32 protein-coding genes, 1 tRNA gene, 2 rRNA genes and 1 riboswitch (1 of these 36 running past the window's edge) are annotated in these 47,440 nt (G+C 61.5%); of the genes, 15 read left to right on the forward strand and 20 right to left on the reverse strand.

Annotation, left to right across the window (positions count from 1 at the left end):
- From malM to ACJ8HA_RS22655, 4 genes are all read right to left on the reverse strand, one after another.
- Positions 1-644, reverse strand: the 5' portion of a protein-coding gene (gene malM / locus ACJ8HA_RS22640; protein ID WP_025304460.1) for a maltose operon protein MalM. It extends 262 nt beyond the left edge of the window; 644 of the gene's 906 nt are visible here — the first part of the coding sequence; its start codon is at positions 642-644; its stop codon lies off the left edge, out of view.
- 100 nt (positions 645-744) lie between these two features.
- Entirely contained in the window at positions 745-2,034 is a 1,290-nt protein-coding gene (locus ACJ8HA_RS22645) for a maltoporin (protein WP_025304461.1), read from the reverse strand.
- Between the two features lie 32 nt (positions 2,035-2,066).
- Entirely contained in the window at positions 2,067-3,176 is a 1,110-nt protein-coding gene (gene malK, locus ACJ8HA_RS22650) for a maltose/maltodextrin ABC transporter ATP-binding protein MalK (RefSeq protein WP_025304462.1), read from the reverse strand.
- Complete coding sequence (locus ACJ8HA_RS22655; protein WP_060434752.1) at positions 3,169-4,140, reverse strand: alpha-amylase family glycosyl hydrolase; 972 nt, start codon at positions 4,138-4,140, stop codon at positions 3,169-3,171. Before ACJ8HA_RS22655 ends, malK begins: the two co-directional genes overlap by 8 nt.
- Positions 4,141-4,498: 358 nt before the next feature.
- On the opposite strand from ACJ8HA_RS22655, the gene malE reads away from it, so the two are divergent.
- Genes malE through malG form a run of 3 tightly spaced genes read left to right on the forward strand, consistent with a single transcriptional unit; the run spans position 4,499 to position 8,229 of the window.
- A complete protein-coding gene (gene malE, locus ACJ8HA_RS22660; protein ID WP_025304464.1) occupies positions 4,499-5,692 on the forward strand; it encodes a maltose/maltodextrin ABC transporter substrate-binding protein MalE in 1,194 nt (397 codons plus the stop codon).
- Positions 5,693-5,749: 57 nt separating this feature from the next.
- Positions 5,750-7,327 (forward strand): maltose ABC transporter permease MalF, encoded by a 1,578-nt coding sequence (gene malF / locus ACJ8HA_RS22665; protein ID WP_099816665.1) that lies wholly within the window; start codon positions 5,750-5,752, stop codon positions 7,325-7,327.
- A gap of 11 nt (positions 7,328-7,338) precedes the next feature.
- Positions 7,339-8,229, forward strand: coding sequence for a maltose ABC transporter permease MalG (gene malG, locus ACJ8HA_RS22670; protein ID WP_025304466.1), 891 nt, complete (start codon positions 7,339-7,341; stop codon positions 8,227-8,229).
- Between the two features lie 208 nt (positions 8,230-8,437).
- Here the strand turns inward: malG and psiE are convergent, their stop codons facing one another.
- Positions 8,438-8,845, reverse strand: a complete 408-nt coding sequence (psiE, locus tag ACJ8HA_RS22675; RefSeq protein ID WP_015379238.1) for a phosphate-starvation-inducible protein PsiE — start codon at positions 8,843-8,845, stop codon at positions 8,438-8,440.
- Between the two features lie 225 nt (positions 8,846-9,070).
- Between psiE and ACJ8HA_RS22680 the strand changes: the two genes are divergently transcribed.
- Positions 9,071-10,504 (forward strand): capsule assembly Wzi family protein, encoded by a 1,434-nt coding sequence (locus tag ACJ8HA_RS22680; RefSeq protein ID WP_043139652.1) that lies wholly within the window; start codon positions 9,071-9,073, stop codon positions 10,502-10,504.
- Between the two features lie 60 nt (positions 10,505-10,564).
- Here ACJ8HA_RS22680 and pgi read toward each other — a convergent pair whose 3' ends face one another.
- Positions 10,565-12,211, reverse strand: coding sequence for a glucose-6-phosphate isomerase (gene pgi / locus ACJ8HA_RS22685; protein ID WP_004936690.1), 1,647 nt, complete (start codon positions 12,209-12,211; stop codon positions 10,565-10,567).
- Between the two features lie 229 nt (positions 12,212-12,440).
- Here pgi and ACJ8HA_RS22690 point away from each other — a divergent pair, with 229 nt between their 5' ends.
- The 5 genes from ACJ8HA_RS22690 (at position 12,441) to ACJ8HA_RS22710 (ending at position 23,969) form a co-directional block, all read left to right on the forward strand.
- A complete protein-coding gene (locus tag ACJ8HA_RS22690; RefSeq protein WP_004936687.1) occupies positions 12,441-14,249 on the forward strand; it encodes a cation:proton antiporter in 1,809 nt (602 codons plus the stop codon).
- A 52-nt stretch (positions 14,250-14,301) separates the two neighbouring features.
- Positions 14,302-14,496, forward strand: a riboswitch (Lysine riboswitch).
- Between the two features lie 108 nt (positions 14,497-14,604).
- Positions 14,605-15,972: a lysine-sensitive aspartokinase 3 gene (gene lysC, locus ACJ8HA_RS22695; RefSeq protein WP_149570346.1), complete on the forward strand. Its 1,368-nt coding sequence runs from the start codon at positions 14,605-14,607 to the stop codon at positions 15,970-15,972.
- 142 nt (positions 15,973-16,114) lie between these two features.
- Positions 16,115-17,032: a ketopantoate/pantoate/pantothenate transporter PanS gene (gene panS / locus ACJ8HA_RS22700; protein WP_197759126.1), complete on the forward strand. Its 918-nt coding sequence runs from the start codon at positions 16,115-16,117 to the stop codon at positions 17,030-17,032.
- Between the two features lie 385 nt (positions 17,033-17,417).
- Complete coding sequence (locus ACJ8HA_RS22705) at positions 17,418-19,097, forward strand: ShlB/FhaC/HecB family hemolysin secretion/activation protein (protein WP_043139641.1); 1,680 nt, start codon at positions 17,418-17,420, stop codon at positions 19,095-19,097.
- 45 nt (positions 19,098-19,142) lie between these two features.
- Positions 19,143-23,969, forward strand: coding sequence for a hemagglutinin repeat-containing protein (locus ACJ8HA_RS22710; RefSeq protein ID WP_197813164.1), 4,827 nt, complete (start codon positions 19,143-19,145; stop codon positions 23,967-23,969).
- A 47-nt stretch (positions 23,970-24,016) separates the two neighbouring features.
- Here the strand turns inward: ACJ8HA_RS22710 and ACJ8HA_RS22715 are convergent, their stop codons facing one another.
- The 6 genes from ACJ8HA_RS22715 to ACJ8HA_RS22740 form a co-directional block, all read right to left on the reverse strand.
- Positions 24,017-25,666 carry a Na/Pi cotransporter family protein gene (locus ACJ8HA_RS22715; protein ID WP_016930295.1) on the reverse strand — a complete coding sequence of 550 codons (1,650 nt, stop codon included), beginning with the start codon at positions 25,664-25,666 and terminating at the stop codon, positions 24,017-24,019.
- A 207-nt stretch (positions 25,667-25,873) separates the two neighbouring features.
- Complete coding sequence (locus tag ACJ8HA_RS22720; protein ID WP_043139634.1) at positions 25,874-26,866, reverse strand: ABC transporter ATP-binding protein; 993 nt, start codon at positions 26,864-26,866, stop codon at positions 25,874-25,876.
- A gap of 4 nt (positions 26,867-26,870) precedes the next feature.
- Positions 26,871-27,656 carry an ABC transporter permease gene (locus ACJ8HA_RS22725; RefSeq protein WP_025304475.1) on the reverse strand — a complete coding sequence of 262 codons (786 nt, stop codon included), beginning with the start codon at positions 27,654-27,656 and terminating at the stop codon, positions 26,871-26,873.
- A 17-nt stretch (positions 27,657-27,673) separates the two neighbouring features.
- Positions 27,674-28,519, reverse strand: a complete 846-nt coding sequence (locus ACJ8HA_RS22730; RefSeq protein WP_016930298.1) for an ABC transporter permease — start codon at positions 28,517-28,519, stop codon at positions 27,674-27,676.
- The gene (locus tag ACJ8HA_RS22735; RefSeq protein ID WP_043139627.1) at positions 28,516-29,325 is read right to left on the reverse strand and encodes an alkaline phosphatase family protein; all 810 of its coding nucleotides are present in this window, start codon (positions 29,323-29,325) and stop codon (positions 28,516-28,518) included. Before ACJ8HA_RS22735 ends, ACJ8HA_RS22730 begins: the two co-directional genes overlap by 4 nt.
- 11 nt (positions 29,326-29,336) lie before the next feature.
- Positions 29,337-30,398, reverse strand: a complete 1,062-nt coding sequence (locus ACJ8HA_RS22740; protein ID WP_004936660.1) for an ABC transporter substrate-binding protein — start codon at positions 30,396-30,398, stop codon at positions 29,337-29,339.
- Positions 30,399-30,591: 193 nt separating this feature from the next.
- Between ACJ8HA_RS22740 and ACJ8HA_RS22745 the strand changes: the two genes are divergently transcribed.
- Positions 30,592-31,302 carry a UTRA domain-containing protein gene (locus ACJ8HA_RS22745; protein ID WP_025304477.1) on the forward strand — a complete coding sequence of 237 codons (711 nt, stop codon included), beginning with the start codon at positions 30,592-30,594 and terminating at the stop codon, positions 31,300-31,302.
- 38 nt (positions 31,303-31,340) lie between these two features.
- Here ACJ8HA_RS22745 and metH read toward each other — a convergent pair whose 3' ends face one another.
- Positions 31,341-35,036 (reverse strand): methionine synthase, encoded by a 3,696-nt coding sequence (gene metH / locus ACJ8HA_RS22750; protein WP_197791245.1) that lies wholly within the window; start codon positions 35,034-35,036, stop codon positions 31,341-31,343.
- A gap of 196 nt (positions 35,037-35,232) precedes the next feature.
- Here metH and iclR point away from each other — a divergent pair, with 196 nt between their 5' ends.
- The 5 genes from iclR (at position 35,233) to ACJ8HA_RS22775 (ending at position 40,798) form a co-directional block, all read left to right on the forward strand.
- Positions 35,233-36,063, forward strand: a complete 831-nt coding sequence (iclR, locus tag ACJ8HA_RS22755) for a glyoxylate bypass operon transcriptional repressor IclR (RefSeq protein WP_004936648.1) — start codon at positions 35,233-35,235, stop codon at positions 36,061-36,063.
- Between the two features lie 252 nt (positions 36,064-36,315).
- Complete coding sequence (gntK, locus tag ACJ8HA_RS22760) at positions 36,316-36,855, forward strand: gluconokinase (RefSeq protein WP_004936645.1); 540 nt, start codon at positions 36,316-36,318, stop codon at positions 36,853-36,855.
- Positions 36,852-38,189, forward strand: a complete 1,338-nt coding sequence (gntU, locus tag ACJ8HA_RS22765; RefSeq protein ID WP_025304479.1) for a gluconate transporter — start codon at positions 36,852-36,854, stop codon at positions 38,187-38,189. Before gntK ends, gntU begins: the two co-directional genes overlap by 4 nt.
- A gap of 98 nt (positions 38,190-38,287) precedes the next feature.
- Positions 38,288-40,102, forward strand: coding sequence for a phosphogluconate dehydratase (gene edd / locus ACJ8HA_RS22770; protein ID WP_060448003.1), 1,815 nt, complete (start codon positions 38,288-38,290; stop codon positions 40,100-40,102).
- Between the two features lie 54 nt (positions 40,103-40,156).
- Positions 40,157-40,798: a bifunctional 4-hydroxy-2-oxoglutarate aldolase/2-dehydro-3-deoxy-phosphogluconate aldolase gene (locus ACJ8HA_RS22775; protein ID WP_063918651.1), complete on the forward strand. Its 642-nt coding sequence runs from the start codon at positions 40,157-40,159 to the stop codon at positions 40,796-40,798.
- A gap of 1 nt (position 40,799) precedes the next feature.
- On the opposite strand, the gene aceK is transcribed toward ACJ8HA_RS22775, so the two are convergent.
- From aceK to rrf (ACJ8HA_RS22810), 7 genes are all read right to left on the reverse strand, one after another.
- Complete coding sequence (gene aceK / locus ACJ8HA_RS22780; protein ID WP_197819584.1) at positions 40,800-42,554, reverse strand: bifunctional isocitrate dehydrogenase kinase/phosphatase; 1,755 nt, start codon at positions 42,552-42,554, stop codon at positions 40,800-40,802.
- Positions 42,555-42,623: 69 nt separating this feature from the next.
- Positions 42,624-43,931 carry an isocitrate lyase gene (gene aceA, locus ACJ8HA_RS22785; protein ID WP_025304483.1) on the reverse strand — a complete coding sequence of 436 codons (1,308 nt, stop codon included), beginning with the start codon at positions 43,929-43,931 and terminating at the stop codon, positions 42,624-42,626.
- Positions 43,932-43,972: 41 nt separating this feature from the next.
- On the reverse strand, positions 43,973-45,571 hold the full coding sequence (gene aceB / locus ACJ8HA_RS22790; RefSeq protein ID WP_025304484.1) for a malate synthase A: 1,599 nt from the start codon (positions 45,569-45,571) through the stop codon (positions 43,973-43,975).
- Between the two features lie 374 nt (positions 45,572-45,945).
- Positions 45,946-46,875, reverse strand: a complete 930-nt coding sequence (gene metA, locus ACJ8HA_RS22795) for a homoserine O-acetyltransferase MetA (protein WP_063988506.1) — start codon at positions 46,873-46,875, stop codon at positions 45,946-45,948.
- Positions 46,876-47,076: 201 nt separating this feature from the next.
- Positions 47,077-47,192 (reverse strand): 5S ribosomal RNA (gene rrf, locus ACJ8HA_RS22800).
- Positions 47,193-47,238: 46 nt separating this feature from the next.
- Positions 47,239-47,314: transfer RNA gene (locus ACJ8HA_RS22805), tRNA-Thr, on the reverse strand.
- A 14-nt stretch (positions 47,315-47,328) separates the two neighbouring features.
- A 5S ribosomal RNA gene (gene rrf / locus ACJ8HA_RS22810) occupies positions 47,329-47,440 on the reverse strand; the annotation flags it as partial.

Below are 47,440 nucleotides of genomic sequence, written 5' to 3' on the forward strand. Positions count from 1 at the left end.
CCGATCATCACGTTGCCGGTGCCCTGTTCCGCGGTCACCTTGAGCTTCAGCGTGCCGCTCGTCGCGTGGCCGGCGATTGGATCCGGGATATCCGGCACCGCGTTGCCCACGCCCTGCGCATAGGCCTTGGCCGGATTGGTCAACTGCGTGGTTTTCGCCAAGTCCTGCCGAGTGGTGTACACCAGCAGGTAAATCTGTTTTTGACCAAGCGCCGGCGTCAGTTTCAACGTGCCTTCGAGGCGATCGGAGGACATTGCTCCCGGCGGCTGGTAAGGGAAATAGCTGCTCGGGTAATACGCCGCCGGGCGCAGATGCTCGTCCAGCACCAGCACGCTCGGCGCGTACAGCGAATTGTTTTTAGCGAGGCTGCTCAGCGTCACTTCCAGCGAGCCGCGATCGGCCGGCAGCGTATAGGCGGCGATCGCCCCCTGGATCTCGCCCTGATTGAGCTGCGGGCTGACGGCGTCGAGCTTCACTTCTTGCGACACCGGCGGCTGCAGCGGCTGCCACGGCAGGCTTTGCAGCGTGGCGGCGCTGATGGCCGGCGCGACGGAAACGTTGGCCGGCGTCTCGGCGTTGGCCGCCAGAGGCGCGCCGACGGTCAGCGCCAGCGACAGGCAGAGTGACAGCAGATTCTTTTTCATCGTTATATCCTCTTTCAGCGCCGCGGCGGATCAGGCAAGAGATCCGGCCGCGGCGAATGCGGTTGGGAGAGAGCCGGCGGCCCTCCCCGTCCTGTCGTCGTTACCACCAAATTTCCATCTGGGCGCCGAAGGTGACTTCGTCATCCTTGCCGCGGCTGAAGGTATGCATGCTGGTGTCGTTGTAAGCGGTGCCGGCGTTATACCCGGTGTCATCGCCGGTGGCGTAGCCCCACTTCTCATCCCACTTGGCGTAGGTGGCGAACAGGCGGATGGCCGGACGCGACCAGATGCTGTTGCCCGCCTGCCATTGCTGCGCCAGGGTCACTTTATACTGGCCGTTGCGATCGCCGGTGCGCTGGGATTTGACGTTGTCATAGCCCGCCTCCAGCAAGGTGCTCATGATCGGCGTCCATTTGTACATCGGGCGCACGCCCACGGTGTACCAGGTGGTGCCGTTGTTGTTGTCGCGGTCGATGTCCTGGAACATGGCGACGTACATCAGTGCCCACTGATCGTTGAAGTCGATGGCGCCGTGATCCAACACGCGGATCATCTTGCCGTTGTTATCAATGGTGGCGCCTTCGTTGCGGCCGTTGTTCTGCGAGGTCATCGAGTCGGTGGCGTACTGCAGCACGAACTTGTTGTAACCGTTCAGGATACTCTGCGTGTGTTCGGCGGTGAACATCCAGCCGTCTTTGCTGGCGCCGTCGGCCAGGCGGTAGTTATCCTGCGCATTGGCGCGGCCGTAGTCCACGCCCAGCTCCAGGGTGCCGCCCGGGTTCAGCTCCAGCCCGGCCAAGCGCACGTCGAAGGTGTCGTTGACGGTTGGACGCTGTTTCCATTCGTTATCCAGGTAGCCGTAAGAGCCGCCGGACTCCGAGTTGCGGGTCACGGCAGCGGACAGCTTGCCGAAGCCCAGATCGATGTTTTCCAGACCGGCGCCCGGGCCGGAGATATCCCAGTAGTAGAAGTCGATCATGTGAACGTCATGACGCTGATAGAAGCGCTTACCGGCCCACAGCGTGGAGCCCGGCAGCCACTCGATCAGGTTTTTACCCTGCACGTTGACTTCGCGGAAGCCCGGGGTCACATCTTCCCAGTCGGAACGCTGCGAGACCGAATAGGCCAGGTTAGTGTCGAAATAGAAGCTCTTGTCGCCTTCTTTCCACACTTCCTGCCCCAGTTTCAGTTCGGCGTAGGTTTCGCATTCGTTGCCGAGACGGTATTTACTCGCGGCGCCGGTGGCCTTGAAACACTGTTGCTCACCGCCGCTGCCGGTCCAGCCGATGCCGGAACGGGCGTAACCGTGGAAATCCACGGCCAGCGCCTGAGTAGAGAGAACACCGGCGGCGACAGCCAGTGCCAGAGGAAGTTTGCGCAGAGTAGTCATCATTATTCTCCTGTTATACCGACTTTGATGCTTTAAACGCCCGGCTCCTGGTGCAGCCGTTTACATGCCGTACCGTCTTCACGGAACAGGTGGCAGCGGTGAGGCGGCAGGCCGATGGCGAATGTGGCACCTTCTTCTACCAGCACCACGTCATTCTGGCGGTACACCAGGTTTTGACGGATGGCCGGGATTTGGATGTGGATTTGCGTCTCGTTGCCGAGCTGCTCCACCACCTGTACGTCGCCGGTAAGCCGCACTTCTGAGGCTTCGCCGGGCAGCAGATGTTCAGGGCGAATGCCCAGTGACAGGTTGGCGCCGGGTTGAACGCCCGCGCCTTCCACCGGCAGCCAGACCAGCTGGCGGTTGGGCAGTTCGACCTGCACCTGTTGCGGCTCCGCCGCGGTCACCTTGACCGGCAGGAAGTTCATCTTCGGCGAGCCGATAAACCCGGCGACGAAGCGGTTGGCCGGGTAGTGATACAGTTCCAGCGGCTTGCCGACCTGCGCCACGCGACCGGCATCGAGCACCACGATCTTGTCGGCCAGCGTCATCGCTTCGACCTGATCGTGGGTGACGTAAATCATGGTGCGCTGCAGGCGCTTGTGCAGACGGGAGATCTCGATGCGCATCTGCACCCGCAGCGCGGCGTCGAGGTTGGACAGCGGTTCGTCAAGCAGGAATACGTCCGGCTCGGCCACCAGCGTGCGGCCGATCGCCACGCGCTGACGCTGCCCGCCGGACAGCGCCTTCGGCCGCCGGTCGAGCAGGTGCGCCAGTTGCAGCACCTCGGAAACCTGGTTCACCCGTTGATTGATTTCCGCTTTCTTGGCGCCGGCCAGCTTCAGGCCGAACGACATGTTGTCCGCCACCGACAGGTGCGGATACAGCGCGTAGGACTGGAACACCATGCCGATGCCGCGCTCGGAAGGCGGCACCTCATTCATACGTTTCTCGCCGATCAGCAGTTCGCCGGAGGTGATGTCCTCCAGCCCGGCGATCATGCGCAGCAGCGTCGATTTACCGCAGCCCGAAGGCCCGACAAACACCACAAACTCGCCGTCTTCGATGGTCAGATTGACGTCTTTGGAAATCACGGCCTCACCGAAGGCCTTATAAACGCTGCGCAGTGTCACGCTAGCCATGCGTTACTCCCCTGCTTTCGCAGTTAACATGTCGTGTGAAAATGGCGGAGGCAAAGCCCGCCAAAACCCATTGATGACCCTCTTGCTGCGCGCCGTGCTGCCATGCCAACGGCAAGGTCGCCTCAGACGGCGCGGCCGCCTGAGTATAAGGCTGCAGGTTTATCAGCGCTTCAAGGCATTGATCCTGATGGGTAATAAGTAAGCGCACCACGCCATCGCGCTGGCTGACTTCGTTCAGTTCGCCGTGCTGGATGAGCGGCGAACGACGCAGGGCCAACAGCGCCTGGCAGTAACGTAAGGTGGAGTGGCTGTCGTGCTGTTGGCGGCTGATGGCCAATGCGCGGTGTTCGATCGCCACCTGTTGATACCAGCTGATTTCGCCGGCGGTGACCTGTTCGGGGGCTTCGTGCCACGGCATCGGCGTTTGCGCGCCGCGCGGATCTTGCAGGCCGGCGGCATGCGGCAGCCCCAGCTCCTCGCCCTGATACAGGCAGATTGGCGCCGGTAGCATCGCCAGCAGCGTCAGAAAGGCGGCGGCGGAACGCAGGTCGCCCTGCCCCCAGCGGCTGACCACCCGGGGCTGATCGGCGTCCCCGGTGCTCCACAGGCTGTCCGCCAATGTGGTACGACGGGCGTGCAGCACCGCCACCAGCTTCTCCGCGCTGAACGGCATCACGTCCAGCGCCAGCGCACCGTGGGCGAACCGCCGCGGCGCGACGGCATTGCGAACGCGGTTGGCTTCATCGCCGTACCACAGCGTCAGCCCTTCGCCCGTCACCGTCGCCTCGGCCCCCGGCGCCAGCGTCTGCGGCAGCAACAGGCCGTCGATCGACAGCGCTTTCAGATACGGCAGCGCCGCCAGCATGCCGTGCGCGTCGCCCACGCCGTCCCCGTTTCCGTCACGGAAACTGGCCGGATGGATCCGGTACAGGGTGGGCTGAGTAGCGATAGGCGTTGACGACATAAATCCGGTATCCCTGCTGCGCGTAGCGTTGAAAATCAATGGGCCGATAGTGCGGGAGTCGCCGGAAAGGGTAATCATCCGTAACAAGATTTTTCATGGGGGAGGAGGCGGGAGGATGAGAGAACGACCGCGGCGATGAGAAGTTCCGCGCTTAAGGCAATTCTGTGATCCGGCTGGCAAAAATCGCCCCCCTATTTTGTGCCTGACGCCACAGAATAGAGCGCAACGTTAACTGGATCACACTCCTCATCTCAGGGGCGTAGAGGGGGGGAGGATGAGAATATGTCGCGTTGTGACCCACTATTACCGCGAAACGTCTCTCCTTGATTTATGTGCCCACAAAAAGAAGGACTGGATTATGACTCGCAGCATTACCCTCGCCCGCACGCTGGCGCTCTCGGCACTGGCCACCCTGGTGCTCTCTTCTTCCGCCTTCGCCAAGATCGAGGAAGGCAAACTGGTTATCTGGATCAACGGCGACAAGGGCTATAACGGCCTGGCCGAAGTCGGCAAGAAATTCGAAAAAGACACCGGCATCAAAGTCACCGTCGAGCACCCGGACAAGCTGGAAGAGAAATACCCGCAGGTGGCCGCCACCGGTGACGGCCCTGACATCATCTTCTGGGCCCACGACCGCTTCGGCGGCTATGCGCAGTCCGGCCTGTTGGCCGAAATCCACCCGTCCAAAGCCTTCCAGGACAAGCTGTTCCCGTTCACCTGGGACGCCGTGCGCTATGACGGCAAGCTGATCGGCTACCCGATCGCCGTCGAGGCGCTGTCGCTGATTTATAACAAAGACCTGGTCAAACAGCCGCCGAAGACCTGGGAAGAAATCCCGGCGCTGGACAAACAGCTGCGCGCCAACGGCAAGAGCGCCATCATGTGGAACCTGCAGGAACCCTACTTCACCTGGCCTATCATCGCCGCCGACGGCGGTTATGCCTTCAAGTATGAAAACGGCAAATACAACATCAAGGATGTCGGCGTCGCCAACGCCGGTTCGCAGGCCGGTCTGCAGTTCATCGTCGATCTGGTGAAAAACAAACACATCAACGCCGATACCGACTACTCGATCGCCGAAGCCGCGTTCAACAAAGGCCAGACCGCGATGACCATCAACGGGCCGTGGGCCTGGAACAACATCGAGCAGAGCAAAATCAACTACGGCGTGACGCTGCTGCCGACCTTCAAAGGCAAGCCGTCCAAGCCGTTCGTCGGCGTGCTGACCGCCGGCATCAACGCCGCCAGCCCGAATAAAGAGCTGGCGACCGAGTTCCTCGAGAACTACCTGCTGACCAACGAAGGGCTGGCGGACGTCAACAAAGACAAACCGCTGGGCGCGGTGGCGCTGAAGTCCTATCAGGAAGCGCTAGCCAAAGATCCGAAGATAGCGGCCACCATGCAGAACTCGCAAAACGGGGAAATCATGCCGAACATCCCGCAGATGAGCGCCTTCTGGTACGCCGAACGCAGCGCGGTGATCAACGCCGTCAGCGGCCGTCAGACGGTGAAAGCCGCGCTGGACGACGTGCAGACCCGTATCACCAAGTAACGACGTCGTGCGGGGTGCCACGGTGCCCCGCCGTTGCTTCACAGAAAGGAACGCCCTATGCAATTCGCTCACGCCGGGACGCCCGCGCGTAAAAAATCGAAGTGGTGGCAAAGCGACGCGCTGAAATGGCTGGTGGTCGGCCTGTTCAGCCTGGTGACCTGCTACCTGATTGTGTTGATGTATGCACAGGGTGAATACCTGTTCGCCATCCTGACGCTGATCCTGGTCAGCGCCGGGCTTTACGTCTTCGCCAACCGCCGCGCCTACGCCTGGCGCTATGTGTATCCCGGCGTCGCCGGCATGGGGCTGTTCGTCCTGTTCCCGCTGATTTGCACCATCGCCATCGCTTTCACCAACTACAGCAGCACCAACCAGCTGACTTTTGAACGCGCGCAATCGGTGCTGATGCAGCGCCAGTTCCAGAGCGGCCAAACCTTTACCTTTGGCCTCTACCCGGCGGAAAACCAGCAGTGGCGCCTGCAGCTGACGCCACCGGACAGTGAACAGCCGCTGATCTCCGAGCCTTTCCGCCTCGACGCCGCCGCGCCGCAAACCCTGAAACTGACGGCGCAGAACGCCGCGCCGCAGGGCGAACGCGCCACGCTGCGGGTGATTACCCAGAACCGGCAGGCGCTGAGCCAGCTGGTGGCGCAACTGCCCGACGGCGGGGAATTGCGCATGAGCTCCCTGCGCCAGTTCTCCGGCACCCGCCCGCTGTATGCGCTGGACAAAGACGGCAGCACGCTGACCAACAATCAGACCCAGGTACGCTACCGGCCAAACGGCGACATCGGCTTCTATCAGGCGATCAACGCCGACGGCGGCTGGGCGCAGGAAACCCTGAGCCCGGGTTATACCGTCACCACCGGCTGGAAAAACTTCCTGCGGGTGCTACAGGACGAGGGCATCAAGAAACCGTTCGTGTCGATCTTCATCTGGACCATCGTGTTCTCGGTGATGACGGTGATCCTCACCGTGGCAGTCGGCATGGTGCTGGCCTGCGTGGTGCAGTGGGAGGCGCTGAAAGGCAAGGCGATCTACCGCGTGCTGCTGATCCTGCCCTATGCGGTGCCATCGTTCATCTCGATCCTGATCTTCAAAGGTTTGTTCAACCAGAGCTTCGGCGAGATCAACATGATGCTCAGCCATCTGTTCGGCATCAAACCGGCCTGGTTCAGCGATCCGCTCACCGCCAAGAGCATGATCCTGATCGTCAACACCTGGCTCGGCTATCCGTACATGATGATCCTGTGCATGGGGCTGCTGAAGGCGATCCCGGACGATCTGTACGAGGCCTCGGCGATGGACGGCGCCAACCCGTGGCAAAACTTCTTCCGCATCACCTTACCGCTGCTGATCAAGCCGCTGACGCCGCTGATGATCGCCAGCTTCGCTTTCAACTTTAACAACTTCGTGCTGATCCAGCTGCTGACCAACGGCGGCCCGGACATGATCGGCACCACCACGCCGGCCGGCTATACCGATCTGCTGGTCAGCTACACCTACCGCATCGCCTTCGAAGGCGGCGGCGGGCAAGACTTCGGGCTGGCGGCCGCCATCGCCACGCTGATCTTCCTGTTGGTGGGCGCGCTGGCAATCCTGAATTTAAAAGCCAGCAAGATGAACTTCGATTAGGGAGAATAACGATGGCCATGGTTCAACCCAAATCCCAGCGCCTGCGCCTGTGGATCACCCATATATTGATGCTGTGCTTTATCGCCCTGATCATGTTCCCGCTGCTGATGGTGGTCGCCATCTCGCTGCGCGCCGGCAACTTCGCCACCGGCAGCCTGATACCGGAAACCCTCTCCTGGGATCACTGGCGGCTGGCGCTCGGCTTCAGCGTCACCCACGCCGACGGCAGCGTGACGCCGCCGCCGTTCCCGGTGCTGCTGTGGCTGTGGAACTCCATCAAGATCGCGGCGATCACCGCCATCGGCATCGTGACGCTATCCACCACCTGCGCCTACGCCTTCGCCCGCATGCGTTTTCGCGGCAAGAGCACGTTGCTGAAAAGCATGCTGATCTTCCAGATGTTCCCGGCAGTGTTGTCGCTGGTGGCGCTGTACGCCCTGTTCGATCGCCTGGGCCAGTACATTCCGTTTATCGGCCTGAACACCCACGGCGGCGTGATCTTCGCCTACATGGGCGGCATCGCGCTGCACGTCTGGACCATCAAGGGCTATTTCGAAACCATCGACAACTCGCTGGAAGAAGCGGCAGCGCTGGACGGCGCCACGCCGTGGCAGGCATTCCGTCTGGTGCTGCTGCCGCTGTCGGTACCGATTTTGGCGGTGGTATTCATTCTGTCGTTTATCGCCGCCATCACCGAAGTGCCGGTCGCGTCGCTGCTGCTGCGCGATGTGAACAGCTACACGCTGGCGGTGGGGATGCAGCAATATCTCAACCCGCAGAACTACCTGTGGGGCGACTTCGCCGCCGCCGCGGTGCTGTCAGCGATACCGATTACCGCCGTGTTCCTGCTGGCGCAGCGTTGGCTGGTGGGCGGCCTGACGGCCGGCGGCGTGAAGGGGTAATTTGTGCCACTGCAGTGCGTTTGATGTTTTTCCTTATCTTTTACCCTATGGATTTCAAGTTACAGCTAGGCGACCAGCTCGCTAAGCCCAGGCGCTTACTTCAGTAAGTAACTGGGGTTAGCGAGTGCAGTCAACAACGCTGTCGCTTGAAAGACGACGGGTAATTATATCCTGTGTCTTTGGCGGCCTTTGGCCGCCATTTTTATCGCTACTCCCGTTTCAGCCGGTCGGTATTGGCCAGATAGAGCGTCACCACCAGCACCAATATCGCCGCGGCGTAGATCAGGGTATCGATGGGGTTTTTGTGGTCCACGATAATCAAACGAATAATCGCGGTAATGCCAATGTAAATAAAATAGCGCAACGGGAAATGATAACCCGACTCAAAATACTTGACGATCAAGGCGATAAATTCAAAGTACAGGAAATAAATCACGATACCTTCAATCAACAGGTAAGAAGACGACTCTTCGCTGTTGATAAATAACACCTTCGCCAGATGGATGGTTTCCTTGACCAGAAACACCACCAGAATTGCCGCCAGCAGCAGCAAACCTACGTTCAGTACTCGCTGCAGTCCTTTCGCTATCATTATCGAACGCGACGTTTTTGCCATAAAACCTCTCTCTGAATACCGCTTATATGATTCAACCGTGCCAATATAGGCATTGTCTTAAAAATTATGCCCCGCGCGAAAGCACTTTAAACCCCATTTAATTCATAAAGTTATAATAAGATGTTTCTGGCTTATAGATTTGTAGCAAATCGAAATGTCAACTATCATGGGTCACAGAGATCTTTACATAAAACCAATAACCTCGAATTAACAAGGGAATTCTTTATGCGCGCTAAACTTAACGGACTGGTCGCTGCGGGCCTGTTTACCTGTGCATTGTCCGGCCACGCCGCCGGCCTGGTAGCCCCTGACAACGATCTGCGTAACGATCTCGCCTGGTTGTCTGACCGCGGCGTTATCAACGTCAGCCTGTCCACCTGGCCGCTGAGTCAAGAAGAGATCAGTTCCGTTATCGCGCAGGCCAAGCCGGTGACCAACACCGAGAAAAACGTCATTGACCGCGTACAACGTCGTGTCGATGCCCTGAAAGCCAACATCCGCGTCAGCGGTTACGCGTCGACCGATAAACCCGGCACCCCGCAGGGCTTCGGCCAAAACGAGTACGCCGACGATCGCCTGACCATCGGCGCCGGCGCCAACGGCGAGTTCTGGGACGTGCGTCTGCAGGGCTCGGTGGAAGGCGATCAGCGCGTCAGCGACGGTTCCAAATTCAATATGAACGGCTCCTACGGCGCGGTGAAAATCTGGAATCAGTGGCTCTCCTTCGGCGAGGTTTCCCAGTGGTGGGGACCGGGCTACGACGGCAGCCTGATCCGCTCCGACGCCGCGCGCCCGGTGGCCGGCTTTATGCTGCAGCGCGCCGACCAATCACCGTTTGAAACCCCGTGGCTGTCGTGGATCGGCCGCTGGCAATATCAATTGTCCGCCGGCCAGCTTTCGCAGTACAGTTCTGTCCCACATACCAAATTGTTTGGCGGCCGTTTCACTATGATGCCTACCGACTTTCTGGAGTTGGGCGCTTCACGCGTCATGATGTGGGGTGGTGAAGGCCGCCCTCACTCCTGGAGTTCCTTCTGGGATGGCGTAACTGGCAACGATAACACCGGCGATCCGAAAAACGATCCGGGCAACCAACTGGGCGGATTTGACTTCAAACTCAAGCTGCAGCCGCTCATCGGTCTGCCGGTCAGCCTGTATGGCCAAATCACCGGCGAAGATGAAGCCGGTATGCTGCCTTCGCATAATGCCTATCTGTTGGGCCTGGAAGGGCACCCAGAGTGGGGTCCAACGACCATCAACTGGTATATCGAAGGGTCGGATACACGCTCCGATGGCCACGACAATAATGTGATGTATTACCACTACGTCTACAAGGGCGGTTACTACCAGCAAGGTTATCCGCTGGGTCATGCGATGGGCGGAGACGGCCAAATGCTGTCCGGTCGCGTGGAAATGGTGCTGGACGATGGCCAACGTTGGAGTACCCGACTGGTGTACGCCAAAGTGAACCCGAACAACCAAACTATCAACCGGGCGTTCCCACGTTCCGATACGCTGAAAGGCATTCAGCTCGGCTGGGGTTACAGCTTCGATTCTCAGGTTAAATTCGATACCAGCCTGTGGTACACCGACAACGATCACAGCACCGCCGATGACGTGGGCGCGGGCGTCAGCTTCGAAGTACCAATCAATCTGTAACTTTCGCAGACGTAAAAAAACCCGCCGCGGCGGGTTTTTTATTGGCTTCAGCTCAGGCGCTTAGCGCCATTCCTTGAAGCGGTTGATCAGCGCATTGGTCGAGCTGTCGTGACTGCTGATTTTCTCGCTGCCCGCCAGCTCCGGCAGGATGCGGTTAGCCAGCTGTTTGCCCAGCTCCACGCCCCACTGATCGAAGGTGAAGATGTTCAGGATCGCGCCCTGAGTAAAGATCTTGTGCTCGTACAGCGCGATCAGGCTACCCAGGCTGAACGGGGTGATTTCACGCAGCAGGATCGAGTTGGTCGGACGGTTGCCTTCAAACACTTTGAACGGCGCCACGTGTTTAACCTGCTCAGGGGTTTTACCCTGCGCCGCGAACTCCGCCTCCACCACTTCCAGCGACTTGCCGAACGCCAGGGCTTCGGTCTGCGCGAAGAAGTTGGACAGCAGTTTGGCGTGGTGATCGCCCAGCGGGTTATGGCTGATGGCCGGCGCGATGAAATCGCACGGCACCAGCTTGGTGCCCTGGTGGATCAACTGGTAGAACGCATGCTGGCCGTTGGTGCCCGGCTCGCCCCAGATGATAGGGCCGGTCTGGTAATCCACCGGATTGCCGTTGCGGTCGACGTACTTGCCGTTGGATTCCATGTTGCCCTGCTGGAAGTAAGCGGCAAAACGGTGCATGTACTGATCGTACGGCAGAATGGCTTCGGTTTCGGCGCCGAAGAAGTTGTTGTACCAGATACCGATCAGCGCCAACAGCACCGGCAGGTTTTTCTCCGCCGGCGTTTCGGCGAAGTGCTTGTCCATGGCGTGCGCGCCGCTCAGCAGCTGCTCGAAGTTGTCGTAACCGATGGACAGCGCAATCGACAGACCGATCGCCGACCACAGGGAGTAACGGCCCCCTACCCAGTCCCAGAACTCGAACATGTTGTCGGTATCGATGCCGAACTCGGCCACCGCTTTGCCGTTGGTGGACAACGCAGCGAAGTGCTTGGCCACGTGCTGTTGATCGGCGGCGCTGCTCAGGAACCAGTCGCGCGCGCTGTGGGCGTTGGTCATGGTTTCCTGAGTAGTGAAGGTTTTGGAAGCCACCAGGAACAGCGTAGTTTCCGGATTCAGCGGCTGCAGCGTTTCGGCGATGTGGGTACCGTCAACGTTGGAGACGAAGTGCATGTTCAGGTGGTTTTTATACGGGCGCAGCGCTTCGGTCACCATGTAAGGGCCGAGATCCGAACCGCCGATGCCGATGTTCACCACGTCGGTAATCGGCTTGCCGGTGTAGCCTTTCCACTCGCCGCCGATGACGCGCGCGCAGAACTGTTTGATCTTGGCCAGCACCGCGTTCACTTCCGGCATCACGTCTTTGCCGTCGACCAGGATCGGGCTGTTGCTGCGATTGCGCAGGGCAATATGCAGCACCGCGCGATCTTCGGTGCGGTTGATCTTCTCACCGGCGAACATCGATTTGATGGCGCCTTGCAGATCGGTTTCTTTCGCCAACGCCTGCAGCTTCTCCAGGGTTTCCTGCGTGATGCGGTTCTTGGAATAGTCCACCAACATTTGATCGTTGAAGGTCGCGGAGAACCTGGAGAAACGATCGCTGTCCTCGGCGAACAGGTCGGCGATCCGTACGTCTTTCATCTGTGCATAATGTTGCTGCAGGGCTTGCCAAGCAGCGGTTTGACTAGGATTGATATTTTTCATAGCAACACTCTTAGGCTTGAGAATAAAAATGACGCGTTTGTCCGATTGTAGCCTGTTCGACTGTGATTATGATCGCTTTTCTTGCGATAGGCGCTAACTGTCAACGCATTGCCGCCTCGTTTCAGCTTTCACTCTATACTTTTGGCTAACGGCCTGTTATCGGGGTTGCCGAATTGTCATCAGGCTGTGTCATCGTTACTTATTTCGTCATTTGAAAGGGATCTCGCTTATGGAATTATCCGCCCCACTTATGTTGGTGCTTATCGGCCTGGCGTCGCTGCTGGCGCAGTGGCTGGCCTGGCTGCTGCGTCTGCCGGCCATTTTGCCGCTGCTGCTGTTCGGCATCGTGCTCGGCCCGACGGTGCATCTGGTGCAGCCGGATCTGCTGTTCGGCGATCTGCTGTTTCCACTGGTGTCGCTGTCGGTGGCGATCATCCTGTTCGAGGGGGCGCTGACGCTGCGCTTCGAGGAGATACGCGGCCTCGGCGGCGTGGTGCGTAATCTGGTCACCGTCGGCATGCTGGTCACCTTTCTGGTCATCAGCCTCGCCAGCTGGTGGTTGCTGGATTTCCCGCCGGAGCTGGCGGCGCTGATCGGCGCGGTGACGGTGGTGACCGGGCCGACGGTGATCGCTCCGCTGATGCGCGTGGTGCGACCGAACGCCAACATTAACCAGGTGTTGCGCTGGGAAGGGATCGTCATCGATCCGGTTGGCGCCATCTTCACCCTGCTGGTGTTCGAGTTCATCGTACTGAAGCAGAATGCGGAGTCCTATACCCACCTGTTTTGGACGCTGGGCGTGACTGCCGCCGTCGGCCTTATCGCCGGCGCGCTGTTCGGCTACCTGCTCGGCCTGGCGCTGCGCCGCGTCTGGCTGCCACGCTACCTGCAGAACCTGGCGGTGCTGGCGATCATGCTGACCGCCTTCGGCGTTTCCAACGCCATCGCCGACGAATCCGGCCTGTTGACCGTCACGGTGATGGGCATCTGGCTGGCCAACATGCGCGACGTCGATACCAGCGATATTCTGGCGTTCAAAGAAGAACTGTCGGCGATCCTGATCTCGGCGCTGTTCATCATTCTGGCGGCGCGGCTCGACATCCAGGCGCTGTGGAACATGGGCTGGCCGCTGCTGCTGCTGCTGCTGGCGGTGCAGTTTATCGCCCGGCCGCTGTGCATCGCGGTCTCGACCTGGCGCTCTTCCCTGCATTGGCGCGATCGGCTGCTGCTGTGCTGGATCGCCCCGCGCGGCATCGTGGCCGCGGCGGTCAGCTCGCTGTTCGCGCTGACGCTGCAGCGCAGCGGCTATCAGGGCGCCGACCGGCTGGTGACCGTGGTGTTCGCCATCATCATCGGTACCGTGGTGTTGCAAAGCCTGACCAGCGGCATGATGGCGCGCTGGCTGCGGGTGCAGCAGCAAAAGCCGCGCGGCGTACTGATCGTCGGCGCCAACAGCGTGGCGCGCATGCTGGCGCAGGCGCTGATCAAGCTGAACGTGCCGGTGATCGTCACCGACAGCAGTTGGGAATACTACCGTCAGGCGCGTATGGACGGCATTCCGGCCTATTATGGCCACGCCTACTCCGAACACGCCGAGAACTACCTCGATCTGAGCAATATCGCTCAGGTGTTGGCGCTGTCGCCCAATCGCCACCAGAACGCGCTGGCGGTCTACCACTTCGGCCATCTCTTCGGCGAGGATCACGTGTTTGCCATCCGTTCGGGGGCGCCGCTGAAAGGGCGCGGCGCCAGCGCGGAAAGTTCGCGTTTCCGCCGGCATGAAATTTTATTTAATCAGGAAGCCACCTACGGCCGCCTGAGCAGCCTGCTCGCCAGGGGGGCCACCATCAAAGCGACCAAATTGAACGAAAATTTCGGTTGGCTGGAGTATTTGGAGAAACATCAGGGCGTTATCCCGCTATTCAGCCAAAAGGAAGACGGTTCTCTGCAACCGATTGGCGCCGGTTCCACGCCCGCGATGCCCTGTACGCTTATCGCGCTGGTACAAGATGAAAATCCCTCACCGTCCGTACGTTGACAGAATGGCAATAACCGGCTATTCCTAACAGCCTACTTGCGCACCCGGTGCGCAAGCCAGAAGAGGCGCGTCGCCCAGGTAGAGTGTCAGAGGAGCCGTTTCTCCGTTGACGGCACCCGAGGGGGAGCGACGCCGAGGTACGATAATGGCCGGCCATTATCGTATCGACTACAGGGGCTGAATCCCCTGGGTTGTCACCAGGGGATCGCCCACAGGGCGATCGACAAGGTGGGGCGCTTCTGGGTGTATCGTAGCCTGACCTCTACGCCTGCCCCCTGTTTACCGCTCTCCCCTTGTGCCAAGGCTATGGAATTACAGTGCCCCCAAACGGGCATCCCTGACACGAGGTTTCTACATGAACCAAGCAGTACCCCAGAATTCCACCGTGGTAGCCAAGTTCGGCGGCACCAGCGTCGCCGACTTTGAAGCCATGAACCGCAGCGCCGACGTCGTGCTGGCCAACCCGCAGGTCCGCCTGGTGGTGTTGTCCGCCTCGGCGGGCGTCACCAACCTGTTGGTCGCCCTGGCCGAAGGCTGCGAGGCCGACAAGCGCAACTACCAGCTTGATGAAATTCGTCGCATCCAGTACGCCATCCTCGATCGCCTCGCGGCGCCTGCGGTGATCCGCGACGAGATAGACCGCCTGCTGGAAAACATCGCCATGCTGTCGGAGGCCGCGTCGCTGGCCACCTCGACGGCGTTGACCGACGAGCTGGTCAGCCATGGGGAGCTGATGTCCACCCTGCTGTTCGTGGAAATCCTGCGCGCCCGCAACGTGCAGGCCGAATGGTTCGACGTGCGTAAAGTGATGCGCACCGACGATCACTTTGGCCGCGCCGTGCCGGACAGCGCCGCGCTCAGCGAACTGGCCCGGACGCAGTTGCAGCCGCGCCTGCAGGAAGCGCTGGTGGTCACCCAGGGCTTTATCGGCAGCGAGCCGAAAGGCCGCACTACCACGCTCGGCCGCGGCGGCAGCGACTATACCGCCGCGCTGCTCGGCGAGGCGCTCGGCGTTGGCCGGGTAGATATCTGGACCGACGTGCCGGGCATCTACACCACCGATCCGCGCGTGGTGCCGGCGGCCAAGCGCATCGACAAAATCGGTTTCGAAGAGGCGGCGGAAATGGCCACCTTCGGCGCCAAAGTGCTGCATCCGGCCACCCTGCTGCCGGCGGTGCGCAGCGACATTCCAGTGTTCGTCGGCTCCAGCAAGGATCCGGCGGCCGGCGGCACGCTGGTGTGCAACACCACCGAGAATCCGCCGCTGTTCCGCGCGCTGGCGCTGCGCCGCAAGCAAACGCTGCTGACGCTGCACAGCCTGAACATGCTGCACGCGCGCGGTTTCCTGGCCGAGGTGTTCAACATCCTGGCGCGCCATAATGTCTCCGTCGATCTTATCACCACTTCGGAAGTCAGCATCGCGCTGACCATGGACACCACCGGCGCCACCTCCGTCGGCGGCAGCCTGCTGACCACCTCACTGCTGACCGAACTGTCGTCGCTGTGCCGGGTGGAAGTGGAAGAAAACCTGGCGCTGGTGGCGATCATCGGTAACCAGCTGTCGCGCGCCTGCGGCGTGGGCAAAGAGGTGTTCGGCGTGCTCGATCCGTTCAATATCCGCCTGATCTGCTACGGCGCCAGCAGCTATAACCTGTGCTTCCTGGTGCCGGGCGAAGAAGCCGAACAGGTGGTGCGTACCCTGCATCACAACCTGTTCGAATAAGTCATTATCCCTGATTGCGGGCGCAGCATGCTGCGCCCCTGCGTCTAAAAAATCCGTTCAAAACCTGCAGGGGTTCAGCCTGTTGAACCCGCAAAAAACACAACCACACCCATCGTTCTCAATCTGGCTAAGGAAAACCTGCATGTTGGCTCTACTCACGCGTTTATTCCCCCTGTGGGCGATACTGCTGTCCGTCGCCGCCTATTACACGCCGACCACCTTTACCGGCATCGGCCCCTACGTCAGCCCGCTGTTGATGCTGATCATGTTCGCCATGGGCGTCACGCTGCGACTGGACGACTTCAAACGCGTGCTGGCGCGCCCCGGCCCGGTGGCGGCAGGCATCTTCCTGCACTATCTGATCATGCCGCTGGCGGCCTGGATCCTGGCGATGCTGTTCCGCATGCCGCCGGATCTGTCCGCCGGCATGGTGCTGGTGGGCAGCGTGGCCAGCGGCACCGCCTCCAACGTGATGATCTATCTGGCCAAGGGCGACGTGGCGCTGTCGGTAACCATCTCGGCGGTCTCAACGCTGTTGGGGGTGTTCGCCACGCCGCTGCTGACCCGTCTGTACGTCGACGCCAAAATCAGCGTCGATATCATGGGCATGCTGTTAAGCATTCTGCAGATCGTGGTGATCCCGATCGGCCTGGGCCTGATCGTCCACCATACCCTGACCAAAACGGTGAAGCGCATCGAGCCGCTGCTGCCGGCGCTGTCGATGGTGTGCATTCTGGCCATCATCAGCGCGGTGGTGGCGGGCAGCCAAAGCCATATCGCCTCGGTCGGTCTGGTGGTGATCGTCGCGGTGATCCTGCACAACGGCATCGGCCTGCTGAGCGGCTACTGGGGCGGCAAACTGTTCGGCTTCGACGAGTCCACCTGCCGCACGCTGGCGATCGAAGTCGGGATGCAGAACTCCGGGCTGGCAGCCACGTTGGGCAAAATCTACTTCTCACCGCTGGCCGCGCTGCCGGGCGCGCTGTTCTCGGTCTGGCACAACCTCTCCGGTTCGCTGCTGGCAGGGTATTGGTCCGGCCGCCCTATCAAGAAAAAATAAACCGCCTGTCGGGACGCAAACAATTGCGTCCCGTTTCTTCCCTGCGAAATTTCGTATTTCCCACTGGTCGGATTGTCATAATTTCCCTCATCCCCTATCATCCGTGAAAAATAAAAATTCAGATTCTTCCTATCCATGCCGATAATGTTGGCAAGAGGAAGAGACGTTCTACTTTTTTTAATTAATTAAGTCACCAGGGTTGCCCGCCATAAAAGAAGCAGCCTAATTATTATTTAGATATATACCCACCGTCTTATTTGCTGCGGCAAATCAAGATACCTCGCAATGTGCATGTCGCTCATTATTTCGGGCCGGCCCTCGGCCGCCCGTGGTTAACCTCATGGATTGGGCTGGCTGCCCCGGCGGCCTCTCATAATGGATTACAATGATAAAAAAAATCACCGCCTTGACGCTGTTGGTCAGCACGGCCCTTTCCGCCGAAACCCTGCCGGATGCCCACATGATGCGGGATATGTCGATGGGCGAGTCGCGCCGCGCGCTGCAAGACAGCACGCGTGAAGTCAACCAGTTGATTGAGCAACGCCGTTACCAGCAGCTGAAGCAGCAACGCCTGCTGGCGGAGCCGGAGCCGGCCGCGCCCGCCCTGCCGCAGTCCGCGCAGTGCCTGCCGATCGCCGGCGTTTATCTGCAGGGCGTCACCCTGCTCTCGCCGAGCGATTTATCCGCCCTGAGCGCGTTGCCGGAACAGTGCATCAGCAGCAACGATATCAATCGCCTGACCCGTGAATTAACGCGTCTTTATGTGCAAAAGGGCTATATCACCGCGCGCGTGCAAATTGTTCGCCCTAATTCACAAGGAGAATTGGGGTTAAGCGTCACCGAAGGATTTATCGAGAAAATAGAAGGCGGCGATCGCTGGGTCAACAGTCGTTTATTATTTCCGGGGCTGGAAGGCAAGCCGTTGAAATTAACCGAACTCGACCAGGGATTGGATCAGGCCAACCGTTTGCAATCGAATACCACCAAGCTGGATATATTGCCCGGCCATCAGGTTGGCGGTTCGGTCATTCGTTTGCGCAACCAGCATGCCAAGCCCTGGCTGATTACCGCCGGCACGGATAATTACGGCCAAAAAAGCACCGGCCAGTGGCTGGCACGTGCCACCGCCACGCTGGACAGCCCGTTCGGCCTGTCGGACTTCGTCAGCCTGAACGCCAACAGCACGCTGGAAAACCCGGCTCACCGCTATAATCGCGCCTATACCCTGCTCTATTCGCTGCCGTACGGCGCGTTCACCTTCAGCGGGTTCGCCAGCTTCTCGTCCTATGAGAACCACCAGCAGCTGCCGCACAACGTGGTCAAACTGCACGGCCAGACCCAACAGTACGGTCTGCGCAGCGACTACGTGTTTTACCGCGATCACGATCAGATAGACAGCCTGAGCGGACAGCTGACCTACAAGCGCATCGATAACTACTTCGAAAGCGTGCGCCTCGAGGTCAGCAGCCCCACGCTGACCCTGGCCGAGCTGAGCGCCAGCCACCTGCAGATTCTGCCCAACGGGGTGTTCAGCGCCAACCTCAGCGTCGAACAGGGCCTGCCATGGCTGGGCGCCGATCGCCACCCGAGCTCGGTGCACCTCGACAGCCAGTTCACCAAAGGCAAGCTGTTCGCCAACCTCAGCCAGCGTCTCAAGCTGGGTGACGCCACCTATCAGCTCAACAACCTGTTCTATGGCCAGTACAGCCGCGACCCGCTGCCCGGCGTGGAGTGGCTGAGCCTCACCGATCGCAGCGCCGTACGCGGCTTCAGCCGCAGTACCCAGTCCGGCGACAACGGCTGGTATCTGCAGAATACGCTGTCGCGCAGCTTCAATTTAGGCGCCGCCACGCTGACGCCGCGCCTTGGCGCCGACGTCGGCCGCATTTTGCCGCGTCAGGATAACTCGGGCTGGCGCAGCAGCGCCGGGCTGAGCAGCGGCGCCACGTTACGCTACCGCCAGGCGCTGGTCGATCTGGAGGTCAGCCGCGGCTGGATCTTGTCGAACCACGCCACGCCCGAGGATCCCGTTCAGGTGCTGGCGCGCTTTTCTTACACCTTTTAATCAGCAGTTTTGCAGGACCCCACGGCAATATACGGAGATACATGGATGAAAAATAATAACTTCAGACTTTCGGCGGCAGGCAAACTGGCCGCCGCGCTGGCGATAATTCTCGCCGCTTCCACCGGCGCCTACGCCGGAGAGATCGTCGCGGCCAACGGCGCCAACGGCCCCGGCGTTTCCACCGCCGCCACCGGCGCCCAGGTGGTCGACATCGTCGCGCCGAACGGCAGCGGACTGTCGCATAACCAATACCAGGACTTCAACGTCAACCAACCCGGCGCGGTGCTGAACAACTCCCGCGAGGCGGGGCTGTCGCAGCTGGCCGGGCAACTGGGTGCCAACCCGAATCTGGGCGGACGCGAAGCCAGTGTGATCCTTAATGAAGTGATCGGCCGCAACCCGTCGCTGCTGCACGGCCAGCAAGAGATCTTCGGCATGGCGGCCGACTACGTGCTGGCCAACCCGAACGGCATCAGCTGCCAGGGCTGCGGGTTCATCAACACCAGCCGCTCCTCGCTGGTGGTCGGCAACCCGCTGGTGGAAAACGGCCTGTTGCAGGGCTACAGCACCCTGGGCAACCGCAATACCCTGAGCCTCAACGGCACCCTGAACGCCAGCGGCGTGCTGGATCTGATCGCACCGAAGATAGACAGCCGCGGCAACGTCATCGTACAAGACTTCACCCACCGCAACGGCAAAGTGACGCCGGCGGCGATCAACGCCATCAGCGGCCTTAACCGCGTGGCGCGCGACGGCAAGGTGCTGGCCAGCGAACAGCCGACGACCGCGCTGGACAGCTACTACCTCGGCAGCATGCAGGCCGGGCGCATCAACATCATCAACACCGCGCAAGGCAGCGGCGTGAAGCTGGCCGGCACGCTGGCTGCCGGCGACGAACTCAAGGTGAAAGCCTACGATATTCGCAGCGAAAGCCGCATTGAAGATGCCAGCAGCAACAAAAACGGCGGCGATAACTATCAAAATTACCGTGGCGGCATCTACGTCAACGATCGCAGCAGCAGCCAGAAGCTGACCCGCACCGAGCTGAAAGGCAAGAACATCAGCCTGGTGGCGGATAACCACGCGCACCTCACCGCCACCGATATTCGCGGCGAAGACATCACCCTGCAGGGCGGCAAGCTGACGCTCGACGGCCAGCAGTTGAAGCAAACTCAAGGTCACACCGACGACCGCTGGTTCTATTCCTGGCAATACGACGTCACCCGCGAACGCGAGCAACTGCAGCAGGCGGGCAGCACCGTCGCCGCCAGCGGCAACGCCAAACTCGTCAGTACTCGGGAAGACGTGAACCTGTTGGGCGCCAGCGTCAGCGCCGACCGGGCGTTGAGCGTCAAAGCGGCGCGCGATGTGCACCTCGCCGGGCTGGTGGAGAAAGATAAGTCCAGCGAACGCGGCTATCAGCGCAACCACACCTCCAGCCTGCGCACCGGCAGTTGGAGCAGCAGCGACGAAAGCGAAAGCCTGAAGGCCAGTAAACTGCGCAGCCAGGGCGAACTGACGGTGAAAGCTGGCCGCAATGTCTCGACTCAGGGTGCCAAGGTCCACGCCCAGCGCGATCTGACGATCGACGCAGATAACCAAATCCAGGTCGGGGTGCAGAAAACCGCCAACGCCAAAGCGGTGCGCGATGACAAAACCTCCTGGGGCGGCATCGGCGGCGGCGACAACAAGAACAACAGCAATCGCCGCGAAGTCAGCCACGCTTCCGAATTGACCAGCGGCGGCACCCTGCGCCTGAACGGTCAGCAAGGCGTCACCATTACCGGCAGCAAGGCGCGCGGCCAGAAAGGCGGCGAAGTCACCGCCACCCACGGCGGCCTGCGCATCGACAACGCGCTGAGCACCACCGTGGATAAAATCGACGCGCGTACCGGCACCGCCTTCAACATCACCAGCAGTTCGCACAAGGCCGATAACAGTTATCAGAGCAGCACCGCCAGCGAGCTGAAGTCCGACACCAACCTGAAGCTGGTCAGCCGTAAGGACACCGACGTGATCGGCAGCCAGGTCGCCAGCGGCGGCGAGCTGAGCGTCACGTCGCAGACCGGCAATATCAACGTCAAGGCCGCCGAGCAGCAGCAGAACATCGACGAGCAGAGAACCGCGCTCACCGTCAACGGCTACGCCAAAGAAGCCGGCGACAAGCAATACCGCGCCGGTTTACGCATCGAACACACCCGCGACAGCGAGAAAACCACCCGCACCGAGAACCGCGGCGCCACCCTCAGCGGCGGCAGCGTGAAGCTCGACGCGGATAAGGACGTGACCTTCAGCGGATCCAAATTGGTCGCCGACAAAGGCGACGCCAGCGTCAGCGGCAATAAGGTTTCGTTCCTGGCGGCGGACGACAAAACCACCTCGAATACCGAGCAGACCAAGGTCGGCGGTGGTTTCTACTACACCGGCGGCATCGACAAGCTCGGCAGCGGTGTGGAGGCCGGCTACGAGAACAGCAAAACACAGGCGCAGAGCAGCAAGGCCGTCACCTCCGGCAGCGACGTCAAAGGCAACCTGACTGTCAACGCCCGTGACAAGCTGACCCAGCAAGGTGCGCAGCACAGCGTCGGCGGCACCTATCAAGAAAACGCCGCGGACGTCGATCACCTGGCCGCTGCCGACACCACCAGCAGCAACACCACCAAAACCGACGTCGGCGTGAACATCGGTGCCAACGTCGATTACAGCGCCGTGACCCGTCCGGTCGAGCGTGCGGTCGGCAAGGCGGCCAAGCTGGACGCCACCGGCGTCATCAACGACATCGGCGGCATCGGCGCGCCTAACGTCGGCCTGGATATCGGCGCACAGGGCGGCAGCAGCGAAAAACGCAGCAGCAGCTCGCAGGCGGTCGTCAGCTCGGTGAAAGCCGGCAGCATCGACATCAACGCCAAAGGCAAAGTGCGCGATCAGGGCACGCAATATCAAGCCAACAAAGGCGCGGTCACGCTGACGGCGGACAGCCACCGCAGCGAAGCTGCGACAAATCGTCAGGAAGAGCAGAGCCGCGATACCCGCGGCAGCGCCGGCGTGCGCGTCTACACCTCCACCGGCAGCGATCTGACCGTGGACGCCAAGGGCGAAGGCGGCACCCAGCGCAGCAACAGCAGCGCCAGCCAGGCGGTGACCGGCTCGATCGACGCGGCCAACGGCATCAACGTCAACGTGAAAAAAGACGCGGTCTATCAGGGCACCGCGCTGAACGGCGGCAGCGGTAAAACCGCCGTCAACGCCGGCGGCGATATCCGCCTTGATCAGGCCAGCGACAAGCAGAGCGAAAGCCACAGCGGCTTTAACGTCAAAGCCTCCGCCAAGGGCGGTTTCACCGCCGACAGTAAAAACTTCGGCGCCGGGTTCGGCGGCGGCACCCACAACGGCGAAAGCAGCAGCAGCACCGCGCAGGTCGGCAACGTCAGTGGCCAACAGGGCGTTGAGCTGAAGGCGGGCCGCGATCTGACGCTGCAGGGCACCAACGTCAAGAGCCAGGGCGACGTCAGCCTGAGCGCGGGTAACAAGGTCGCACTGCAGGCGGCGGAATCGACCCAAACGCGTAAGGAAAGCAAGCTGTCCGGCAATATCGATCTGGGCGCCGGCAGCAGCGACAGCAAGGAAAAAACCGGCGGCAACCTCTCCGCCGGCGGCGCCTTCGACATCGCCAAGGTGAATGAGTCCACGACCGAGCGTCAGGGCGCCACTATCGCCTCAGACGGCAAGGTCACCCTGTCCGCCAACGGCAAAGGCGATGACGCACTGCATCTGCAGGGGGCCAAAGTCAGCGGCGGCAGCGCCGCGCTCGAGGCGAAAAACGGCGGCATCCTGCTGGAGTCCGCCAAAAACGAGCAGCATAAGGACAACTGGAGCCTGGGCATCAAAGCCAACGCCAAAGGCGGCCAAACCTTCAACAAGGACGCCGGCGGCAAGGTCGACCCGAACACTGGCAAAGATACCCACACGCTGGGTGCCGGTCTGAAGGTCGGCGTGGAACAGCAGGATAAAACCACCCACGCCAACACCGGCATCACCGCGGGCGACGTGGCGATCAACAGCGGCAAAGACACCCGTCTCGCCGGCGCGCGTGTCGATGCCGACAGCGTACAAGGCAAGGTGGGCGGCAATCTGCACGTTGAAAGCCGCAAAGACGTTGAGAACGGTGTGAAGGTCGATGTGGATGCCGGCCTGAGCCACAGCAACGATCCGGGCAGCAGCATCACCTCCAAGCTGTCGAAGGTCGGCACACCACGTTACGCCGGTAAGGTGAAAGAGAAACTGGAGGCCGGAGTGAACAAAGTGGCCGACGCCACCACCGACAAGTACAACAGCGTGGCGCGTCGCCTCGATCCGCAGCAGGACACCACCGGCGCGGTCAGCTTCAGCAAGGCCGAAGGCAAAGTCACGCTGCCGGCAACGCCGACCGGCGAAAAACCGCAAGGCCCGCTGTGGGATCGCGGCGCACGCACCGTCGGCGGCGCGGTGAAAGACAGCATCACCGGTCCGGCCGGTCGCCAGGGGCACCTCAAGGTCAATGCCGACGTGGTGAACAACAACGCGGTCGGCGAGCAATCGGCGATCACCGGTAAGAACGGCGTGGCGCTGCAGGTCGGCGGCCAAACCCAACTGACCGGCGGCGAGATCCGCAGCCAGCAAGGCAAGGTGGAACTGGGCGGTAGCCAGGTCAGCCAGCAGGACGTCAACGGCCAACGCTATCAGGGCGGCGGCCGCGTCGATGCGGCGGCCACGGTTGGCGGCCTGGCCGCCGGTGCGGCGAAACAGGGCGTTGACGGCAACGTGCCGTTCGTCAGCGGCCATGCCTCAACAAAACAGGCGGATGCCAAAGCCGGCGTGTTCAGCGGCAAATAACGCGCCTTTCCTGCACAACGCCCCCGGTTAAAACCGGGGGCGTTTTTTTACAGCGTGCTCGGGGTGTCTTCCCAGTCGCGATCGTCGTCCTTGGCATCCTGATCCAACACGTTGTAAGCCACCGCGCAGAACAGCGAGTTCAGGCGCTTCATGTCCCCCAACAATCCCAAATGCAACGAACTGGTCTCGATGCTCTGCACGTTTTGCTGGTGCAAACGATCGACGTGCGCGTGCGCGTAGCGGCGATCCAGAATGCGGAAGCGGTGCTTGGAACGGCGCAGGCGTTTGGCGCTGGTGACGTCGCCGGACAGGAACACCGACAGCCCCAGGCGCAGGTTGCCGATCAGCCGTTCGTGCAGCCCGTCCAGCTCCGCCAACCCTTCCGCCGAGAAGGCGCGGCGCGCGGCGTGCGACTTGGCGCCCACGTCGCCGGCCATGCGCTCGATGATGTCGCCCGCCTGTTCCAGGTTGAGCGCCATTTCGATGATCTCCGCCCAGCGGCGCGAGTCTTCCTCGCCCAGATCTTCCTTCTGGATCTGCGCCAGATACAGCTTGATGGCGGTGTACAGCACGTCGACGTCATCGTCGAGGCGCCGCACCTCTTTATCGACCCCCTGCTTACCGTGCAGCACTTCACGTTGCAGGATCATCATGTGTTCCACCACGTCGCCCATGCGCAGCGTTTCGCGCGCCGCATTGGCCAGCGCCAGCGTCGGCGTGTCCAGCGCGCTGGCGTCCAGATGGCGCGGCCGCATGCGCGGATCGTCGGCCGCTTCGTCGACGATCAGCCGCTCGCACAGCGTCGCCATCGGCCCGGCCAGTGGGATCATCACCAGGCAGCGGATCAGGTTGTAGAACACGTGGAAATAGATCACCAGCTCTTCGCTGCCGCCCGGCAGCTGAGCCATCAAATCCGCCAGATAGGAGACGAACGGCAGCACCAGTATGCAGCCCACCAGCTTGAACAGCAGGCTGCCGAGCGCTACGCGCCGCCCGGCGGCGTTCTGCCCGCTGGCGTTGATCATCGCCAGCAGGCCGCTGCCGAGGTTGGCGCCGATCACCAGACAGAGCGCCACCTTCAGAGAAATCACGCCGGTGGCGGTCAGGGTGGCGGTCAGCAGCACCGCCGCCAGGCTGGAATAGCTGACGATGGCGAACAGCGCGCCGGTCAGGGCGTCCAGCATCACGTCGCCGGTCAGCGACGAGAACAGCACTTTCACCCCGGCCGCCTGGGTGATCGGCGTGGCGGCGGCGACGATCAGCTCCAGCGCCAGCACGATCAGCCCAAGGCCGATCAGGACGCGTCCGATCTGGCCGATCCGCATTTGCTTGCGGCTGAGGAACAGGAAGACGCCGACCAGGATCAGCAGCGGCGACAGCCAGGAAAGATCGAAGGTCAGCACGCGCGCCATCAGCGCGGTGCCGACGTCGGCGCCCAGCATGATCACCAGCGCAGGCGCCAGCCCCACCAGCCCCTGCGCGACGAAAGAGGTCACCAGCAGCGCGGTGGCGTTGCTGCTTTGCACCAGCGCGGTCACGCCGATGCCGGAAACGAACGCCAGCGGCTTTTTCTCAACGCTGTCGCTCAACACGCGCCGCAGATTGGCGCCGTAAACCCGCATGATCCCGGTGCGCACGATGTGGGTACCCCACACCAACAGCGCCACGGACGAAAGCAGGTGAAGAAGGGTCAGCACGGAAGATACGCTCCATTAACGCCCGGCCAAAGGAGGCTGATACCCGATGCTTGTCACGCGACGCAGAGAGGCGAGCCAAAGGATGACGGGTACAGTGCGCGGTCCCGCCTGCCGGGCGTAGGTCTGGCAGGACAGCGGGCGGGCGGCAGACCGCAGAAGAGAAGGGTTAATGCGGCGGCGGGAAGGCCCCGGCGCCGCGCTGCGAAGTCATGCAACTTCCCGCAATACAACAGGTTCCAAGTGTAGCCCAATTTCCGCGCCGTCGGGCCGCAGGTCGGCCACCGAACGGTTGAGCACGTCAACCAGCAATTCTATCTCGCAAACCTGAATCCGATACCGTACCACATTCCCGAGCAAACTGTGACCCAGGATCACCCCACCGATCCCCTGCCCGGCCGGTAACAGGCCGATGGACTCAGGGCGGATCGCCACCTTGCCGGCATAGCTGCGCCCGGTCAGTTGGGCGGCCTGTTCGGCGGTCAACAGGTTATAGTTGCCGATAAATCCGGCGGCGAAGGCGTCCGCCGGCTGGGTATACAGGGTTTCCGCGTCGCCGCTCTGCACGATCTGCCCCTTGTTCATCAGCACGATGCGATCCGACAGGGTCAGCGCCTCTTCCTGATCGTGGGTGACGAAGATCGCCGTCAGGTTCAGCTCGCGCTGAATGCGCCGGATCTGCTCGCGCAGGTGTTTGCGAATACGCGCATCCAGCGCCGACAGCGGTTCGTCGAGCAGCAGCAGACGCGGGCGAGTGACCAGCGATCGCGCCAGCGCCACGCGCTGACACTGGCCGCCCGACAGCTGATGCGGATAGCGCTTTGCCAGATCGCTCAGCTCCACCAGCGCCAGTACCTCCTGCACCCGCTGGCCGATCTGCCCGGCCGCCAGCTTCTGCATTTTCAGGCCGAATGCCACGTTGCCTTCCACCGTCATATTGGGGAACAGCGCATAACTTTGGAACACCATGCCGATGCCGCGCTTTTGCGGCGCCAGCGGTACCAGATCCTGGCCCTGCAATAAAATTTGCCCGCTGTCGACCGGGGTCAGGCCGGCCAGGCAGCGCAGCAGCGTCGATTTGCCGCAGCCGCTCGGCCCCAGCAGGGTGACGAACTCCCCCTCTTCGGCGGTGAAATCGATATCCTGAAACACCTGGGTCTGGCCATAGTGTTTGTTCAGGCGGGTGACGTTGAGATAAGCCATCGGGTTAGCCCTTGTTTTTATTCAGCAAGTTCGCCAGCCAGGTGACGAGCAGCACCACGGCGAAATAGGAGATGACCAGCGCGCTGGTGAAATGCCCGCTGCCGTTGCGCATATTAAACAGGTAGACCTGCAGCGTTTCATACTGGCTGCCTACCAGCAGGTTGGCGAACACGAACTCGCCGATCAGGAACGAGAACGACAGCAGCACGGCAATTGTTCCGCCCTTGCGCAGGTTCGGCAGCACCACCCACAGCGCCGCCTGCCAAGTGCTGGCGCCGAGCAGGTGCGCGGCGTCCATCAGATCGCGCAGGTTGATCGCCTGCATGTTGTTGCTGATGGCGCGGTAGATAAACGGCAGCGCGATGGTGAAATAGCAGCCCACCAAAATCCAGGGGGTGCCGAGCAGCGGCAGCGGATCGGCGGCGAACAGCTGCATCAGCCCCACCGCCGACACCACCGGCGGCACGGCGAACGGCAGCAGGATCAGCACGTTCATCACCGCGTCCAGTTTGGGAAAGTAGTAAGCGATCACAAACATCGCCGGCAGGATCACCACCACCGACAGCAGCAGCGTGCCGAAGCAGATCAGCAGCGAGTGCCACAGCGCCTGCAAAAAGCGCGGGTCGCTCCACAGCGCCGTCAGCCACTTCAGGGTAAAACCGTCCGGTAAAATGGTGGCGCCCCACTGGGTGGCCAGCGCATAAATCAGCGTCGCCGCCAGCGGCAGCAGCAGGATCAGCAGCAGCAGGCCGGTCACCGTGCGGTGATAGAGGCGTTCAGCACGCGACATGAGCATTCTCCATCCGATTATGAGCGCGCATTGAGGTAGCTCCTGCGCAGCATCCATTGGTGGATTACCGTGATAAACGCCATCATCACCACCAGCAGCATCGCCAGCGCGCTGGCCAGGTTCGGATCGAGGGAGATGTCCCCCGCCACCAACGCCGAGATGCGGATCGGGATCACGTTGAAGTTGCCGGTGGTCAGCGCGTACACCGTGGCGTAGGCGCCCAGCGCGTTGGCCAGCAGGATGACGAAGGTGCCCATCAGCGCCGGCGCCAGCACCGGCAGGCCGATATGCCGCCAGTAGCGCCAGGGGCCGGCGCCGAGCAGCGCCGCCGACTCACGCCAATCGGCGCGCAGCGCATCGAACGCCGGATACAGCAACAGCACGCCCAACGGGATCTGGAAGTAGGTATACAGCACGATCAGGCCGCTCTTCGAATAGAGGTTGAAGCTCTCCATCAAACCGTATTTGCGCAGCAGCAGCGTCAGGCAGCCGTTCAACCCCAACAGAATGACGAAGGCGAACGCCAGCGGCACCCCGGCGAAGTTGCTGGTCATGTTGGTGAACGACATCACGAAGTCATGAAAGCGGGTCTGGCCGAGCTGGCGAAGTGAGTAACTGCCCACTAATGCAATCAGCAAGCCGTAGACGCTCGACCACAGCGAGATCTCCAGCGAGAACTGAAAGGCCTGCAGGTAGAACGGCGACGTGAGGATATCGACATAGTTGCCCCATCCCCAGCCGCTGCTCTCGCTGAAAAAGCTGTGAACCGCGATCCACACCAGCGGGGCGATCTGAAACGCGCCGAACAGCACGATAAACGGCAGCAGGCACAGTGCGGCGATCCATTTGGTTTTGCTGTTCATCGCGCATCCTGCGCCAGCAGCGCCCGGCAGCGCGGCTTGTCATGCGCCGCCTGCAGCAGATCGCAGATCGTGCCGCACAGCTCGGTTTGCTGCGGATCGGCGTCGTCCAGGCTGAAGCCCGCGCCGAACACGAACAGCGGCACCTGGCGCTCTTCCGGCAACACCCCGCCGTGGCTGCGATCGTCGTTCATGCCGTGGTCGGCGGTGACCAGCACCTGATAACCGGCCGCCAGCCACTCGGGCAGGTAGCGCGACAGCGAGCCGTCGGCGCGCCGCGCCGCGTTGCGGTACTGCGGCGAAGAGAGGCCGAAGCGGTGCCCGGCGTCGTCGATGTTCATCGGGTGGATCAGCAGGAAATCCGGCTGATGACGCTGGCGCAGGCTTTCGGCGTCGTCGAACAGATGGCTATCGGGATAGCCGTCGTCGTAATAGAAATGGCCGTGCTGAATCGGCAGCTCGGGAGCGTCGGTGTGGCGGTCGCGCGCGGCGTCGAACGGCGTGCGGTTATACAATTCGCTGAACCAATGATACGCGGCGGCGGCGGTGGTCAGCCCGGCGGCGCGCGCGTAATGAAACACGCTTTGTTGATGAGAAAGGCGCGAGACGTGGTTGTGCACCACGCCGCTCTCCACCGGCGTGACGCCGGTGAGGATGCATTCATACAGCGGCCGGGAGAGCGAGGGCAACTCGCTCTCCAGCAGGTACAACCGCCCGCGTCCCGCCGCACATTCGGCCTGCAGATACCCCATGGCGTCATGCGCCACCCGGTAGTTGAGGCCGTCCAGCAGCACGAGGATCGTTTTCATGGTGCGTTAACTCACTGCTGCATAAACATAATGACGTTTTCCTGCCACAGGCGCGGCAGCGCTTTGGCGCTCTGTTCCCAGGCCGCCGGATCGGCGATCGGGTGCGCATTCTTGTACTGCTCGGCCGGCAGCAGCTTGGCCTTGACGTCGTCCGGCAGCGTCAGATGTTCGGCGCGGATCGGGCGGGCATAGCCGCGCGCCAGGTTGATCTGGCCGGCGTCGGAGAAGATGTATTCGCGCGCCAGCTTGGCGGCGTTCGGGTGCTTGGCGTATTTATTGATGATGGTGGTGTAGCCGGAGGTGATCGAGCCGTCCGACGGGATCAGCACTTCAAAACGGGTTTTGTCGATCTGATCGCGGTAGTTCAGGCCGTTGAAGTCCCACACCACGCCAACCTGCACTTCCCCTTTCTCCAGCGATGCGATCACCGGGTTACTCAGGCTCAGGCGGCCGGCCTTGGCCAGCTTGCCGAAGAATTCCAGGCCCGGCTTGAGGTTTTTCTCGTTGCCGCCCATGGCGTAGGTGGCGGCCAGCACGCCGCTGGCCGCCTGCGACGCGGTGCCGACGTCGCCGATGGTGACCTGATAGCTGCCCTTGAGCAGATCGGCCCAGCTGTGCGGGATGTCTTTCACCTGCTGTTTATTGATGATAAAGGCGATGGTGCCGGTGTAAGCCAGCGCCCAGTGCCCGTCTTTGTCTTTCGCCCAGTCCGGCACCTGATCCCAGGTAGAGGGTTTGTAGGGCTGCGTTACGCCCTTCTGCACCGCCACCGGGCCAAAGGCCGCGCCGACGTCACCGATGTCCGCCGTAGCGTTGTTCTTTTCCGCATCGAATTTGGCGATCTCCTGCGCGGAGCTCATGTCGGTATCGACATGCTTCAGGCCGTACTTGCTCAACAGATCTTGCCAGGTGCCTTTCCAGTTGGCCCAGCTGTCCGGCATGCCGACGCTGTTGACTTCGCCTTCTTTCTTCGCGGCCTGCTCCAGCGCCGCCAGATCGGTATCCGCGGCCCAGCTCATCTGGCTGGATAACACGATGGCACTGGTTAACACAGAAGCGCACAAACGTTTCATAACTGATGCTCCAGGTGGTAGTGTGGGGATGGCTGGACTAGTCCAGCAAGGACCAAACCAATCTAACGGACGAATGTGATAATTATATGTCAGCTTAAAAAAGCGACAGTTTTATCACCCGTTGCAACGGCGAAAACGCGACGCTGGTCTACCTTAAGGAAGGCCAAACGCACTGAAACGGGACACCCGCTGTATGAGTGAAGCACCGACGACCGTCGCCACCATCTGCCAAACGCTGAGCGCCCGCATTACCGCCGGCGAGTTCGCCGTGGGCGGCAAGCTGCCCTCCGAACGCGCCCTGAGCGAACAGTTCGCCACCACCCGCATTACCTTGCAGGAGGCGCTCGGCCAGTTGGAGGCGCAGGGCGTCATCTACCGCCAGGTGCGGCGCGGCTGGTTCATCTCGCCTCCACGTTTGATCTACAACCCGCTGCAGCGCAGCCATTTTCACGCCATGGCGCAGCAGCAGGGGCGCGCCGCCCATACCGAAGCGATCGACAGCGCGGTCGTCACGCTCGACGCGCCGCTGGCCGGCCGCCTGGCGCTGCCCCCCGGCGCCGAGGCCTATCGCATTCGTCGGCTGCGCTACATCGACGGACGTGCGGTGCTGTACTGCGAGCACTACCTCAATCCGGCCTATTTCCCCGGCATTCTGGACGAAGATCTGACCCAGTCGCTGACCGCGCTGTACGCCGCGCGCTACGGCATTCACTACGGGCGGGTGCGTTTCGACATGCTGCCCACCCTGCTGCCGCAGCAGGCCGCCGCCATGCTGAAGGTGACCTACGGCAGCCCGGCGCTGTTCATTACGCGGGTGAATCGCGATCAGCACGACAGAGTGATCGATTGCGACCTGGAATATTGGCGTTACGACGCGCTGCACATCGACGTGGAAGCGCTGTAAATGACAAGGGCGCATCGCTGCGCCCTTGAAGAGGAAAGTCAGTCGGCGTCGTAGCCGAGGTTTGGCGCCAGCCAGCGCTCGACCTCGCTCACGCTCATCCCTTTACGCGCCGCGTAGTCTTCCACCTGATCGCGCTGGATCTGCGCCACCGCGAAGTACTTGCTCTCAGGATGGCTGAAGTACCAGCCGGATACCGCCGCTCCCGGCCACATAGCGAAGGACTCCGTCAGTTCCATGCCGGTGTGGCGGTTGACGTCCAGCAGCTGCCAGATGGTCGCTTTTTCGGTGTGCTCCGGGCAGGCCGGGTAGCCCGGCGCCGGCCGGATGCCCTGATAGTTCTCGCGGATCAGTTCCTCGTTGCTCAGGCTCTCGTCGGCGGCATAGCCCCAGTGCAACTTGCGCACCTGCTCATGCAGGTATTCGGCGAAGGCCTCCGCCAAACGATCCGCCAACGCCTTGACCATGATTTTGTTGTAATCGTCGTGCTGCGCGTCGTACGCCGCCGCCAGCGCGTCTTCCTCCAGCCCGCCGGTCACCGCGAAGGCGCCGAAGTAGTCGGCCTTGCCGCTGCTTTTCGGCGCCACGAAGTCCGCCAGGCAGTAGTTCGGGAAGTCGGTTTTTTCCGTCTGCTGACGCAGATGGCGGCTCACCGCCAGCACCTCGCCGCGCCGTTCGTCGCGGTACACTTCCACGTCGTCGCCGACGCGGTTGGCCGGGAACAGGCCGTAAACGCCACGCGGGTTGAGGCTGCGCTCGGCGGCCAGCCGATCCAGCATCTGATTGGCGTCGTGGAACAGGCGCTTGGCCTCTTCCCCCACCACCTCATCCTCCAGGATGCGCGGGTATTTGCCCGCCAGCGACCAGGTCATGAAGAACGGCGTCCAGTCGATGTAGTGGCGCAGCGTCTCGATGCCGGCCGCCACCGGAAACACGCCGAGCTGCCGCGGCGCCGGCGGCTGATAATCGGCCCAGTCCAGCGCCATGGCGTTGGCGCGCGCCTTCTGCAAATCGACCGGCGGCGTGCGCGGTTTTTTGCGCGCGTGCTGAATGCGCACCGTTTCATATTCTTTGCGGGTGCGCGCCACAAACTCGTCGCGCTGGGTGGCGGACAGCAGTGCCGACACCACGCCCACGGTGCGCGAGGCGTTCTGCACGTAGGTGGTCGGGCCGCTGTAGTTCTGCTCGATTTTCACCGCGGTGTGCGCCTTGGAGGTGGTGGCGCCGCCGATCAGCAGCGGCAGCGTAAAGCCCTGGCGCTCCATCTCTTTGGCCACGTTGACCATCTCGTCGAGCGACGGCGTGATCAGCCCCGACAGGCCGATGATGTCGACGTTCTCCTCGCGCGCGGTGCGCAGGATTTTCTCCGTCGGTACCATCACGCCAAGATCGACGATTTCATAATTGTTGCACTGCAGCACCACGCCGACGATATTCTTGCCGATGTCGTGCACGTCGCCCTTCACCGTCGCCAACAGGATTTTCCCCGCGGAGGTGCCTTGCTGCTTGCTGGCCTCGATGTACGGTTCCAGGTAGGCCACCGCCTGCTTCATCACGCGGGCGGATTTCACCACCTGCGGCAGGAACATCTTGCCCTCGCCAAACAGATCGCCGACCACGTTCATCCCGGCCATCAGCGGCCCTTCGATCACTTCGATTGGGCGTTCGGCCTGCTGCCGCGCTTCTTCGGTGTCCAGCTCGATAAACTCGGTGATACCCTTCACCAGCGAGTATTCCAGCCGCTTCTCCACCGGCCAGCCGCGCCACTCCGCCTGCTGCACCGCCGCTTCGCCGTCTTTGCTGCCGCGGTACTTTTCCGCCAGCTCCAGCAGGCGTTCGGTGCCGTCCTCGCGGCGGTTGAGGATCACGTCTTCTACCGCCTCGCGCAGCTCAGTAGGCAGATCGTCGTAAATCGCCAACTGCCCGGCGTTGACGATGCCCATGTCCATGCCGTTGCGAATGGCGTGATACAGGAACACCGCATGGATCGCTTCACGCACCGGATCGTTGCCGCGGAACGAGAACGACACGTTGGACACCCCGCCGGAGATCATCGCGTGCGGCAGGTGGGTTTTGATGTCGGCGCAGGCTTCGATAAAGTCGACGGCGTAGTTGTTGTGCTCTTCGATGCCGGTGGCGACGGCGAAGATGTTCGGGTCGAAAATGATGTCTTCCGGCGGGAAACCGACGCGTTCGGTCAAAATTTTATAGGCGCGGCGACAGATCTCGAACTTGCGCTCGCGGGTGTCCGCCTGGCCCACTTCGTCGAACGCCATCACCACCACCGCGGCGCCGTAGCGGCGCACCAGTTTGGCGTGATGGATAAAGGCTTCTTCGCCCTCCTTCATCGAGATCGAGTTGACGATGCCCTTGCCCTGAATGCACTTCAGGCCTTTCTCGATAACGGACCACTTGGAGGAGTCGATCATGATCGGCACCCGAGCGATATCCGGCTCGCCGGCGATCAGGTTGAGGAAGCGCACCATCGCCGCTTCGGCGTCGAGCATCCCCTCGTCCATGTTGATGTCGATGATCTGCGCGCCGCTCTCGACCTGCTGACGCGCCACGTCGAGCGCCTCGTTGTATTTCTCTTCTTTGATCAGGCGCTTGAAGCGCGCCGAACCGGTGACGTTGGTGCGCTCGCCGACGTTGACGAACAGGGTGTTGGCGTCGATGGTCAGCGGCTCCAGACCGGCCAGGCGGCAGGCGACCGGGAGCTCCGGCAGCCGGCGCGGCGGCACGCCCTCGACCGCCTTGGCCATCGCGGCGATATGTTCCGGCGTGGTGCCGCAGCATCCGCCGATGATATTGAGAAAGCCGGCCTGCGCCCACTCCCCGACCTGGCGCGCCATCTCGGCCGCATCCAGATCGTATTCGCCGAAGGCATTCGGCAAACCGGCGTTCGGGTGCGCGGTGACGTAGGTCTCCGAGATGCGCGCCAGCTCGGCGACGTACTGGCGCAGCTCGTCCGGGCCCAGGGCGCAGTTCAGGCCGAAGGTCAGCGGCTTGACGTGGCGCAGCGAATTGTAAAACGCTTCGGTGGTCTGGCCGGACAGGGTGCGGCCGGAGGCGTCGGTGATGGTGCCGGAAATCATGATCGGCAGTTCCACCCCCAGCGCTTCGAATTCGGTTTCCACCGCAAAAGCGGCGGCCTTGGCGTTCAGGGTGTCGAAGATGGTTTCGATCATGATCAGATCGACGCCGCCTTCCACCAGCGCGCGAGTCGATTCGCGGTAAGCCGCCACCAGTTCATCGAACGAGATGTTGCGGAACGCCGGATCGTTGACGTTCGGCGAGATGGACGCAGTGCGGTTGGTCGGCCCCAACACCCCGGCGACGTAGCGCGGTTTTTCCGGCGTGCGCGCCGTCCATTCGTCGGCGCAGGCGCGCGCCAGACAGGCGGCCTGATAGTTAATCTCGGCGGACAGCGACTCCATGTGGTAGTCGGCCATGGCGATGGAGGTGGAGTTGAAGGTATTGGTCTCAAGGATATCGGCGCCCGCCTCAAGATAGGCGTAATGAATGGCGGTGATCACTTCCGGCTTGGTCAGCACCAGCAGATCGTTATTGCCTTTCAGATCGCTGCGCCAGTCGGCGAAACGCTCACCGCGAAAATCGCGCTCGTCCAGGCGATAGCTCTGGATCATGGTGCCCATGCCGCCGTCCAACACTAAAATGCGCTGCGCTAACTGGCGGCGCAGTTGTTCTACTCGATTCGTCACTGTAACCCCTTCCATTGCCATCCAGCCCATTGCTCAACTGCCGCAAAAACCAACGAGTCATCCTAGCACAGCTTGTAAGGACAAAGGGCCAGGCGACAATTGAGAGTTTTTCAGGTTGTGCGTCAACACCTCCGATGAGCTGACGGCGGCTTGCAATTCATCGACAAAAAACGAAAATGAATTCCATCATACGGAAAAAGGAATCTCACCCATGGCCACCCCTGCTCCCGCCAAGCGCGGCAAGAAGCCCCGCGCAGCAGCCCCCGCCGCCAGTGCGGCGACCGGTCAGGTACAATCGTTGACCCGTGGCCTGAAACTGTTGGAATACATTTCGGAAGCCCAGGGCAACGTGGCGCTGACCGATCTGGCCCAGCAGGCCGGCCTGCCGAATTCCACCACTCATCGCCTGCTCACCACCATGCAGCAGCAGGGATTCGTGCGCCAGGTCGGCGATCTCGGCCTGTGGACCATCGGCTCGCACGCCTTTGTGGTCGGCAGCAGCTTCCTGCAAAGCCGCAACCTGCTGGCGATGGTGCATCCGACTCTGCGCCGCCTGATGGAGGAGTCCGGCGAAACCGTCAACCTGGCGGTGCTGGATACCAGCGAGTACCAGGCGATCATCATCGATCAGGTGCAGTGCACGGCGCTGATGCGCATGTCGGCGCCGATCGGCGGCAAACTGCCGATGCACGCCTCCGGCGCCGGCAAAGCGTTCCTCGCCACCCTGCCGGACGATCAGGTGACCAAACTGCTGCACAAGAAAGGCATGCACACCTACACGCCGCATACCCTGACGCCACACAACCTGAAAGAGGGGCTGGCGCAGATCCGCAAACAGGGCTTCTCCTTTGACGACGAAGAGCACGCGCTCGGCCTGCGCTGCGTGGCGGCCTGCATCTTCGACGAGCACCGCGAAGCCTTCGCCGCCATTTCCATCTCCGGCCCGGTGTCGCGCATCACCGACGATCGCGTGATCGAGCTGGGCGCGCTGGTGATCCACGCGGCGAAAGAGATCAGCCTGGCCTACGGCGGCGTGCGCTGATCCAGCCCATCCGAGGGGCGCCCCAGCGCGCCCCTGCTCCCCTGCTATGCTCTGTTGTCAGCATGTAACAGGCTGTCGGCATCCTGTTTAGCGCACAGGCAAAAAGCTTGAAGCCGATCACAGTTAACGATCCTCACGGCGAAAGCCCATTGCAACCGCTCAAACTTCCTTCGACAATGTTACCGATAACATGTTACCGGTAACAATCAGACTGAACGAAGGTAACGTCACCCGGTGTTTTGGAGCCAAACCATGACCAACAATCAAAATCGCATTTACGTCGTTATGGGCGTTTCCGGCAGCGGCAAGTCCGCCGTCGCCGCCGCCGCGGCCCGCCAACTCTCCGCCGGCTTCCTCGACGGCGACTTCCTGCACCCGCGCAGCAACATCCTGAAGATGGCCGCCGGCGAGGCGTTGAACGACGACGATCGCGCGCCGTGGCTGGCCGCGCTCAACGACGCCGCCTTCGCCATGCAGCGCACCAACAACGTGTCGATCATCGTCTGTTCGGCGTTGAAAAAGCAGTATCGCGACCGCCTGCGCGCCGGCAACGGCAACCTGTCATTCATCTATCTGCACGGTGAGTTCCCGGTGATCGAATCCCGCCTGGCGGCGCGCAACGGCCACTTCTTCAAGCCGCAGATGCTGGTCACCCAGTTCGCCGCGCTGGAGCAACCGGGCGCCGACGAGAACGACGTGATGGCGATCGACATCAATCAGCCGCTGGACGCGGTGATCGCCGATACCGTACGCCATATCCAGAGCTTCCTGCCGCAGGACGTGTGCGCGTGAGTACCGTAACGCTGGTCGGTACCGCAGTCGGCTCGGTTTTACTGCTGTTATTCCTGGTGATGAAGGCGCGCATGCACGCCTTCGTCGCGCTGATGCTGGTGTCCATCGCCGCCGGCATTTTCTCCGGCATGCCGCTGGAACACATCGCCGACACCATGCAAAAAGGCATGGGCGACACGCTGGGCTTCCTGGCGATCGTGGTAGCGCTCGGGGCGATGTTCGGCAAGATCCTGCATGAGGTCGGCGCGCTCGATCAAATTGCGGCGCAATTGCTGAAACGATTCGGACAAAGCAAGGCGCACTACGCGCTCGGCATCGCCGGCCTGATCTGCGCGCTGCCGCTGTTCTTCGACGTGGCGGTGGTGCTGCTGATCGGCATCGTGTTCGCCGTGGCGCGCCGCACCGACGGCAATATCGTCAAGCTGGCCATCCCGCTGTTCGCCGGTGTGGCCGCTGCCGCCTCCTTCCTGCTGCCGGGGCCGGTGCCGATGCTGCTGGCATCGCAGATGAAGGCCGATTTCGGCTGGATGATCGCCATCGGCCTGGTGGCGGCCGTGATCGGCATGCTGATCGCCGGCCCGCTGTACGGCAGCTTTATCAGCCGCTTCGTCAACTGGCCGATGCCGCCGGAAGAGAATGAGCCGACGCTGACCAAGGGCAATCTGCCGTCGTTCGGCTTCAGCCTGGCGCTGGTGCTGTGCCCGCTGGTACTGGTCGGCATGAAGACTATCGGCGCGCGGCTGGTCACTCCCGGCTCGCAGCTGCAGCAGTGGCTGGAGTTTATCGGCCACCCGTTCACCGCCATTCTGCTGGCCTGCCTGATCGTGATTTACGGTCTGGCGAAACCGCGCGGCATGAGCAACGAACAGACCCTGGCCATCTGCTCCGCCGCGGTGCAGCCGGCCGGGATCATCCTACTGATGACCGGCGCCGGCGGGGTGTTCAAGCAGATCCTGGTGGATTCCGGTGTAGGGCCGGCGCTGGGTGACGCCATGATCGGCGCCGGCCTGCCGATCGCCGTGGCCGCTTTTGCGCTGTCCGCCATGGTGCGGGTGATCCAGGGCTCGGCCACCGTCGCCTGCCTGACCACCGTCGGTCTGGTGCTGCCGGTCACCAGCCAGCTCGGGCTGAACGGCGGGCAGTTGGCCGCGCTGGCCATCTGCATCGCCGGCGGCTCCATCGTGCTGAGCCACGTCAACGATGCCGGTTTCTGGCTGTTCGGCAAATTCACCGGCGCCAACGAACTGCAAACGCTGAAAACCTGGACGGTGATGGAAACCATTCTGGGCAGCGTCGGCGGCGCCATCGGCATGATTGCATTCACGATGTTTTAAATCCTGAATCGCCCCCGGCCTTGCACACCAGGGCTGCAAATCACCCCCGGGGGCACCGCCACAGGCGGCGACTATAACAACAGCAATGTGAGGAAGGCATGATTAATCCAACCTTGTCCCGTGTCACACAGCGCATCATCGACCGTTCCCAGGCCAGCCGCGCCGCCTATCTGGCGCGTATCGAGGCGGCCCGCGCCCAAACCGTCCACCGCGCGCAGCTCGCCTGCGGCAACCTGGCCCACGGCTTCGCCGCCTGTCAGCCTGATGACAAGGCGTCGCTGAAAAACATGGTGCGCAGCGATATCGCCATCATCACCGCCTATAACGACATGCTGTCGGCCCACCAGCCGTACGAACACTACCCGCAGCGGCTGAAGCAGGCGCTGAAAGCGGTCGGCGCCGTGGGCCAGGTGGCCGGCGGCGTGCCGGCGATGTGCGACGGCGTGACGCAGGGGCAGGACGGCATGGAGCTGTCGCTGATGAGCCGCGACGTGATCGCCATGTCGGCCGCCGTCGGCCTGTCGCACAATATGTTCGACGGCGCGCTGTTCCTCGGCATCTGCGACAAGATCGTGCCGGGGCTGGTGATGGCCGCCCTCTCCTTCGGCCACCTGCCCGCGCTGTTTGTGCCGGCCGGCCCGATGAGCAGCGGCCTGCCGAACAAGGAAAAAGTGCGCGTGCGCCAGCTGTACGCCGAGGGCAAGGCCGACCGTTTGGCGCTGCTGGAGGCCGAGGCGGCCTCTTATCACGGCATCGGCACCTGCACCTTCTATGGCACCGCCAACACCAACCAGATGGTGATGGAAGTGATGGGTCTGCATCTGCCGGGCGCCTCCTTCGTCCATCCTGACACGCCGCTGCGCGACGCGCTGAACGACGCCGCCGCGCGCCAGGTGACCCGACTGACCGATACCGCCGGCAACTACCTGCCGATCGGCCGCCTGGTGGACGAGAAAGTGGTGGTGAACGGCATCGTCTCGCTGCTGGCCACCGGCGGCTCCACCAATCTGACCATGCATCTGGTGGCGATGGCACGGGCGGCGGGCATCATCATCACTTGGGACGATTTCTCGGAGCTGTCGGAGGCGGTGCCGCTGCTGTGCCGCATCTACCCGAACGGCCCGGCCGACATCAACCAATTCCAGGCCGCCGGCGGCGTGCCGCTGGTGGTGCGCGAGCTGCTGCAACACGGCCTGCTGCACGAAGACGTGCACACCGTGGCCGGTTTCGGTCTACGCCGCTACACCCAGGAACCGTGGCTGGACAACGGCCAATTGGTATGGCGCGAAGGCGTGGCCGGCTCGCTCGACGCCAGCGTGATCGCCAGCGTGGCCCAGCCGTTCGAACATCATGGCGGCACCAAAGTGATGGCCGGCAATCTGGGCCGCGCGGTGATGAAAACCTCGGCGGTGCCCGCCGATAACCAGATCATCGAAGCGCCGGCGGTGGTGTTCGACAGCCAGCACGATATCGTGCCGGCGTTCGAAGCCGGCAAGCTGGATCGCGATTGCGTGGTGGTGGTGCGCTTCCAGGGGCCGCAGGCCAACGGCATGCCGGAGCTGCACAAGCTGATGCCGCCGCTGGGCGTGTTGATGGATCGCGGCTTCAAAGTGGCGCTGGTGACCGACGGCCGCCTGTCCGGCGCCTCCGGCAAGGTGCCTTCCGCCATTCACGTCACCCCGGAAGCCTATACCGGCGGCCTGCTGGCGAAAGTGCGCGACGGCGATCCGATCCGCGTCAACGGCCGCAGCGGCGAGCTGCAGGTGCTGGTCGACGCCGACGAGTTGGCGCGGCGCACGCCTTGTCAACCCGATCTGAGCGCCGAACACATCGGCTGCGGCCGCGAGCTGTTCGGCGCGCTGCGCAGCCAGCTGTCAGGCGCCGAGCAGGGCGCCTGCTGCATCAAATTTTAATCGATAGCCTGGCCGCATCGCCGCCAGGCGGCGGCCACAGAGGAGAACGTCAGCATGAACAAGTGGAAAACAAGCGCCGAGCAAATCCTGACGGCGGGGCCGGTGGTGCCAGTCATCGTGATCAACAAGCTGGAACATGCGGTGCCGTTGGCGAAAGCGCTGGTCGCCGGCGGCGTACGGGTGCTGGAGGTGACGCTGCGCACCGCCTGTGCCATGGACGCCATTCGCGCCATCGCCCAAGAGGTGCCGGAAGCGATCATCGGCGCCGGTACGGTGATCAATCCGCAGCAGCTGCGGGAAGTGACCGAGGCCGGCGCGCAGTTCGCCATCAGCCCAGGGCTGACCGACGAGCTGCTCAAAGCCGCCACCGCCGGTTCCATTCCCCTTATACCGGGCATCAGCACCGTTTCCGAGCTGATGCAGGGCATGGATTACGGCCTGCGCGAATTTAAATTCTTCCCGGCGGAAGCCAACGGCGGCGTAAAAGCGCTGCAGGCGATCGGCGGCCCGTTCCCGCAGGTGCGTTTCTGCCCGACCGGCGGCATCTCGCCGGACAATTACCGCAGCTATCTGGCGCTGAAAAGCGTGCTGTGCATCGGCGGCTCCTGGCTGGTGCCGGCGGACGCACTCGAAAGCGGCGACTACGCGCGTATTACCGAACTGGCGCGCGCCGCCGTCGCGGGCGCCCAGGCCTGATTTACATCGCAGCGGTGGCGGCCGGCAGCGCCGCCCCGCTGCGCTGGCTGAACCGCTGCTTCTTGCGATAAGCAAATACGTCTTCCACATGCCCTTCGCGGATGCGCTGCTGCAACCCGCGCCAATACTCCGCGGTAAACAGATCGCTGTGCAACTCTTCAAACACCTGCCGAATGCGCCGATCGCCGCACAGGAAGTGGCGGAACTCTTCCGGGAACACATCGTTGGGCGCGATGCTGTACCACGGCTCGCTGGCCAGCTCGTCCTCCGGATAACGCGGCGGCGGAATGTCGCGGAAGTTGACCTCGGTCATGTAGCAAATTTCGTCGTAGTCGTAGAACACCACCCGCCCGTGGCGCGTCACGCCGAAGTTCTTGAACAGCATATCGCCGGGGAAAATATTGGCGGCGGCCAACTGCTTGATCGCGTTGCCGTACTCTTCAATCGCATCGCGCATTTGCTGGTCGTTGGCCTGCTCCAGATACAGGTTCAGCGGCGTCATGCGCCGTTCCATATACAGGTGTTTGATCACGATGCGATCGCCGAGATCTTCCAGCTTGTCCGGCACTTCGCGCCGAAGCTCCGCCAACAACTCAGGGCTGAGACGCGCCTTGTCGACGACGAAATTCTCGTACTCCTGGGTATCCGCCATGCGCCCGACGCGATCGTGCTCTTTCACCAGCTGATAGCAAGCCATCACCTGCGCCTGCGTCACCTCTTTTTGCGGGGCGAATTCGTCTTTGATCACTTTAAACACCCGATCGAAGGACGGCAGGGTGAACACCAGCATCACCATGCCCTTCACCCCCGGCGCGATGATAAATTGCTCCTGCGACTGCGCCATAAAGGTCAGGTATTCGCGATAGCATTCGGTTTTACCGTGCTTCTGGCAGCCGATCGCCATGTACAGCTCGGCGGTGGTTTTGCCCGGCAGGATCTCGCGCAGCCACTCCACCATCGCCGCCGGCAGCGGCGCGTAGACCATGAAATAAGAGCGGGCGAAACCGAAGACAATGCTGGCCTCGGCCTTTCCGGTCAGGCAGGCATCGATAAACAGCGCGCCCGACTCGCTGTGGTGAATCGGCAACAGGAACGGGTAAACGCCGTCGGCCAGGCGCAACTTGCCGACCAGCCAGGCGGCCTTGTTGCGATAGAACAGTTCGTTGGCTATCTGGAAGGTCGCCCCCGTCAGTTGCTGTGGGCTGAAGGCGCGTTGCAGCGCCTGAGTGATGTCGCGAATATCGCGCGCCAAGTCCTCCCATGGCAGCCGCAGCGGCAGATCGCTCAGCACGCTGCGCAGCATCGCCGGCAGATCGCCATTGGGGGTAAAATCGCGCGCCAGCGGACGCGGTATGTCGCGAAAGCGCCGTTCCGGCTGCGAACTGAAGACGAACAGCTTGTCCGGCGTCAGATCGCGGTGCTTGAACAGCCGGCAATAGACCGAGTTAAAGAAGCTTTCGGCGATCTCGAAACGCGGATAGTCCGGCAGCAGGTCGATATAAACCGCTTTAACCCGGCTGGGGAAGTCGGCATCGAAGTATTTCTGCCCGGTGATGCATTTGAGCTGCTCCACCACCAGGCCGACGTGATGGTCATACAGATGGATGCGCTTTTTCATCGCCTGCTGCACCGCCGGCCAGTCCGCCTGCTCGAAGCGCTGCTGCGCGCCGGCGGTCACTTCCAGAAAGCGGCCGTACTGCGCATCGAAGCCCTGCAGGATCGTCTGTGCGATCAACAACTCCAGTTTTGCCGCCATCCTTACCCCCGCCAGAAAAAGAAGCCTGCGCATGCAGGCTCCGGGTGAAACGTCTTCAAGCTTGCCGCATCAGAACTGCTGTTCTTCCGTCGAACCGGTCAGCGCGGTGACCGAAGAGGCGCCGCCCTGAATGACGGTGGTGACCTTGTCGAAGTAGCCGGTACCCACCTCCTGCTGGTGCGACGCGAAGGTGTAACCGCGATCCACCGCGGCGAACTCCGCCTGCTGCACCTTCTCGACGTAGTGTTTCATCCCCTCGCCCTGCGCATAGGCGTGCGCCAGGTCGAACATGTTGAACCACATGCTGTGGATGCCCGCCAGCGTGATGAACTGATACTTGTAGCCCATGTCCGACAGCGCCTGCTGGAAGCGGGCGATGGTCTGGTCGTCGAGGTTCTTCTTCCAGTTGAACGATGGCGAGCAGTTGTAGGCCAACAGCTTGCCTGGATATTTGGCGTGGATGGCGTCGGCGAAGCGCTGGGCGGCATCCAGATCCGGCGTTGAGGTTTCGCACCACACCATATCGGCGTAAGGGGCATAGGCCAGGCCGCGGCTAATCGCCTGTTCGACGCCGGCATGGGTGCGGAAGAAGCCTTCCGCCGTACGCTCGCCAGTGACGAAGGCGCTGTCATACGGATCGCAGTCAGAGGTCAGCAGGTCGGCCGCATCGGCGTCGGTACGGGCTATCACCAGCGTCGGCACGCCGAGCACGTCGGCCGCCAGGCGCGCGGCGACCAGTTTCTGGATCGCTTCTTGCGTCGGCACCAGCACTTTGCCGCCCATATGGCCGCATTTCTTCACCGCCGCCAGCTGATCTTCGAAGTGCACCCCGGCGGCGCCGGCGGTAATCATCGCTTTCATCAGCTCAAAGGCGTTCAACACGCCGCCGAAGCCGGCTTCCGCATCGGCGACGATCGGCAGGAAGTAATCGGTGTAGCCTTTGCTGCCCGGCTCAATCTGGTTCGCCCATTGGATCTGATCGGCGCGGCGGAAGGTGTTGTTGATGCGCTCGACCACCTTCGGCACCGAGTCCACCGGATACAGCGACTGGTCAGGGTACATGGCCGCCGCGCTGTTGGCGTCAGCCGCCACCTGCCAGCCGGACAGGTAGATAGCCTCAACGCCGGCTTTGGCCTGCTGCAGCGCCTGGCCGCCGGTCAGCGCACCCAGGCAGTTCACGTAGCCTTTGCGCGCCTTGCCGTTCAGCAACGCCCACAGTTTGGCGGCGCCGTTTTGCGCCAGGGTGCATTCCGGGTTGACCGAACCGCGCAGGTTGATCACGTCTTCGGCGCTATAGGGGCGGGTAATGCCTTCCCAACGGGCCGATTTCCATTCCTGTTCCAGCTGCTGGATCTGTTGAGAGCGAGAGGTAGACATAATTTTTATCCTTTCAGTCATGTAGGGTTGATTGGGAAAATTCAGGCCAGCAGCTCATAGCCGGGCAGCGTCAGGAAATCGATTAATTCATCTTGCGTGGTGATGCGCTCCATCAGGCGCGCCGCCTCTTCGAACCGGCCGGCGTTAAAGCGCGCTTCCCCTACTTCTTCACGCACCACCAACATCTCTTCTTGCAGCATCTGGCGGAACAGCGCCTTGGTGACCGGGCGCCCGTCGTTCAGGCTCTTCTCGTGGTGGATCCACTGCCAGATAGACGTGCGGGAGATCTCCGCCGTCGCCGCATCCTCCATCAAACCGTAAATCGGCACGCAGCCGTTGCCGGAGATCCAGGCTTCAATGTACTGCACCGCCACGCGGATATTGGCGCGCATCCCTGCTTCGGTGCGTTCGCCGTCGCACGGTTCCAGCAGCTGTGCGGCGCTGATCGGCGCATCCTGCTCACGCAGCACGTCCAGCTGGTTTTGACGATCGCCCAATGCGTTGCCGAACACCTCCATCACCGTGTCCGCCAAGCCCGGGTGCGCCACCCAGGTGCCGTCGTGGCCATTGTTGGCCTCCAGCTCTTTGTCCGCCCGTACCTTGTTCAGCACCCAGGCGTTTTTTTCGGCGTCTTTGCTCGGGATAAACGCCGCCATGCCGCCCATGGCGAAAGCGCCGCGCTTATGACAGGTTTTGATCAACAGGCGCGAATAGGCGCTGAGGAAAGGTTTTTCCATGGTCACCGACTGACGATCCGGCAGCACGCGATCGCCGTGGTTCTTCAGCGTTTTGATGTAGCTGAAGATGTAATCCCAACGGCCGCAGTTCAGACCGACGATGTGATCGCGCAGGTGATACAGGATCTCGTCCATCTGGAACACCGCCGGCAAGGTTTCGATCAGCACGGTCGCCTTGATGGTGCCGCGCGGCAGATCGAAACGATCCTCGGTAAAGCTGAAGACATCGCTCCACCAGGCCGCTTCCTCCCAGGACTGGGTTTTCGGCAGGTAGAAATACGGGCCGCTGCCCTTGGCCAACAGCTGGCGATAGTTGTGGTAGAAGTACAGCGCGAAATCGAACAGGCCGCCGGGGATGGCTTCATCACGCCACAAGACGTGTTTCTCCGGCAGGTGCAAGCCGCGCACGCGAGCGATCAACACCGCCGGATTCGGTTTCAGCTGGTAGATCTTGCCGGCTTCATTGGTGTAGGAGATGGTGCCGTTAACCGCATCGTGCAGGTTGATTTGACCGTCAATGACTTTGTCCCAGCTTGGCGCCAGCGAGTCTTCGAAGTCCGCCATAAACACTTTTACGTTGGCGTTCAGCGCATTGATCACCATCTTGCGCTCGACCGGCCCGGTGATCTCGACCCTGCGGTCACGCAGGTCTTGCGGAATGCCGCGGATTTGCCAGTCACCTTCACGAATGGAAGCGGTTTCCGAAATAAATCCCGGCAGTTCACCGCGATCGATATTTTGTTGCCAGCGGACACGCGCCGCCAGCAGCTCGTTGCGCCGCGGCGTGAATTTCCCCACCAGGTCCGCCAGGAATTCAACCGCTTCATCCGTTAACACCTGGCGCTCCGCTGCGGCGAAACCCTGAGTAAACCTTAATTCCGTGCCTGCTATCTGTTGCGTCATGACCTTGCTCCTTCCCATCGTTGCGCCCGCGCGACCGGCGCATTTTCATCAGAAATCACTGTGGATCAGGGCGGATGAAACGATCCTCAACTGGTCAGATCTCATCCCGATAGCTCTAAGAATACTCAACAAAAAATAAAAATCAAAAACCATTTCCATTTTATTATTAAATATTTTATTAACACTTTATTATCAATTAGTTAGGGTAAATAACACGGTCAACAGGTAAGGAAATCGGTTCCAATAGAATTGCAAAGACGGACTAACGCTTTGTTAGGCAATGGTTTTTTAGGAAAATTGACGGGTAAAAAGAGGATCGGGCAGAGGATGAGCAGTGCGGCGGCCTCGATTCAGCCGCCGGCAGGCAGAAAAGATCAGTCGAGCGTCGGATTCATATGGCGCAGATCGTAAGGCGTGATCTGGTAGACGTAATAGTTGAGCCAATTGGAAAACAGCAGGTGGCCATGGCTGCGCCAGGTGGCTTTCGGTGTCAGTGCGGGGTTGTCATCGGGGAAATAGTTGAGCGGTACGGCAGGATCGAGGCCAGCTTCGTTGTCGCGACAATACTCTCCTGCCAGGGTCAACGTATCGTATTCCGGATGGCCGGTGACGAACGCCAGGCGCTTATCCCTGCTGGCGAACAGGTAGGCGCCGGCCTGCTCGGATTCGGCCAGGATGTCCAGGTCGGTATATTGGCGAATCACCTCGGTCGGGAAATCGGCATAGCGTGAATGCGGCGCCAGGAAGCTTTCGTCGAAGCCGCGCGTCAGCAACGCATGCTGCTGTAGCGTTTGGTGCGGATAAACCCCGGAGAGCTTCACCTCGCGCGTCATCTTGGGAATGCCGTACAGAATATTCAACGCCGCCTGTACCGCCCAGCACACGAACAGCGTGGAGGTAACGTGGTTCTTAGCCCAGTCGATCACCCGTTCGATCTGCGGCCAGTAGGCAACATCGCAGAAATCGACCAGCCCCAGCGGCGCGCCAGTGACGATCAAACCATCGAAGTTCTCATTCTGAATATCCTCGAAGTCGCAGTAGAAGTTATTCAGATGCTCGGCCGGCGTATTCTTCGATTCGCGGCTGTCGATGCGCAGCAGCTGGATATCAATCTGCAGCGGCGAGTTGGAAAGCAGGCGCAGAAACTGGTTTTCCGTTTCGATCTTCTTTGGCATCAGGTTAAGGATCAGCACTTTCAGCGGCCTGATTTCCTGTGTTTTTGCCCGCGAGGATGTCATCACGAAGACATTCTCACCGCGCAAGAAATTGACCGCAGGTAACTCATCAGGAACACGAATCGGCATTGCTTAACCCTCACACATCCATTTATACGTTTAGACTTCTAGATGCCCGAAGATAGCGTTTTTTTCCGTCGCTGTCGAGCATTCAGCGGAAAGGTGAAAATGTTTCATTGCGCGAACTGCGTCAGGATCTTTGGCAGGGAGGATGAGAGGTACTGAAAGCAAAAAGGCCATCCTTTCGGATGGCCTCTTGGCTTATTTGGTGCTTGGCAGTGTCCTACTCTCGCATGGGGAGACCCCACACTACCATCGGCGCTACGGCGTTTCACTTCTGAGTTCGGCATGGGGTCAGGTGGGACCACCGCGCTATTGCCGCCAAGCAAATTCTTTTTTTCTGCCGAACTTCTAAACCCACTTTAAATAAAGTGGTGCTGATACCCAGAGTCGAACTGGGGACCTCACCCTTACCAAGGGTGCGCTCTACCAACTGAGCCATATCAGCACGCTTAATTTGATGCCTGGCAGTGTCCTACTCTCGCATGGGGAGACCCCACACTACCATCGGCGCTACGGCGTTTCACTTCTGAGTTCGGCATGGGGTCAGGTGGGACCACCGCGCTATTGCCGC

Source organism: Serratia sp. CY33802 (assembly GCF_052169095.1).
GTDB lineage: Bacteria > Pseudomonadota > Gammaproteobacteria > Enterobacterales > Enterobacteriaceae > Serratia > Serratia bockelmannii.

Excerpts from the sequence above, each read along its gene's own strand:
- ACJ8HA_RS22645 (WP_025304461.1), bottom strand. The coding sequence starts at position 2,034 with ATGACTACTCTGCGCAAACTTCCTCTGGCACTGGCTGTCGCCGCCGGT.
- malK (WP_025304462.1), bottom strand. The coding sequence starts at position 3,176 with ATGGCTAGCGTGACACTGCGCAGCGTTTATAAGGCCTTCGGTGAGGCC.
- ACJ8HA_RS22655 (WP_060434752.1), bottom strand. The coding sequence starts at position 4,140 with ATGTCGTCAACGCCTATCGCTACTCAGCCCACCCTGTACCGGATCCAT.
- malE (WP_025304464.1), top strand. The coding sequence starts at position 4,499 with ATGACTCGCAGCATTACCCTCGCCCGCACGCTGGCGCTCTCGGCACTG.
- malF (WP_099816665.1), top strand. The coding sequence starts at position 5,750 with ATGCAATTCGCTCACGCCGGGACGCCCGCGCGTAAAAAATCGAAGTGG.
- malG (WP_025304466.1), top strand. The coding sequence starts at position 7,339 with ATGGCCATGGTTCAACCCAAATCCCAGCGCCTGCGCCTGTGGATCACC.
- psiE (WP_015379238.1), bottom strand. The coding sequence starts at position 8,845 with ATGGCAAAAACGTCGCGTTCGATAATGATAGCGAAAGGACTGCAGCGA.
- ACJ8HA_RS22680 (WP_043139652.1), top strand. The coding sequence starts at position 9,071 with ATGCGCGCTAAACTTAACGGACTGGTCGCTGCGGGCCTGTTTACCTGT.
- pgi (WP_004936690.1), bottom strand. The coding sequence starts at position 12,211 with ATGAAAAATATCAATCCTAGTCAAACCGCTGCTTGGCAAGCCCTGCAG.
- ACJ8HA_RS22690 (WP_004936687.1), top strand. The coding sequence starts at position 12,441 with ATGGAATTATCCGCCCCACTTATGTTGGTGCTTATCGGCCTGGCGTCG.
- lysC (WP_149570346.1), top strand. The coding sequence starts at position 14,605 with ATGAACCAAGCAGTACCCCAGAATTCCACCGTGGTAGCCAAGTTCGGC.
- panS (WP_197759126.1), top strand. The coding sequence starts at position 16,115 with ATGTTGGCTCTACTCACGCGTTTATTCCCCCTGTGGGCGATACTGCTG.
- ACJ8HA_RS22705 (WP_043139641.1), top strand. The coding sequence starts at position 17,418 with ATGATAAAAAAAATCACCGCCTTGACGCTGTTGGTCAGCACGGCCCTT.
- ACJ8HA_RS22710 (WP_197813164.1), top strand. The coding sequence starts at position 19,143 with ATGAAAAATAATAACTTCAGACTTTCGGCGGCAGGCAAACTGGCCGCC.
- ACJ8HA_RS22720 (WP_043139634.1), bottom strand. The coding sequence starts at position 26,866 with ATGGCTTATCTCAACGTCACCCGCCTGAACAAACACTATGGCCAGACC.
- ACJ8HA_RS22725 (WP_025304475.1), bottom strand. The coding sequence starts at position 27,656 with ATGTCGCGTGCTGAACGCCTCTATCACCGCACGGTGACCGGCCTGCTG.
- ACJ8HA_RS22730 (WP_016930298.1), bottom strand. The coding sequence starts at position 28,519 with ATGAACAGCAAAACCAAATGGATCGCCGCACTGTGCCTGCTGCCGTTT.
- ACJ8HA_RS22735 (WP_043139627.1), bottom strand. The coding sequence starts at position 29,325 with ATGAAAACGATCCTCGTGCTGCTGGACGGCCTCAACTACCGGGTGGCG.
- ACJ8HA_RS22740 (WP_004936660.1), bottom strand. The coding sequence starts at position 30,398 with ATGAAACGTTTGTGCGCTTCTGTGTTAACCAGTGCCATCGTGTTATCC.
- ACJ8HA_RS22745 (WP_025304477.1), top strand. The coding sequence starts at position 30,592 with ATGAGTGAAGCACCGACGACCGTCGCCACCATCTGCCAAACGCTGAGC.
- metH (WP_197791245.1), bottom strand. The coding sequence starts at position 35,036 with ATGGAAGGGGTTACAGTGACGAATCGAGTAGAACAACTGCGCCGCCAG.
- iclR (WP_004936648.1), top strand. The coding sequence starts at position 35,233 with ATGGCCACCCCTGCTCCCGCCAAGCGCGGCAAGAAGCCCCGCGCAGCA.
- gntK (WP_004936645.1), top strand. The coding sequence starts at position 36,316 with ATGACCAACAATCAAAATCGCATTTACGTCGTTATGGGCGTTTCCGGC.
- edd (WP_060448003.1), top strand. The coding sequence starts at position 38,288 with ATGATTAATCCAACCTTGTCCCGTGTCACACAGCGCATCATCGACCGT.
- ACJ8HA_RS22775 (WP_063918651.1), top strand. The coding sequence starts at position 40,157 with ATGAACAAGTGGAAAACAAGCGCCGAGCAAATCCTGACGGCGGGGCCG.
- aceK (WP_197819584.1), bottom strand. The coding sequence starts at position 42,554 with ATGGCGGCAAAACTGGAGTTGTTGATCGCACAGACGATCCTGCAGGGC.
- aceA (WP_025304483.1), bottom strand. The coding sequence starts at position 43,931 with ATGTCTACCTCTCGCTCTCAACAGATCCAGCAGCTGGAACAGGAATGG.
- aceB (WP_025304484.1), bottom strand. The coding sequence starts at position 45,571 with ATGACGCAACAGATAGCAGGCACGGAATTAAGGTTTACTCAGGGTTTC.
- metA (WP_063988506.1), bottom strand. The coding sequence starts at position 46,875 with ATGCCGATTCGTGTTCCTGATGAGTTACCTGCGGTCAATTTCTTGCGC.